Annotated in this window: 52 protein-coding genes and 9 pseudogenes (1 of these 61 running past the window's edge); 22 read left to right on the forward strand and 39 right to left on the reverse strand. The window is 69.1% G+C overall.

Annotation, left to right across the window (positions count from 1 at the left end; translation table 11 throughout):
* Positions 1-130: 130 nt before the first annotated feature.
* Genes ACFY0K_RS05725 through ACFY0K_RS05735 form a run of 3 tightly spaced genes read right to left on the reverse strand, consistent with a single transcriptional unit; the run spans position 131 to position 3,880 of the window.
* Positions 131-2,527, reverse strand: a complete 2,397-nt coding sequence (locus ACFY0K_RS05725; RefSeq protein WP_390638742.1) for a glycoside hydrolase family 65 protein — start codon at positions 2,525-2,527, stop codon at positions 131-133.
* Positions 2,524-3,267, reverse strand: coding sequence for an HAD family hydrolase (locus ACFY0K_RS05730; protein ID WP_390638743.1), 744 nt, complete (start codon positions 3,265-3,267; stop codon positions 2,524-2,526). The genes ACFY0K_RS05725 and ACFY0K_RS05730 overlap by 4 nt, the downstream gene beginning before the upstream one ends.
* A 10-nt stretch (positions 3,268-3,277) precedes the next feature.
* Positions 3,278-3,880, reverse strand: coding sequence for a transposase family protein (locus ACFY0K_RS05735; RefSeq protein ID WP_390638744.1), 603 nt, complete (start codon positions 3,878-3,880; stop codon positions 3,278-3,280).
* Between the two features lie 290 nt (positions 3,881-4,170).
* Here ACFY0K_RS05735 and ACFY0K_RS05740 point away from each other — a divergent pair, with 290 nt between their 5' ends.
* Entirely contained in the window at positions 4,171-4,314 is a 144-nt protein-coding gene (locus tag ACFY0K_RS05740; protein WP_390638745.1) for a hypothetical protein, read from the forward strand.
* Between the two features lie 60 nt (positions 4,315-4,374).
* Here ACFY0K_RS05740 and ACFY0K_RS05745 read toward each other — a convergent pair whose 3' ends face one another.
* The 3 genes from ACFY0K_RS05745 to ACFY0K_RS05755 all read right to left on the reverse strand — a co-directional run bounded on the left by ACFY0K_RS05745 (position 4,375) and on the right by ACFY0K_RS05755 (position 6,680).
* The gene (locus ACFY0K_RS05745; protein WP_390638746.1) at positions 4,375-5,823 is read right to left on the reverse strand and encodes an FAD-dependent monooxygenase; all 1,449 of its coding nucleotides are present in this window, start codon (positions 5,821-5,823) and stop codon (positions 4,375-4,377) included.
* Between the two features lie 250 nt (positions 5,824-6,073).
* On the reverse strand, positions 6,074-6,217 hold the full coding sequence (locus tag ACFY0K_RS05750) for a hypothetical protein (RefSeq protein WP_390638747.1): 144 nt from the start codon (positions 6,215-6,217) through the stop codon (positions 6,074-6,076).
* Between the two features lie 190 nt (positions 6,218-6,407).
* A complete protein-coding gene (locus ACFY0K_RS05755; RefSeq protein ID WP_390638864.1) occupies positions 6,408-6,680 on the reverse strand; it encodes a hypothetical protein in 273 nt (90 codons plus the stop codon).
* Between ACFY0K_RS05755 and ACFY0K_RS05760 the strand changes: the two are divergent.
* Positions 6,666-6,761, forward strand: a pseudogene (locus ACFY0K_RS05760) (AAA family ATPase); the annotation flags it as partial. The gene ACFY0K_RS05755 and the pseudogene ACFY0K_RS05760 overlap by 15 nt on opposite strands.
* Positions 6,762-6,807: 46 nt before the next feature.
* Here the strand turns inward: ACFY0K_RS05760 and ACFY0K_RS05765 are convergent.
* The 6 genes from ACFY0K_RS05765 to ACFY0K_RS05790 all read right to left on the reverse strand — a co-directional run bounded on the left by ACFY0K_RS05765 (position 6,808) and on the right by ACFY0K_RS05790 (position 10,333).
* On the reverse strand, positions 6,808-7,299 hold the full coding sequence (locus ACFY0K_RS05765; protein ID WP_390638748.1) for a hypothetical protein: 492 nt from the start codon (positions 7,297-7,299) through the stop codon (positions 6,808-6,810).
* Positions 7,300-7,417: 118 nt separating this feature from the next.
* On the reverse strand, positions 7,418-7,846 hold the full coding sequence (locus tag ACFY0K_RS05770) for a hypothetical protein (protein ID WP_390638749.1): 429 nt from the start codon (positions 7,844-7,846) through the stop codon (positions 7,418-7,420).
* Positions 7,847-7,989: 143 nt separating this feature from the next.
* Entirely contained in the window at positions 7,990-8,226 is a 237-nt protein-coding gene (locus ACFY0K_RS05775; RefSeq protein WP_390638750.1) for a hypothetical protein, read from the reverse strand.
* An 87-nt stretch (positions 8,227-8,313) separates the two neighbouring features.
* Complete coding sequence (locus tag ACFY0K_RS05780) at positions 8,314-8,541, reverse strand: hypothetical protein (protein ID WP_390638751.1); 228 nt, start codon at positions 8,539-8,541, stop codon at positions 8,314-8,316.
* Positions 8,542-9,047: 506 nt separating this feature from the next.
* Positions 9,048-9,362, reverse strand: a complete 315-nt coding sequence (locus ACFY0K_RS05785; RefSeq protein WP_390638752.1) for a helix-turn-helix domain-containing protein — start codon at positions 9,360-9,362, stop codon at positions 9,048-9,050.
* Entirely contained in the window at positions 9,359-10,333 is a 975-nt protein-coding gene (locus tag ACFY0K_RS05790; protein ID WP_390638753.1) for a tyrosine-type recombinase/integrase, read from the reverse strand. The genes ACFY0K_RS05785 and ACFY0K_RS05790 overlap by 4 nt, the downstream gene beginning before the upstream one ends.
* Positions 10,334-10,493: 160 nt before the next feature.
* Between ACFY0K_RS05790 and ACFY0K_RS05795 the strand changes: the two are divergent.
* Positions 10,494-10,607: pseudogene (locus ACFY0K_RS05795) on the forward strand (AAA family ATPase); the annotation flags it as partial.
* Positions 10,608-11,194: 587 nt separating this feature from the next.
* Here the strand turns inward: ACFY0K_RS05795 and ACFY0K_RS05800 are convergent.
* From ACFY0K_RS05800 to ACFY0K_RS05810, 3 genes are read right to left on the reverse strand one after another with little or no spacing between them, the layout of a single operon-like run.
* Complete coding sequence (locus ACFY0K_RS05800) at positions 11,195-12,316, reverse strand: MSMEG_0565 family glycosyltransferase (RefSeq protein WP_390638754.1); 1,122 nt, start codon at positions 12,314-12,316, stop codon at positions 11,195-11,197.
* Entirely contained in the window at positions 12,313-13,149 is an 837-nt protein-coding gene (locus ACFY0K_RS05805; protein ID WP_390638755.1) for a carbon-nitrogen hydrolase family protein, read from the reverse strand. Before ACFY0K_RS05805 ends, ACFY0K_RS05800 begins: the two co-directional genes overlap by 4 nt.
* Positions 13,146-13,997 carry a carbon-nitrogen hydrolase family protein gene (locus ACFY0K_RS05810; protein ID WP_390638756.1) on the reverse strand — a complete coding sequence of 284 codons (852 nt, stop codon included), beginning with the start codon at positions 13,995-13,997 and terminating at the stop codon, positions 13,146-13,148. Before ACFY0K_RS05810 ends, ACFY0K_RS05805 begins: the two co-directional genes overlap by 4 nt.
* Positions 13,998-14,158: 161 nt before the next feature.
* Here ACFY0K_RS05810 and ACFY0K_RS05815 point away from each other — a divergent pair, with 161 nt between their 5' ends.
* Positions 14,159-15,367, forward strand: a complete 1,209-nt coding sequence (locus ACFY0K_RS05815; RefSeq protein WP_390638757.1) for an RNA-guided endonuclease InsQ/TnpB family protein — start codon at positions 14,159-14,161, stop codon at positions 15,365-15,367.
* Positions 15,368-15,384: 17 nt separating this feature from the next.
* On the opposite strand, the gene ACFY0K_RS05820 is transcribed toward ACFY0K_RS05815, so the two are convergent.
* From ACFY0K_RS05820 to ACFY0K_RS05845, 6 genes are read right to left on the reverse strand one after another with little or no spacing between them, the layout of a single operon-like run.
* Positions 15,385-16,824, reverse strand: coding sequence for an MSMEG_0567/sll0787 family protein (locus ACFY0K_RS05820; protein WP_390638758.1), 1,440 nt, complete (start codon positions 16,822-16,824; stop codon positions 15,385-15,387).
* A complete protein-coding gene (locus ACFY0K_RS05825) occupies positions 16,821-17,912 on the reverse strand; it encodes an MSMEG_0568 family radical SAM protein (RefSeq protein WP_390638759.1) in 1,092 nt (363 codons plus the stop codon). The genes ACFY0K_RS05820 and ACFY0K_RS05825 overlap by 4 nt, the downstream gene beginning before the upstream one ends.
* A gap of 10 nt (positions 17,913-17,922) precedes the next feature.
* On the reverse strand, positions 17,923-18,453 hold the full coding sequence (locus ACFY0K_RS05830) for an MSMEG_0572/Sll0783 family nitrogen starvation response protein (protein ID WP_059193510.1): 531 nt from the start codon (positions 18,451-18,453) through the stop codon (positions 17,923-17,925).
* Positions 18,454-18,492: 39 nt separating this feature from the next.
* Positions 18,493-19,308: an amidohydrolase family protein gene (locus ACFY0K_RS05835; RefSeq protein ID WP_390638760.1), complete on the reverse strand. Its 816-nt coding sequence runs from the start codon at positions 19,306-19,308 to the stop codon at positions 18,493-18,495.
* Between the two features lie 15 nt (positions 19,309-19,323).
* Positions 19,324-20,640 (reverse strand): MSMEG_0569 family flavin-dependent oxidoreductase, encoded by a 1,317-nt coding sequence (locus ACFY0K_RS05840; RefSeq protein ID WP_390638761.1) that lies wholly within the window; start codon positions 20,638-20,640, stop codon positions 19,324-19,326.
* Positions 20,637-20,942, reverse strand: coding sequence for an MSMEG_0570 family nitrogen starvation response protein (locus ACFY0K_RS05845; RefSeq protein WP_390638762.1), 306 nt, complete (start codon positions 20,940-20,942; stop codon positions 20,637-20,639). Before ACFY0K_RS05845 ends, ACFY0K_RS05840 begins: the two co-directional genes overlap by 4 nt.
* A 1,429-nt stretch (positions 20,943-22,371) precedes the next feature.
* Between ACFY0K_RS05845 and ACFY0K_RS05850 the strand changes: the two genes are divergently transcribed.
* From ACFY0K_RS05850 to ACFY0K_RS05875, 6 genes and pseudogenes are all read left to right on the forward strand, one after another.
* Positions 22,372-22,938, forward strand: coding sequence for a hypothetical protein (locus tag ACFY0K_RS05850; protein ID WP_390638763.1), 567 nt, complete (start codon positions 22,372-22,374; stop codon positions 22,936-22,938).
* Positions 22,939-23,188: 250 nt separating this feature from the next.
* The gene (locus ACFY0K_RS05855) at positions 23,189-23,785 is read left to right on the forward strand and encodes an SMI1/KNR4 family protein (protein ID WP_390638764.1); all 597 of its coding nucleotides are present in this window, start codon (positions 23,189-23,191) and stop codon (positions 23,783-23,785) included.
* A gap of 161 nt (positions 23,786-23,946) precedes the next feature.
* On the forward strand, positions 23,947-24,711 hold the full coding sequence (locus ACFY0K_RS05860; RefSeq protein WP_390638765.1) for a transposase family protein: 765 nt from the start codon (positions 23,947-23,949) through the stop codon (positions 24,709-24,711).
* A 124-nt stretch (positions 24,712-24,835) separates the two neighbouring features.
* Positions 24,836-25,465 carry a DUF6461 domain-containing protein gene (locus tag ACFY0K_RS05865; protein WP_390638766.1) on the forward strand — a complete coding sequence of 210 codons (630 nt, stop codon included), beginning with the start codon at positions 24,836-24,838 and terminating at the stop codon, positions 25,463-25,465.
* Between the two features lie 745 nt (positions 25,466-26,210).
* Positions 26,211-27,269: pseudogene (locus ACFY0K_RS05870) on the forward strand (ISAs1 family transposase); the annotation flags it as partial.
* A 543-nt stretch (positions 27,270-27,812) separates the two neighbouring features.
* Positions 27,813-28,454: a hypothetical protein gene (locus tag ACFY0K_RS05875; protein ID WP_390638767.1), complete on the forward strand. Its 642-nt coding sequence runs from the start codon at positions 27,813-27,815 to the stop codon at positions 28,452-28,454.
* A 31-nt stretch (positions 28,455-28,485) separates the two neighbouring features.
* Here ACFY0K_RS05875 and ACFY0K_RS05880 read toward each other — a convergent pair whose 3' ends face one another.
* From ACFY0K_RS05880 to ACFY0K_RS05895, 4 genes and pseudogenes are all read right to left on the reverse strand, one after another.
* Entirely contained in the window at positions 28,486-29,280 is a 795-nt protein-coding gene (locus ACFY0K_RS05880; RefSeq protein WP_390638768.1) for a transposase, read from the reverse strand.
* A gap of 211 nt (positions 29,281-29,491) precedes the next feature.
* Positions 29,492-30,076 (reverse strand): annotated as a pseudogene (locus ACFY0K_RS05885) (transposase family protein); the annotation flags it as partial.
* A 211-nt stretch (positions 30,077-30,287) separates the two neighbouring features.
* On the reverse strand, positions 30,288-31,325 hold the full coding sequence (locus tag ACFY0K_RS05890; RefSeq protein WP_390638769.1) for a hypothetical protein: 1,038 nt from the start codon (positions 31,323-31,325) through the stop codon (positions 30,288-30,290).
* Between the two features lie 368 nt (positions 31,326-31,693).
* On the reverse strand, positions 31,694-31,924 hold the full coding sequence (locus tag ACFY0K_RS05895; protein WP_390638770.1) for a hypothetical protein: 231 nt from the start codon (positions 31,922-31,924) through the stop codon (positions 31,694-31,696).
* Between the two features lie 201 nt (positions 31,925-32,125).
* Here ACFY0K_RS05895 and ACFY0K_RS05900 point away from each other — a divergent pair.
* Positions 32,126-32,350 (forward strand): annotated as a pseudogene (locus tag ACFY0K_RS05900) (protein kinase family protein); the annotation flags it as partial.
* A gap of 240 nt (positions 32,351-32,590) precedes the next feature.
* On the opposite strand, the gene ACFY0K_RS05905 reads toward ACFY0K_RS05900, so the two are convergent.
* The 4 genes and pseudogenes from ACFY0K_RS05905 to ACFY0K_RS05920 all read right to left on the reverse strand — a co-directional run bounded on the left by ACFY0K_RS05905 (position 32,591) and on the right by ACFY0K_RS05920 (position 36,732).
* Positions 32,591-33,238 carry a hypothetical protein gene (locus tag ACFY0K_RS05905; protein ID WP_390638771.1) on the reverse strand — a complete coding sequence of 216 codons (648 nt, stop codon included), beginning with the start codon at positions 33,236-33,238 and terminating at the stop codon, positions 32,591-32,593.
* 103 nt (positions 33,239-33,341) lie between these two features.
* On the reverse strand, positions 33,342-34,340 hold the full coding sequence (locus ACFY0K_RS05910) for a rod shape-determining protein (protein ID WP_390638772.1): 999 nt from the start codon (positions 34,338-34,340) through the stop codon (positions 33,342-33,344).
* 35 nt (positions 34,341-34,375) lie between these two features.
* Positions 34,376-34,787 (reverse strand): annotated as a pseudogene (locus ACFY0K_RS05915) (transposase family protein).
* 967 nt (positions 34,788-35,754) lie between these two features.
* Positions 35,755-36,732, reverse strand: a complete 978-nt coding sequence (locus tag ACFY0K_RS05920) for a helix-turn-helix domain-containing protein (RefSeq protein WP_390638773.1) — start codon at positions 36,730-36,732, stop codon at positions 35,755-35,757.
* 285 nt (positions 36,733-37,017) lie between these two features.
* Between ACFY0K_RS05920 and ACFY0K_RS05925 the strand changes: the two genes are divergently transcribed.
* Positions 37,018-41,241 (forward strand): S8 family serine peptidase, encoded by a 4,224-nt coding sequence (locus ACFY0K_RS05925; protein ID WP_390638774.1) that lies wholly within the window; start codon positions 37,018-37,020, stop codon positions 41,239-41,241.
* Positions 41,242-41,348: 107 nt separating this feature from the next.
* Here ACFY0K_RS05925 and ACFY0K_RS05930 read toward each other — a convergent pair whose 3' ends face one another.
* From ACFY0K_RS05930 to ACFY0K_RS05945, 4 genes are all read right to left on the reverse strand, one after another.
* Positions 41,349-42,281, reverse strand: a complete 933-nt coding sequence (locus tag ACFY0K_RS05930; protein ID WP_390638775.1) for an aldo/keto reductase family oxidoreductase — start codon at positions 42,279-42,281, stop codon at positions 41,349-41,351.
* 48 nt (positions 42,282-42,329) lie between these two features.
* Positions 42,330-43,190: an aldo/keto reductase gene (locus ACFY0K_RS05935; RefSeq protein WP_390638776.1), complete on the reverse strand. Its 861-nt coding sequence runs from the start codon at positions 43,188-43,190 to the stop codon at positions 42,330-42,332.
* A gap of 349 nt (positions 43,191-43,539) precedes the next feature.
* Entirely contained in the window at positions 43,540-43,947 is a 408-nt protein-coding gene (locus tag ACFY0K_RS05940; RefSeq protein WP_390638777.1) for a hypothetical protein, read from the reverse strand.
* Between the two features lie 96 nt (positions 43,948-44,043).
* On the reverse strand, positions 44,044-44,838 hold the full coding sequence (locus ACFY0K_RS05945; protein ID WP_390638778.1) for an SGNH/GDSL hydrolase family protein: 795 nt from the start codon (positions 44,836-44,838) through the stop codon (positions 44,044-44,046).
* A gap of 1,329 nt (positions 44,839-46,167) precedes the next feature.
* Here ACFY0K_RS05945 and ACFY0K_RS05950 point away from each other — a divergent pair.
* Both ACFY0K_RS05950 and ACFY0K_RS05955 read left to right on the forward strand, forming a co-directional pair.
* Positions 46,168-47,769: a phosphodiester glycosidase family protein gene (locus tag ACFY0K_RS05950; protein ID WP_390638779.1), complete on the forward strand. Its 1,602-nt coding sequence runs from the start codon at positions 46,168-46,170 to the stop codon at positions 47,767-47,769.
* 143 nt (positions 47,770-47,912) lie between these two features.
* The gene (locus ACFY0K_RS05955) at positions 47,913-48,407 is read left to right on the forward strand and encodes a hypothetical protein (RefSeq protein WP_390638780.1); all 495 of its coding nucleotides are present in this window, start codon (positions 47,913-47,915) and stop codon (positions 48,405-48,407) included.
* 38 nt (positions 48,408-48,445) lie between these two features.
* On the opposite strand, the gene ACFY0K_RS05960 is transcribed toward ACFY0K_RS05955, so the two are convergent.
* Entirely contained in the window at positions 48,446-48,652 is a 207-nt protein-coding gene (locus ACFY0K_RS05960; RefSeq protein WP_390638781.1) for a hypothetical protein, read from the reverse strand.
* 590 nt (positions 48,653-49,242) lie between these two features.
* Positions 49,243-49,947 carry an SDR family oxidoreductase gene (locus ACFY0K_RS05965; RefSeq protein WP_390638782.1) on the reverse strand — a complete coding sequence of 235 codons (705 nt, stop codon included), beginning with the start codon at positions 49,945-49,947 and terminating at the stop codon, positions 49,243-49,245.
* Between the two features lie 79 nt (positions 49,948-50,026).
* Between ACFY0K_RS05965 and ACFY0K_RS05970 the strand changes: the two genes are divergently transcribed.
* The 4 genes and pseudogenes from ACFY0K_RS05970 to ACFY0K_RS05985 form a co-directional block, all read left to right on the forward strand.
* A complete protein-coding gene (locus ACFY0K_RS05970; protein WP_390638783.1) occupies positions 50,027-50,386 on the forward strand; it encodes a winged helix-turn-helix transcriptional regulator in 360 nt (119 codons plus the stop codon).
* A 19-nt stretch (positions 50,387-50,405) separates the two neighbouring features.
* A complete protein-coding gene (locus ACFY0K_RS05975; protein ID WP_390638784.1) occupies positions 50,406-50,549 on the forward strand; it encodes a hypothetical protein in 144 nt (47 codons plus the stop codon).
* A 376-nt stretch (positions 50,550-50,925) separates the two neighbouring features.
* A pseudogene (locus ACFY0K_RS05980) lies at positions 50,926-51,174 on the forward strand (IS3 family transposase); the annotation flags it as partial.
* 98 nt (positions 51,175-51,272) lie between these two features.
* Positions 51,273-51,383 (forward strand): annotated as a pseudogene (locus ACFY0K_RS05985) (hypothetical protein); the annotation flags it as partial.
* Positions 51,384-51,433: 50 nt separating this feature from the next.
* Here ACFY0K_RS05985 and ACFY0K_RS05990 read toward each other — a convergent pair.
* Positions 51,434-51,664: a hypothetical protein gene (locus tag ACFY0K_RS05990; RefSeq protein ID WP_390638865.1), complete on the reverse strand. Its 231-nt coding sequence runs from the start codon at positions 51,662-51,664 to the stop codon at positions 51,434-51,436.
* Positions 51,665-51,986: 322 nt separating this feature from the next.
* Here ACFY0K_RS05990 and ACFY0K_RS05995 point away from each other — a divergent pair, with 322 nt between their 5' ends.
* From ACFY0K_RS05995 to ACFY0K_RS06005, 3 genes and pseudogenes are all read left to right on the forward strand, one after another.
* Positions 51,987-53,609, forward strand: coding sequence for an alpha/beta fold hydrolase (locus ACFY0K_RS05995; protein WP_390638785.1), 1,623 nt, complete (start codon positions 51,987-51,989; stop codon positions 53,607-53,609).
* A 47-nt stretch (positions 53,610-53,656) separates the two neighbouring features.
* The gene (locus tag ACFY0K_RS06000; protein WP_390638786.1) at positions 53,657-54,331 is read left to right on the forward strand and encodes an alpha/beta hydrolase; all 675 of its coding nucleotides are present in this window, start codon (positions 53,657-53,659) and stop codon (positions 54,329-54,331) included.
* Positions 54,332-54,591: 260 nt separating this feature from the next.
* Positions 54,592-54,681: pseudogene (locus tag ACFY0K_RS06005) on the forward strand (Ku protein); the annotation flags it as partial.
* Between the two features lie 48 nt (positions 54,682-54,729).
* Here the strand turns inward: ACFY0K_RS06005 and ACFY0K_RS06010 are convergent.
* Both ACFY0K_RS06010 and ACFY0K_RS06015 read right to left on the reverse strand, forming a co-directional pair.
* A complete protein-coding gene (locus ACFY0K_RS06010; RefSeq protein ID WP_390638866.1) occupies positions 54,730-54,891 on the reverse strand; it encodes a hypothetical protein in 162 nt (53 codons plus the stop codon).
* A gap of 40 nt (positions 54,892-54,931) precedes the next feature.
* Positions 54,932-55,444: a pyridoxamine 5'-phosphate oxidase family protein gene (locus ACFY0K_RS06015; RefSeq protein ID WP_390638787.1), complete on the reverse strand. Its 513-nt coding sequence runs from the start codon at positions 55,442-55,444 to the stop codon at positions 54,932-54,934.
* 44 nt (positions 55,445-55,488) lie between these two features.
* Here ACFY0K_RS06015 and ACFY0K_RS06020 point away from each other — a divergent pair, with 44 nt between their 5' ends.
* A complete protein-coding gene (locus ACFY0K_RS06020; RefSeq protein WP_390638857.1) occupies positions 55,489-55,755 on the forward strand; it encodes a transposase family protein in 267 nt (88 codons plus the stop codon).
* A 128-nt stretch (positions 55,756-55,883) separates the two neighbouring features.
* On the opposite strand, the gene ACFY0K_RS06025 is transcribed toward ACFY0K_RS06020, so the two are convergent.
* On the reverse strand, positions 55,884-56,062 hold the 3' end of the coding sequence (locus ACFY0K_RS06025; RefSeq protein ID WP_390638788.1) for a DUF899 domain-containing protein. Its footprint extends 589 nt past the window's final position; only the last 179 of its 768 coding nucleotides appear in the window; its start codon lies beyond the right edge, outside the window — the gene reads right to left on this strand; the stop codon is at positions 55,884-55,886.

A 56,062-nucleotide genomic window follows, 5' to 3' on the forward strand; every position in this document is an offset into this window, starting at 1 on the left:
CTCCGACGCTGGTCGCGGAGCCCGTGTTCCCCCACCTGCGCTGGTTCCGCCGTCTGCGGATCCGCCGGGAGATACGCGACGACATCCACGAGGCCTTCCTCAGCGTCGCATGTGGTGCGGCTCTTGTGCGCTACTCCGGTGTCGCCGCCGGGTCCTCCTCCTCGATGGGCAGGCCCACCGGGCGGCGGCCCGGGGGCTGTTGCGGCTCGGGCAGCACAGGTGCGCGCGGCATCGGGCGGTCCACCGGCGCGTCGGGAGTCAGGGACATCGGCTCCCCGTAATGCAGCACAACCAGGGGTTCGCCCTCCACCAGGCGATACCGCACCTGGGACGGACCGATGTCCACCTTCAGCCTGCGTCCGCGTACCAACAATGTGAAAGCCACCCTGGACAGCGCCTCCGGCAGGCGCGGTGCGAACGCCAGCAGGGCCTGCCGCCCGTCGTCACCGCCGTACCGGCGCAAGCCTCCGAGACCGGCGACCAGCGCGATCCACGTACCGGCGAGGGAGGCGATGTGGAGCCCGTCCCGGGTGTTGTGCTCCAGATCCTCCAGGTCCATCAGCGCTGCCTCGCCGAGATAGGCGTAGGCCAGACGCAGGTGCCCGGTCTCGGCGGCGAGTACCGCCTGGAAGCACGCCGACAGGGAGGAGTCGCGGACCGTCAGCGCCTCGTAGTAGGCGAAGTTCCGGGCCTTCTGGTCGTCGGAGAAGGCATCCGGGCACTCCATCATCGCGAGCACCAGATCGGCCTGCTTCACGACCTGCTTGCGGTAGAGGTCGAAGTAGGGGTAATGCAGCAGAAGCGGGTAGTTCTCCGGCGGGGTCGCCTCGAAGTCCCAGCGCTGGAGACTCGTGAAACCGGCCGACTGCTCGTGCACGCCGAGCGTGTCGTTGTAGGGCATCGCCATGCGGGCCGCGGCATCCCGCCACGCGGCAGTCTCCTCGTCGTCGACACCGAGCGTCGCGGCGCGTTCCGGATGACGCACGGCGGCGTCCGCGGCCGAGATCAGATTCTGTCGCGCCATCAGGTTGGTGTACAGGTTGTCGCGGGTGATCGCGCTGTACTCGTCGGGGCCCGTGACCCCGTCGATGTGGAAGACGCCCTCCGCGTCGTGGTGTCCGAGCGAGCGCCACAACCGCGCCGTTTCCACGAGGAGTTCGAGGCCCTCACCGCGTTCGAAGTCCTCGTCCCCGGTAACCATCACGTACCGGTCGGCGGCCACCGCGATGGCCGCGTTGATGTGGAAGGCGGCCGTCCCGGCCGGCCAGTAGGCCGAACACTCGGCACCGTCGATGGTGCGCCAGGGAAACGCTGCGCCCGCGAGCCCGAGCTGACGCGCGCGCTCCCGCGCCGTCGGCAGCATCCGGTGACGCGCCCGCAGTGCCGATGCGACGGCCTCCGGCGCGGTGAACGTCAGCACCGGCAGCACATAGGACTCGGTGTCCCAGAAACAGTGACCGTCATACCCGGTTCCGGTCAGGCCCTTGGCGGGAATCGCCCGGTTCTCGCCCCGGGCCGCCGCCTGGAGCACATGGAAGAGGGCGAACCGCACCGCCTGCTGGATGCGCGCGCTGCCCTCGACCTCGACGTCCGCGCCCGCCCAGAAGCGATCCAGGTACGCCCGCTGTGCCGCCGCCAGACCGTCCCAGCCGGTGCTGACCGCGGCCGCCACCGCCGCGTCCACCTGATCGTGCACGGCCGGCAGCGAACGCTCCCCCGACCAGCCGTAAGCCACGAACTTGATCAGCCGGAGCGGTTGCCCGGGCACCAGGTCGGCGGTCACCGTCAGGCGGCTGACGTCAGCCTCGCACTGCGCCGTCCAGCGGGTGCTCTGCGGCCCTTCGACGACATGGTCCGCCGCTGCGGCCACCCGCAGCGCGCTGTGGTCGGTGCAGTGCACCAGCCGCAGCCGGGTGTCCTGCGCGAAATACTCCTCGGTCAGCAGCGGTGACTCGATTGCCGCGGCAACGCGCGGATCGCCCTGGAACCGCGGCAGTTGCGCGTTGGCGACGAGCTCCGACTGCACGGCCACCGTGGTCGGTCCGTCGACCGGCTCCACTTCGTAGACCACCGCGGCCACCGAGCGCTGCGTGAAGGACACGAGCCGCCGCGAGGAGATCCGCACCGTACGACCGCCGGGCGAAGTCCATCGTGCGGTGCGGCTGAGGATGCCCGAGCGGAAGTCCAGCACCCGCTCGTGCGCGACCAGTCGGCCGTAGCGCAGATCGTACGGGTGATCGTCGACCAGCAGACGGAAGATCTTGCCGTCGGTGATGTTGATCATCGTTTGGCCGGACTCGGGATATCCGTAGCCCGCTTCGGCGTAGGGCAGCGGATGCCGTTCGTGGACGCCGTTGAGGTATGCGCCGGGCAGTCCGTGGGGCTCTCCCTCCTCGAGGTTGCCGCGCCACCCGACGTGCCCGTTGGAGAGGGCGAAGACCGATTCGCTCTGCGCGAGGACGTCCAGGTTCAGCTCGGTCTCGCGCAGACACCACGGCTCGACCGTGAAGCTGGGATGGGTGATCACCGTTCCTCCAGGAGCTCTGCCAGGTCGCGGACCACCACATCGGCACCATGGGCTCGCAGTTGCTCCGCCTGGCCGACCCGGTCGACACCCACGACCAGGCCGAACCGTCCCGCCCGCCCGGCCTCGACGCCGGCGAGGGCGTCTTCGAACACCGCGGCCTGCCCAGGATCCGTTTCCAGCCCTCGGGCGGCCTCCAGGTAGGTGTCCGGGGCGGGCTTGCCCCGCAGCCGGCGCTCGTGGGCGACCACCCCGTCGATCCGCTCGTCGAACAGGTCCTCGATGCCGGCCGCTCGCAGGACATCTCGTGTGTTCGCGCTCGACGACACCACCGCGCAGCGCAGGCCCGCCGTCCGCGCCGCGTGCACGAAGCGGACCGAGCCGTCGTAGGGTGCCACGCCCTCCTCGCGGATGCGCCGCAGGACCAGCTCGTTCTTCCGGTTGCCCAGGCCGTTCACCGTCTCCGCGTCCGGCGGGTCGTCCGGCGATCCCTCGGGCAGGTGCACCCCGCGTGCGGCGAGGAACGTACGCACGCCGTCCTCCCGGGGACGGCCGTCCACGTACTCGTCGTAGTCGCCACCCGCGTCGAACGGCACGAACCCGGTTCCCTCGCGCGTCGCGCGTTCGCGGAGGTACCCGTCGAACATCTCCTTCCAGGCAGCCGCGTGCACCTTCGCGGTCTGGGTGAGCACCCCGTCGAGATCGAACAGACAGGCACGGACATGTGCAGGAAGCCCCAGCATGCCGACGAGGCTAGAAGGCACCTGCGGACGGACGCGACAGGTCACTCTCCGGCACGCCGGAAGGCACCCGCTCGGTCGAGGCTCTGTGGGCGCACTCCATGACGTGGCTCTGATGGGCACCAGTGCGCCAGAAGCAGGGACTCGCAGGTGTGCTCGGCGACCAGTCACTGTTCACCCGGCCAGGCCAGATCGAGCGGGCCATCCACCGGTCGCCGATATCGAGGGAGCGGCCTGCTGAGCGTGTGGCCTCGCAGAGCACGCAGTCGTCGTCCGCGACAGGAAGGAGCTCCGGGCCGGGATCCGCGCCGTCTGCACGGCACTCCCCACCGGTCCACGCCAGAAATGGCTCTCCTGTTGTCTGCTCAGCGAACGTGCGCTGAGGACAAGAGCCGTCAACGCATATGAGGCGCCTCACCGAGAGCAGGATCCGTACTCCGTGCCGAGCCAGCGGAAGATCCGGTAAGCGACGCTCGTAGCGATCAGGCACACGTGTCGACGCCCGGCCACAAGTCGGACACGAGCCCGCTTCACGGCGGACACTGAGCCTCACCACCGTCTCGCTCGCACCGTGCACCGCCGTGGTGACCAGCACCTCGAAGCCTTTGAACAGCACCTCCTGCCAGGCGAGTTCGTCGTGGTTCGTGCCCTGGAATTCGACGCCGACGGATCAGTTCGGCCCGACTCGTCGGGACATGACGGAGCGTCCCACCCGATGTGTCACAGCGGGGGCGCACCCCGGCTCGCGGTCTGGAATCGAACACACCCGCACGGGCGTGACGGCTCCCCGTGGGAGCTGGCGAAGCCCCGCTCAAGCCGTCCGGGCTGCTGCCGGCGGTTCCCCATGTCGGAGTCAATCGCCTGCAGGCTGGGGGGCGGCCCTGCGCAGCAGCCAAGGGCTACCACGTGACCACCTTCACCGACGCCACTGCGGCGCTTGGCGGGCGCGCCGCCCACGATGCGATGGTCCAGGGCTTCCCGACCATCTCCCACGCCACGCTGAGCGTCGATGAGTACCTCGCTGCCGTAGGTGCGGCGCTGAAACAGTAATCCCCGGTGGGTGATCCCACGGGCCCAGCACGCGTTCCGCCGCGCGCGACCACGCCCCGCCTACCCTTGTCCAACCACCTCGCCCAGCCACCGCGTCAAGGTTTCGCGTATCTCGTCCGGATCGGGGTCCTCGGCCGCCCAGGCGGCGTAACCGTCGGGTCGGACCAGTAGCGTGGGCCGCAGGCCGGCTGCGGGGGAGGCGGTCACCACCCGTCCTTCCCACGGCGTGGCGACTGCGGCGACGTCGCGGCCCACCAGTACGAACGTGCCTCGTCGCAGGGCCTCATACAGCCGTGCCGGTTCCCCTGCAAGTCGGAGGTCCGGTACCCGGCGCCCGGCAAGCGTGTGGGAGCCCCGGGGCGCGGGGTAGGTGATCCCGATGCCGGAGATGCTGCGGGACGCATGCGGCTCTATGACACGTAGCTGGTGCGCGACGGCGGCCAACGATGCGCGCAACGCTCGTATGGCCGGTGACCCGGTGATGACGGCTGTGAGAAGTGCGTGACTGACGTGCAGCACCCTTCGGGCCACCGGATGGCGCTCCGTGTCGTAGCTGTCCAACAACTCGTCATCAGCCCAGCCGCGCACTACGGCTGCCAGTTTCCAGCCGAGGTTGGCGGCGTCCTGCATCCCGGTGTTCATGCCCATGCCCCCGGCGGGCGAGTGGACGTGCGCGGCGTCGCCCGCGAGGAACACCCGCCCTTGCCGGTAGCGGGGTACCTGTCGTTCGTCGCTGTGGAAGCGGGAAACCCAACGGGCATCGTGCATCCCGAGGTCGTCACCGATGGTTCGCCGCGTGATGTCCCGGACCTCCTCCATCGTGACCGGCGCATCGTCGGGCAGCTGCTGCTGTTGCCGGTCCCAGGCGATAACCCGGTACCAGCCGTCCCCGAACGGCGCGAAGAAGGTGAAGCCATGCTGGTTCGAGGCGAAATTGAAAGCTTCGTCAGGGGCGCGTTCAAGCAGTACATCGGCCAGCATCACGGAGCGGATGGCCGACTTGCCGGGGAACGGCATGCCCAGGCTCTGCCGGACGGTGCTGCTCGCCCCGTCGGTGCCGACCAGGTAGCGCGCTCGAAGTGTGGCAGTGGCACCGTCCGGAAGGTTCGCTTCCGCGTCCACGCCGCCCGTGTCCTGCCGTATCCCCGTAACCCGGGCCCCCCGCACTATCGTCGCCCCCGCTTCCTCGGCCCGGCGCAGCAGAAGGCGCTCCACCTGCCATTGGGGGACGATCAGCAGGAACGGAAAGCGTGTGCGAAGGCCGGAGAAGTCGATGCTGATGCGGCCGAACGGACGCAACGCCCTGACCGGTGAGCCGAGAGCGAGTAGTTCGTCGGCCAGGCCCCGGGCGTCGAGTTCCTCCATGGTTCGTGCATGGATGCTGAAGGCGCGGCTCAGGTTGGATTCGTGATCGCGCCGCTCCACCAGCGTGACGTTGACCCCAGACTCGGCGAGGTCGCCAGCCAGCAGAAGCCCGCTTGGCCCGGCCCCGACCACCAGAACATCCACCGCTGATGCCCCGTGCTGGACCGAAGAGCCGCGAACCGACCCGCTGCTAGCATCCATATTTATCAGTATCAGCCCCACTTGTCGGACTCGCTAATTGAGCCGGCGGGCCCCGCACCTGGCCGTTTGCCATCCGAGGACCTCAACATTCCGCCGACCCGAAGCGTCCTCTCGGCACCGCATGGAGAGGAACGGTGGCCGATCGCGTGCGAGCTGGTTGTTCTCGGTACCGTCGGAAATCCCGCTCTCGGGGTCACACCTCGGTGAGTCCGAGTTGGTGCAGCATGCCGAGTTCGTCGCTGCTGCCCCAGCGTTCGACGAGCTCTCCGTCGCTGTCGAAGCGGCTGATCTGCATGCCCCGGTACCTTGCTTTCCTGCCGGTCGCCGTCTGTATCATCAGCGGCCCCAGATGTGATCCGGTGATGGTGTAGGCAAAGGCCACTTGTCGTCCGTGGCCACCAGATGCTCCATCGCGACGTGCAGGTCGTGAACACTCTTCGGGATCGCGCCCGCCACTGGTCTGTCGCCGGCGCGTGAACGCGGGAAGACCGCTGAAACGACACCTGGTCGGTCAGCCGCGTGCGAATTCAAGGAGGTCGTTGTTGAACCGTCCTGCGAACTCCGGCACCATCGACAGTCCGTGCGGAGCACCGGAGTAGACCTTGAAGGTCACGTCCCTGACCCGTTGCGACGATTTTCTTCGCGGATGCCACGATGGGCATGATCTGGTCGTCGTCGCCGTGAATGATCAGCGTCTGGATGTCGAACTCCTTGAGGTCAGTCTCAGAGAACGCTTTGACGCAGCCGTAGGCGCTTTTGACGCCTACCGTCATTCCAGAGCCAGGGAACTCGACCGGCACGGCGCCAAACTGTTGTTCCAGGTGCTGACCGGGCGCGAGGAGAGGAACAGCGTCGCCATCGCCTCTAATGAGTCGTTCGGCAAAGCGCACATATTCCGGCGAACTTGTGCCAGGTGCCGCCGTAACATCACGGGTTCGATGGTGTCCAAGGGACTGCCCGGTCGCCTTGATGTTCGCGCCACGCGGTCCTGAGGGCTTCGAGTTCGGTCCGAGGAAAGTCTTCACCCCACTTGCCGCGGTATGCGCTCTCGCCGTACTCCCTCGCAACCTCGTCGAAGCAACGGATCACTGCGCGGGCAACGGCATCGATGTTCTGCTGGGTGGACCAGATCTCTGTCCCGGTGTTGTCGTGGTCACTGCCGCGAGCCAGCTGCAGTAGGCGGATCCACACGTTGGTGCCTTCACGGTAGAAGATCCATCGGAAGGCGGTGGGCTCGGCCTCGAACTGTGCTCGGCATTCGGTCTCGCCGACGATCAGACGCGTTACTGCCGTCAAGAGATCTTCGGGGGCAGTGGTGATATACGAGGCCGTGACTTCGGCTTCCGCCTGGTTGTCGCTGACGGTGCAGTCGGCCCAACCACGTCCGGACAGGACCCAGACGAGTCGCAGGTCGGCCATCCTCGTTCCCTTCCTCCAGCCACGGGTTCCTTGCCCTGATCATCGAGGGACCTCGCGCGTCCGAGTCTGGGGGATGGTGAGAGCGCTGACCAGCGAATTCCCTGGCATCGACCGACGTTCAGCGATCGGGCAGGCGCCCAGGGTCGACATGGTCGGCGAGATAGATGAGGGCAGCCTGCGGGTCCATGCCGACGGCCGCGGCGACGAGCTTGGGGTCCATGGTGTTCACCAGGTCGACCAGCCGGGTGCTGCGGATCATTCGGGGCGGGAAGCCGCAGTCGTCAAGCGCGTGGGAGAGATAGGCAGTTGAGGCAGGGCTTCGCCCGGCCTTTGTTCCTTTGGTGACCACGACACGCGGGTTCTCAGTCGGCCAGACTTCGCGATGGTTCAGGCATCGCAGCAGCACCGTCCAGGAGGCGGGGACCAGCGGAACAGGGTGAGGCCGTTTTCCGAGCCGGATCGTCTGGGCGAGCCGGTCCACTTCGGTGACCTGCAGCAGCCGGACCTCGGAACTGGAGGCGCCGTGCAGCAGGGCGAGTATGCCCACCAGGACCTCGTGGGGGGAACCTGTTCGTCTGTGATCCAGCGCCGGAACAGCTCGCGCTGCTGGTCGAGAGTGAGGGTCCTGCCGCGGAAGCCCTTGGCCCCTTTGGCGATCAGGCCGCGGGTTGGGCCGACCAGCACCAGCTTCTAGGCCCGCGCGAAGCGGAAGAACTGCCGCAGCACGGTCAGCCACCGCTTGCGGGCCCTGGGCAGGAGGGTCAGAAAGGCTTCGATGTCGTGCACGTCGACGAGAGACCAGTCGGTCTTCGGTTGCTCGTTGATCAGGAAGGTTGCCAGGTCCCGCATGCTGGCCAGGGCGGTTTCCAGGGTGTGGTTGCTGCGGGGGCGGGTGCCCGCTCGGCGGGCCCGTTCCTGGGCTCGCATCCGGGAGGTGTCGAATGCGGCAACTGCCGGCCGCAAGGGTTCGGAAACGGCTTCAACCCGCCGGCGCCGTCGGCCAGTTGCGAGTCGTTAGTCCTGGTCGGTGGGCAGGGCCAGGCTGCGGAGGGTGAAAAAGTCCTCAAGTGCGCGGGCGAAGGAGCCCATCGACCGTCCTGGCCTGCGGGACCGCTCCAGCAGGGCCAGGGGTGAGTTGGAGTGCTCGTCCTCGAGGAGCCGTCCCAGGTCGGTGACGAAGCCGCAGGCTCTGGCGACGCAGTGGCGGGCGGCGACCTGGGCCACGAAGTCGGCGAGCCACACGGGTGGGTCGGCGAGTCGTTCCTGTAGGTGTTCACCACGGATGAAGGGGCGGCCGGGGTGTTATTGCCAGCAGGCCGAGCACAGCCCCAGTCCGGCATGCCGGCGCAACTGCCCGCACTCGCGGCAGATCTTCGGCGGGTTCTTTTCCTGCCGGGGTCGTGAGCTTGGCCGCACCAGCCGGCGTCTCGCGCAGATGGCCGGGGCTTTTGGCAGCGTGGACATGTCCCCTGTCCGGCCGGCTGGCCGGCCCTGCGCCGGCACTCCCGGCACAGCTGGTTCTGTGGTGAGCGGCCCGGATGACCGCACTCCGTGCAGACGCGTGAGCAGGAGATGCACCGGCCGGTGTCGTCCTGCAGCACGCGGTCGAGACCGCAGGAGGGACACGGGGCCTTGGCGGCCTGTTCCTTCATGCGGCGCCACAGGCAGCAGTGCTGGCGGTCGAGATATCCGACCGGTCCGCCGCAGGTGACGCAGTCCCGTTGCTTCTTGCCCATCGTGGCCTGCCGTCACATGGGCGGCATCGACCGGCCCCGGGCGGAGGCGGCCCGCGGGAGGCCGGCGACCGGGCGAGGGGGGGCGATCTGCCGTTCGACGGGGGTGGTGTCGACCTCGATCAGGTCATTGGGGGTGCATTCCAGCGCGGTGCACAACGCGGCCAGCGTGGTCATCTTCACCTGCGAGGGCTCCATGGTGAACAGCGCGGACACCGAGGCCGAGGACAGCTGAAGGCTCGCCTTCTCGGCCAGCAGCCGCCGCAGCTCGGTCCCGGTCCACACCTCGCGCTGGGCGGCGGCCATCCGCAGCCGCCACCGAATCTTCATGACGTGGTGTCCTTCCCACTCAGCTCGGCCAGCGTGCTGGCGACCGCCCGTTGATAGGCGTCCTCGATGAAGGTCGCGGAGGGGCGGACATAGCGCATGGTCGAGCTGACGGTCCAGTGACCGAGCATCTGTTGGATCGCCACGAGGTCGACGCCGCGTTCGTAGTTGTGGGTCGCGCACGCTCGTCGCAGGGCATGCGGGCTGAACCGGTCGGCCGTCGAGCGGCCTTCGAGTTCCATCAGATAGCGCAGGCGGTTGCGGATGGTCCCACGGTGGGGACTGCCGCCGGACTCGTCGGCGAACAGCACGGGCGAGTCGGGCAACTTGGGCCGCACGTCCTCCAGGAACCACCGCAGCACCAGATCGAGACTGTCGAGCATGGGTACCCACCGCGGCCACGGTCCTGAAGTATGGGCGCCCTTGCCGAACCGGACATGCAGCTTGCCGAACGGCCCACGCGAGAAGTGCAGGTCCGGCTTGTCCAGCAGGGATGCCTCCTCGGAGCGGAGCCCGGCGTGATACAGCGTCCGGAACAGCGCATAGTCCCGGGCCGCGGGTCCGTACTTCCGCGCGGTCGCGATCCGCTGCTTCATGAAATCGAAGAACTCTCCCACCCGCTCCGGCGCCGGAGGCGGCAGCAGAGCCGGCGAGTCGTCGCCGACATGCCGGGAGGCGCTGAACTCGTCGATCGGGCAGACCGGCCGGACGCCGAACGCAGCCTCGATCTCGGCCGCCTTGCAGGCCTGCAGGAACCGGTGAAAGCCCTTGAAGGTCTGCACATGCTCGCGCCGGGTCGACGTCTTGCGGCCCTGAACCGCCAGGTCACCGACCACGCGGTCGATGTCCTCAGGCGTCACCTCCCACGCGGGCCGTCCCAGAGCCGCGAGGGTCCGCTCCAGCAAGCCGCTGTCGTTGTCGATGGTCACCGGACTGAAGCCGCGGGCCCTCCAGGACGCGATGAACGCGTCCACGCACGCCGCCTGGAACTGCCACGGATCCGCTGTCAGCGGCTCCTGAGGGACGGCCCCACCCGCGATGACCTGGAGTCTCGCCTCGGCAAGGACACCAGGAACGGGATACGGCCAGGTGGCAGCGGCAACTCTTGTGAGAGGACAAGTGCCAGCCCCAGATGGCTGGACGAAGACCTTCACTGATCCCCGTCTTTACGCGGCCATCGTCGACCGGCTCACTTTCAACGGCACGATCATCGAACCCGGCACCGACTCCCACCGACTTGCCAGCACCCGGGCCCGGGCCGAACACCGCAGAAGCGGGCTGATCAAATGCTTCAACGCCTGGCCGACAACCGCTGAGTGCCGGCCAGGCCCAAGTTCCGCTCGCTTGGATCGAGGAGCACTACGGCCAGGGCGGGCTTGAGCGGATCCAGGGCCGGATCATCGGGCGCCCTCTGCCGGAACTGCTTCGTCGGCTCGAGGTCGGCAACAGGGGCTTCGGGCCCGACGAAGGGACCGCTTCGCCGATCACGCGCCAGCGGGCGCCGGGGCACCTGGCCGACTGGCATTCCTCGGTCCGCATGCACGAACGCAATCGCGTCGAGGGGCTGCCTTCCTCATGGCTGTATCTCGTGCCGGGTGTTGCATGATGGACTGGCACGTCTCATTGCTCGCAGTGGACAACCCGGTACTCCTCTTCGACGTGGACGAGTGGGAGCCCAGCTGGGGCGAAGACCCACACGACGGCCTCCGGAACGCGAGTCCGTCGCTGCGGCACTGGCTGTGGACGTGGGTCTGTGGCGGCAATGTCCGGGCTCAAGTGCACGACCGCGCTTGACGCACAGTCGACTCGCTGCCGCGTGTCGACTGTCGCGCTCGTCATTCTGAGACGATCAGTTGGGCACGTGAGATGTCTTTCAGCCGAGAGTCGTAGAACGCCAGGTGACGTTCCGCAGCGGTGGCCCAGGTGTGGCGGGCGGCGAGTCGGCGGCCTCTGGCCCGGCGCGCGGGGGTGTCGTCCGTGAGCGCGGCGCCGAGCTCAGCGGCCAGGTCCTGGTGGGTGGTCGCGAAACGGGCGGCGCTGTCGAACACCTCGCGCAGTACGGGCAGATCGCGTACCACCAGCGGAACTCCCGCGGCGAGTGCCTCCATCGCGGCGAGGCCGAATCCCTCCTTGACCGAGGGGAGGGCGAATGCGGAAGCGGCGGCCACCAGGGGCGGCAGCTCGTCCTCGGCGACCTGGCCCAACACGACCGGTTCGACGCTGAGTTCGGCTGCGCGTGCCTCCCAGTGCGCTCGGTAGTCGCGGTAGTCGAAGAGGGTTTCACCGCCCGCGATCACCAGCCGTACCTCCGGGTGCGCGGAGCGCAGTCGGGCGTACGCCTCCAGCAGGTCCAGCGAGCCCTTGCGGGGTTCGATGCCGCCGACGGTGAGGACGTAACGGCCCAGGCGGGCGCGCCAGTTCGCGCGGGCCGCCGGCTCGGTGGTGGCGAAGCGGTCGTAAGCCACTCCGTTGGGAATGACCGCCGCCTTGATGCCCCAGCCGTCGGCCAGTTCTGTGGCGACGGCCGCCGACACGCAGATGTGCGCGTACGGTTCGACGATGGCCCGTTCGTGGCAGGCGGCCAGTTCGGGGGTGGTGAAGTGGTCGATGTGGTGGACCGTGCGGACGCAGCGGCCCCCGACCGCATTGGCGCTGATGCAGTCCTGGGCGTGGACGACGTCGTACGCCGCCGCGAAGGGCTCGAAGGCCGTGCCCAGGACGGCGATGGAGCGCAGGATCCGTTCGCCGACGGACTCCTCGGGCGGGCCGTCCGGGAACGGCACGATCCGCAGCCGTACGGCGGGATCGACCGGCCGGAAGAAGCCCGCGTCACCGCCACGGCCCAGCGTCCACACCGTGACGTCCTGCCCGGCCGCGGCGAGCGCCTCGGCGAGGGCGAGAGTGTGGACGACACCGCCGCGCGGCTTGGTGGAATAGCTCAGCAGAGCGATCTTCACGTGCGGTCCTCCCGGTAGGCGCCTGGCCGGCGCTCGTCGAGGTGGCGCAGGATGCGGCGGGCGCGGTCGACCTCCTCGGCGACGTCGATCTCGGCGACCGCCAGGCCGGCCTTGGACCAGGTGCGGGCGAGGATGTCACCGCCCGGGCCGACCACCTTGGACTGGCCGAGGAACCGCATGCCGCCCATGGCGCCGGTCTGGTTGGAGGAGGCGAGGACGACCTGGTTCTCGGCGGCGCGGGCCTGGTCGTACAGGTCGAAGAGCTTGGCCTGGCGGTCCTGGGCCATGCGCGGGGCGCGGTTGGTGAGGGACGTGGGCCAGGCGGAGAGGCAGGCGAGGACCTCGGCGCCGTCCAACGCCAGAGAACGGGCCGACTCGGGGAACGTCTTGTCGTAGTCGATGAGCATGCCGATGCGGCCGACGGGGGTGTCGAAGGCGTCGAAACGGTCACCGGGCGCGTAGGCGGCGACCTCGCCGGCCGGCAGGTGGACCTTGCGGTGGCGGCCGAGGACACCGTCGCCGCTGACGCAGACCGCGGCGTTGTAGCGCTCGTCGCCGCCGTCCTCGCAGTAGCCGAGGCAGACCACCATCTCGGCGGCCAGACGGGCGACCTGGAGGATCAGCGGGTCGTCCGGCTTCAGGGCCGGCGGCAGGGCCTCGGGGTCGGGGTGGCGCAGGTCGGCGAGGTAGCCGCCGAGCGCGGCGTCGGGCAGGACCAGCAGACCGGCGCCGAAGGCGCGCGCGTCGTCGATGAGCTTGGCGATGCGGGCCAGGTCGAACTCCAGGTCGCGGCCGAAGTGGGCGGCCGCGGCCGCGATCCGGATCGTGCTCATGCGCTGACTGCTCCCGTGGGTACGTCGTAGGTCTCGGGCCGCCGGTCGCGCAGGTGTCCCATCGACCGCCGGGCGGTCTCCAGTGCCTGTGCGACGTTCAGTTCGGCGACGGCGACGCCGGCGGCGACGCCCGTGTCGGCGAGGATCTCCCCGCCGGGGTCGACGACCTTGGCGCTGCCGACGAAGCGTAGCGACCCGAACGTGCCCGCCTGATTGGCCGACAGCCACACGATCTGGTTCTCCAGCGCGCGGGCCCGGTCGAACAGGTCGAAGCGGCGTTTCCAGCGGTCCTCTTCGAGGCTGGCGGCCGCGTTCGTACGCGATCCCGGCCACGCGGAGACACAGACCCCGATCGCGGCACCGTCGAGCGCGAGCGCGCGGGCGGACTCCGGGAACGCCTTGTCGTAGCAGATCATCATGCCGATCCGGCCGACCGGGGTGTCGAAGGCGTGGAAGCGGTCCCCGGAGGAGTAGCTGGCGTCCTCGCTGAGCGGCTGGTGGACCTTGCGGTGGTTGCCGAGGACGCCGTCGCCGGTGACGCAGACGACGCTGTTGTAGCGGGCTTCCCCGGCCGCCTCGCAGTATCCGGCGACGACCGTCATCTCCCCGGCCAGGGAAGCCAGTCGGCGGATCTCGGGGCCGTCGAGGGCGAGCGCGGGCGGCCCCTGGTCGAGTTCGGCGCGGTCGTCGAGGCTGAGCAGATACCCGCCCAGGCACGCCTCGGGCAGCGCCAGCAGACGTACACCCTCCTCCCGGGCTTCCTTGATCAGCCGCTCGGCTATCTGGAAGTCCTCCTCCAGGTCGCGGCCGAACTCGGCGGCGACGGCGGCCATGCGCAGGGTGGTCATCGGGGCCTTCCTTCGTGGATACCCCGACCTTCAGGCCGGGGAGGAAACGAGGCTCCTTCGGAGCAGGGCAGGAAGAGCTGGTTCGCCGCCAAGGCGGACCAACGTCCACCGGCTAGCGGCCAACATCCTCTACTCACACAAAAATTGATACGGTGTGAGCCATGGCGCGGCTGGTCAAGCGGGCATTCAAGTACCGCTTTTATCCCACGGATAAGCAGGCGGCCGAGTTGTCGCGCACGTTCGGCTGTGTCCGCCTCGTCTACAACAAGGCGCTGGAGGAACGCACCCGGGCCTGGTACGGCGAGCAGCGCTGCATCTCCTATGTGCAGTCCTCCGCCGCACTCACCGAGTGGAAGAAGACCGAGGAACTCGCCTTCCTCACCGAGGTGTCCTCTGTCCCGCTCCAGCAGGCGCTGCGCCACCTTCAGACGGCGTTCGCCAACTTCTTCGCCAAGCGGGCGCAGTACCCGCGTTACAAGAGCCGCAAGAAGTCCCGTGCGTCGGCCGAGTACACCCGCAGCGCTTTCACCTGGCGCGACGGGCAGCTGACGCTGGCCAAGATGGCACAGCCTTTGGACATCCGCTGGTCGCGTCCGCTGCCCAAGGGGGCGCAGCCGACCACGGTGGCCGTCTCCCGCGACGCGGCCGGCCGCTGGTTTGTGTCGATGCTTGTCGAGGACACCACCACCCCGGCCCCCGCCACCACGCAGGCGGTCGGCATCGACGCCGGGATCACCTCCCTGGTCACCCTGTCCACTGGGGAGAAGGTCGCCAACCCGCGGCATGAGCGGCTGGATCGCGCGCACCTGGCCCACGCGCAGCGCGAGCTGGCGCGGAAGGTGAAGGGCTCGGCGAACCAGGCCAAGGCCCGGCGTCGTGTCGCCAAGGTCCATGCGCGGATCGCCGACCGGCGCCGCGACTTCCTGCACAAACTGACCTCGCGCATCGTCCACGAGAACCAAGTGGTCGTGATCGAGGACCTGACCGTCCGCAACCTGCTGAAGAACGGCAGGCTCGCCCGCGCCATCTCGGATGCGGCCTGGACGGACCTGCGCATGATGCTGGAGTACAAGTGTGCCTGGTACGGGCGCGAACTCGTCGTGATCGACCGCTTCTTCCCCTCCAGCAAGCTGTGCGGGACATGCGGGAAGGTCAGCGAGAAACTGCCGCTGAACGTCCGCGCGTGGACGTGCGGCTGCGGCGTGGTGCATGACCGCGACGTGAACGCGGCACGCAACATCCTGGCCGCCGGGCTGGCGGCATCTGCCTGTGGAGACGGTGTAAGACCTCAACGGGAGTCCTCCCGGACGGGGCGGTCGTCGGTGAAGCAGGAACCTCAGCGGGCGACCGCTGGAATCCCCCGCCTTTAGGTAGGCGGGGGAGGAAGTCAAGCGGTCCCCATCCCGGTCACGGTGGACATGACCGCTTCGGTGATCTCTCCGTCGGGCCAGCGCAGCCCGACGCCTTCTCCTTCGGTGAGCTCCCCGCACACCGCACCCGTGGCGGGCCCGGCGGGCAAGGGCGGTGCGCCCGGCTCGTCAGCCGTGAGCATGGCGAAGCCCGGGAAACAGGTGAACCAGTCGCCCACGGTCGCACCCCCCGGCCGGGGCACGGCGGCCACGTCGAGCACCGCACGGCAGCCGCTTGCCTCGGCGAGCATGCCGAGGGTGCCGGCGATGCCCGCCATCGACACGTCCTTGGCGGCGGCGGGCCGCGCTGCGGCCACTGCGCCGGTCATGGTGCGCAGTTCGTCGCCACGGCGGTGGCTGGTCGAGTCCCACTGGCGGCCCCGGTAGCCCGGGCGCCAGCTCCCGCCGAGGTCGGCGGTGAGTCGTACGGCGTGACCGGGGCGGCCGCCGCCACCGGGCACCGGCCGGGCCGTGCGGCCGAGCGCGGTCACCGACAGGGCGGCCGGGACGCCGAGCTGGGTGTGCCCGCCGAGCACCGGGATGTCGTACGCCTGTGCCGCCCGGGCCAGTCCGGCCAGGACTTGGGCTGCGTGCGCGGCGTCGCGGGCGCCCACGGCGTCCAGCAGCCCGAGCGGTGCGGCGCCCATGGCCGCGAGGTCGTTGGCGTTCACGAGGACCGCGCACCAGGCCGCCCACTCGGGGTCCCGTTCGACCATGGACGGCACGATCGCGTCGCACGCCGCGATCACGTCGGTGCCGGGGACGGGGGCGCCGTCGTCACCGACGAAGCCCGGGGGAGGTGTCAGCGCGGTGAGGAGCGGTCCCAGGGGGGACTTCGTGGCCGCCGTGAGGGCGGCGATGCGGCCGATCGGCCAGCGCATCAGGACGTGCGGCGCGCCCGCGACCGTCGTGTCCCGCACCCGCTGCCAGCCGAGGCGCCGGAACAGCACCTCGTTGCGCGCCTGGACGGTCGCGTCGAATCGCAGCACGCCCTCCGCCTCGGCGCGGGCGCAGGCGGCCCGGACGAGCGCCGCGCCGATGCCGTGCGGGCCGCGGGCGCGGCGGGCGACGACCAGGCGCCCGCCCTGCCACCAGCCGAGGTCGGGGCCGTCGTCGACCGGGCAGAGGCGCACCCCGCCGACCACGGTGCCCTCCGTGTCCTTCGCGACCAGGACGACGGTTCGTGGGTCGGTGTCGTGGTCGTCCAGGTCGTGATGGGCGAAGAGCCCCTGCTCCTGGACGAAGGCGGCACGGCGCAGTCCCCGGTAGGCGGCCACATCCGCCGTGCCGTCAGCCTCGGCTATGCGGAAGGCGGGCCGGCGGGCGAGCGTGCTGCGGTCGCCGAGCAGGGCCAGGATGTCCTGCGGACTGTCCACGGCCGGCACGGTGACGGAACCGTCGAGGTTCACGGTGCTCACCCGCCCGCCGTCTGGAGCACGCTGCAGGCGCCGCAGGCCGCGCAGCCGGCCTTCTGGTCGGCGCCGCTCATTCCGGCGGCGCGCAGCTTCGCGGCGACGCCCTCGGTGACGTACGTCAGGAGTTCCGCGCGGGGTGCCCCGACGCCGTCGCGGGCGGCTAGGGTGCCGCTCATCGGGCGGAAGGGGACGACGAACGGGTACACCCCCCGGTCGATCAGCCTGCTCGCCCCGGCGACGAGTTCGTCGGGATCCTCGCCGAGTCCGACGAGGAGGTAGGTGGAGACGCGGTTGGGTCCGAAGACGCGCACCGCCTCGTCCCATGCGGCCTCGTACTCGGCCAGCGGGACCGTCGACTTGCCGGGCATCCAGCGTCGGCGCACCTCGTCGTCGAGGGACTCGACGTGGATGCCGATGGCGGTGGCCCCGGCGTCGTGCAGGGCGCGGATCCAGGCGAGGTCGCCGGGCGGTTCGCACTGCACCTGGATCGGCAGACCGGGCACGGCCTCCAGCACGGCCCGGACCGACCGTACGAGGGTGCGGGCGCCGCGGTCGGGTCCGGTGGTGGTGCCGGTGGTCATCACCATCTGCTGCACGCCGTCGAGCCGTACGGCGGCCTCGGCGACCTCGGCGAGCTGTGCCGGGGTCTTGGCGGCCACGGTGGCGCCCGAGCGCAGGGACTCCTCGATGGTGCAGAAGCGGCAGCGGTCGGACTCGGCGTAGCGGATGCAGGTCTGCACGACGGTGGTGGCCAGGACGTCGGAGCCGTGCAGGCGGGCGATCTGCTCGTAGCGGATACCGTCGGCCGTGGTCAGGTCGTAGAACTTCGGTCGCTGGACGGCTGTGAAGGAGATTCCGGTGTCCTCGTCACCGAGCCACACCTTGCCGTCCCGCACGGAGTAGGGACTGTGGGGGTTGCGGGGGAGCGCGGCGTTGGCACCGTCGACGAGGACGTGTCCGTCGTCGCTGGGCCCCGCGCCGTCCGGCCGCCGCACGGGCGCGTCCGACGCGACGCCGCGCAGGGCGAGTTCGGCGCGGGTCATGATCCGCACGTCCACCGCCGTACCGCTGTCACCGGTGCCAACGCTCACGTCGTACTCCCTACAGCTGGTAGGTGGAGTTGATGATGGCGCCCTTGCGCGCGTAGTGGATCAGCGCGTCCTGGACGTCCAGGGGGTGGGTCGGGATGACGCCCTCGATGAGGTCCTCCTCGCGGGCGCCGTGCAGGGACAGACCGAAGCGGCAGCAGTAGACCTTGCCGCCCTCGGCGATGAACGTCTTGAGCTGGTTGTTGATGTTGTGCTCGCCGGGGAAGGCGGAGTTGCCGGTGGTCGGGAAGCCGCGGGTGGCGAGGCAGTTGAGGGAGCCGGGGCCGTAGAAGTAGATGGCGGTCTCGAAGCCCTTGCGCAGGGCGCGGGTGGCCTGCAGGACGGCGACGAAGGACACGGACGACTCGTGGGCGATGCCGTGGACGAGGGTGAAGTAGGTCTCGCCGTTCTCCGCCTGGTAGTCGGGGAAGACCTTGGTGGAGCCGTAGATGCTAGTGCCCTCGGGGAGCGAGGGATGCGGGATCTCGTCGAGGGACTTCTGCTCGACGTCGGAGAGTTCGGCGGTGACGACGGATTCGGACATGGCTGTCTCCTTGTGCGTACGGGAAGGGAGTAGGGGCGGTCAGTCGTAGAGCGTGGCGAAGGTGTCCCGGAAGACCAGGTCCCCCAGGGCGCCGCCGCCGGTGGCCGCGGCGAGACGGGCGTACTCGCCCGTGAAATCGCCCCACGGCTGGTCGCTGGCGAAGAGCACCCGGTCGTGGCCGATGCCGCGGCGCTCGATCTCCTGGGCCAGCCAGCGGGGAGTGAAGCCGATGGCCCAGGAGAGATCGGTGTAGACGCGCTTGCCGGCGTCGATCCAGTCGAAGAACCGGGAGCCGGCGAGCTTGATGTGGCCGCTCATCCCGCCGCCGAAGTGCACGAGATGGACGGGGACTTGATCGGCATACCAGTCGACGAGGTGTCCGACCTCGTCGATGTCGGAGGCGGCGCCGGGAGAGGTGTGCACATGGACGACAAGGCCGTGCCGGGCGGCCTCGGCGAAGATCCGGTCGAGCTGGTGACGGCAGGCCGGGTCCGTGGGCCGGCCGCCGAGCAGGAAGCTCAGCTTGAGCGCCTTCACACCCGGCTCACCGGCCAATGCCAGTGCCTGATCGGTGCGTTGTTTGTCCTCGGGGCGTGGCGAGACCCACAGACCGGCGCGGATGCGGTCGTCGCTCTGCGCGGCCTCGATGGCCAACTCGTTGAAGGAGAAGGCGATCGCCGGGTCCGGGACGCCGTAGTTGGGGATGACCAGGGCGCGTTCGGTGCCCTCCGCGTCCAGGTCGGCGATCAGCTGCTTGACCGTGGCCCGGGCCGTGGTGTCGGGGTTGACGGGCGGACCGCCGTAGAAGGGATACGCGGGCAGGACACCGATGTGGCGGTGTGCGTCGAAAACCATGGGTGGTACGGCCCTTCAGCCGATCGGGAGGGCAGGGGCGACGCCGGCGGGAGCTCCGGTGAGGACTCCGCACACGTCGGCCGTGCGGCGCCCCGCGTCGATGTGGTCGGCGAGGAACTCGGCGTCCCGGCCCACCGCCTCGAATCGTCCCGAACCCCAGGAGTGCTGCCAGGGCAGCCCCAGGAAGTACAGGCCGGGGACGTTGCTGATGCCCCGCCAGTGCATGGGGTAGCCGCGCCCGTCGAAGGCGGGGATCTCGATCCAGCGGTGGTCGCGGGTGAATCCGGTCGACCAGACGACGGAGGTGATGCCGGCCTCGGTCACGTCCAGGGCGCGGGGCTGCTCGGACGGTTCCCACACCGGCACGTAGCGCGCCTCGGTGGGGGCGTCGATGCCCTGCGCGGCGATGTGCCCGTCGATGGCGTCCTTGATGCCCTCCGCGACCGCGTCGGCATGGTCGAGGTTCACCTTCAGGTCGTCGGCGAACTCCATGCGCGCACCGCTGATCCCGGTGAGCCTGCCGTACAGCCGCATGCCGTCGCGGGCAAAGGCCCGCAGATCGATGTCGCGGCCGCCGTCACGGCCGGTGACGTAGTGGTTGACCCGCATGCGCACCGCGTCGGCGTCGTCGAAGACGTCGATGGGCTTGTCGTAGTGGCCCATGTCGTTCAGCCACGCCACACAGTCACGGCCCCGGTAGAAGCGGGCGACCCGGGGTGCGCTGCCGACGGCGAGGTGCACCTGCCGGCCGGCGAGGTGGAGGTCCTCGGCTATCTGGCAGCCGGACTGACCGGTGCCCACCACGAGGACGGCGCCTTCGGGGAGCTGGTCGGCGTTGCGGTAGCCCGAGGAGTGGAACTGCTCGACGCCGGCCGGCAGCCGCTCGGCCATCCGCGGGATCTTCGGCGTGTGGTACGGGCCCGTCGCGACGACCACCTGGTCGGCGGTGAACCCCCCGGCCGTGGTGGTGACGTCGAAGACGCCGTCCAGCGACCGGCGAAGGCGGGTCACGGACACACCCTCCACCAGCGGCGGCTGGAAGGACGCGACGTAGTCCTCCAGGTAGCGCACGATGTCGTCGCGGACCATGAAGCCGTCCGGGGCGTTGCCGGCGTAGGGGTGACCGGGCAGCTTGCACTGCCAGTTCGGGGTGACCAGGCAGAAGGAGTCCCAGCGGCGTTCCCGCCACTCGTGTCCCACCCGGTTCGCCTCGACGACCACGTGGTCGACACTGCGCTCGCGCAGGCCGTGGCTGATCGACAGTCCCGCCTGGCCGCCGCCGATCACGGCGACCGTGTAGTGGGCCCCGGCGAGGCGGGGCGCCGCGCTCACCTCGGGATCCCGTCGGCGTCGAGAAGCGCCTCGACCGTGACCTTGCTGTGGGCGGGGAAGGCGCGGTGGCGCACCGTCTCCTCGATCTGCTCCAGCTGGCCGGAGGCGCCGGTGCAGGAGAAACCGAACTTCTCACGGACCCGCTCACCGGCGATTCCGAGCGCGGTTCGACTGCGCTCCAGGAAGTCGGCCAGTTCGTACGTGTCGCCGGCCGTGAAATACTCCTCGACGACCGTCGAGGGGGAATAGCAGCGCTGGGTCGTATCATCGGGCCAGCGCACGTCGAAATACATCTCGGGCATGACAGCCTCCATGCCGGGCGCCGGGTTCTCGGCCCCTCGCCTCTGCGTGTGACCATCACTTCAGCCAGCCGCGATTACCGAACCAGGTCATCCGGAATAAGGGGAAGTTACGGAGTCCTCACGGTGAACAACGGGCCGTGGACGCGGATTTGCCCCACAGGCAATAAATGCCTGTCCCGGAGCCTCCAGAACCCGGTGACCTTGATTTCCTGCTTTTGCCAGGATGCTCGTCCCGGCCGGCCCATTCCCATCGGCCGCTTTCTCGACGAGGCGGCGAAGCCACACGTGGGCGGGGTCGTCGGTGAGGGTGCGGTGCCAGATAGAACTGACGGCCCAGCTCGGCATGGGCAGCGGCGGGGCGGACGTCGCCAGGCCCAGGGCGTCGGCGTATGCGGTGGCCGTGTGGGTGGGCAGGGTCGGTCGCCAGGGCGGGCAGCGTCGCGACTCGGAGGGCGGCTCCCGCGAAGTGGGTGGTGGAGGCGATCACCCGGCGGTCGAGCCCACGGGCCTCCAGGAGGTCGTCGACGATGCCGCGCCTGCCGTCGCAGGAGATCGGCAGGTGGGGATGGGCCAGGTGGTCGTCAAGGGTGATCGGGGTCCGCAGCGGCAGCAGGCGTGGGTCGCGGCAGGGGCCGGGCCAGGCGGAGATGGCGTCGGCGCCAAGGAGAGCCACGGCGGCCTCGGTGACCCGGTCCGCCGCCACCACCACGAGCATCGAGCTCAAGGACCCGAGTCCCTCTCGCGGCGGCACGCCCCGGCCAGTAACTCCGTGTGCACCGAACGGACGTGGACGCTCCGGGATGGCGCAATTACACGATCAGCCGCGCCGGTGACCGACCCGCAGGCGTCACCGCGGAGTACCGCGAGGGCGGTGTTGTGCCACTGTGGCCGGCTGCCCTGCGCGAGAACGAACAGGTCCTTGTCACCGGCCCGTTCGGGGATGCCGTCGTCGACACGGAGGAGGACCGACCGCTCCTGGTCCTGACAGCTGGCATCGGCATCACTCCGGCGCTCGCCATGGACCACACTCTGGCAGGCGCGCGCAGCGCCCCGTTGACTTCGTGCACGTCGTCCGCGATCTCGGCAGCCTCCCGCCGGGAGAAACTCCAGCAGGCCGTCTGCCGGTTGCGTCGAGGCCGCCTGCACCTCCACGTGACGCGGCCGACGCCGCGGGACACCCGGCCCGAACATCACCCTGATGATGTAGTCCGACGCCTGGGCGGCCTCGGAGGTGAGGACCTTGGGGGGTGATTGCCCAGTGTTTGAGCATGGAGTGCAGGACGTCGCTGCGGCGGCAGGTAAGACAGAGGAAGGCCGCGTTGTGGCGTCTGCTCTCCGCCCCGGCACCCGGGACCCGCCCCCCCGGACCGTCGCACCTGCGGTGGAACCGGCCGACTGGTGCTACGACAGTCCCGCCGGTAAGGACTACATGACCCGCACCGATGCGTGCCTGAAGAGCATCGGGTCGGGAAGGCTCGTGTTCGTCGATACGGACGAGGCGGAGATCGGCTTCGCCACCTTCGACTTCGAGCAGCGGATCACGGCGTACCCGAACAAGGGCTGCGTCGTCGAGAACTACGTCCCCACCTTCGTGATCGACACAAAGTACAACCTCGCCCGTCAGTTCATCGGCATGGCCCAGGCCAGCATGTCCAGCCACCCAGGCTGGGAGAGGCATGGGCAGCCGCTGAGGCGGGAGGCGAACGTTGCAACTGAGCAGAAAAACCGCGGAATAATCTGCGACAGAACATTCACAGCCGACCCGAGCACACCAAAGTCGTCGCAACGCGACGAGTATCCCTTCGCCGAATCCAAGAACAGCGGCGCGCAGCAGGGTGTCACCTCGGGGTCCCAGTGCCAGCAGTACATGGTCGTCTCGCAGACCATCGAAGGCAAGCAGTACCCGTTCCTCACGTGGTCTGCGTACAGCCAAGGCAAGATGCGCCCTGCTCCAGCCAAGTGCGCCCGGGCCGGCATGACGAAGGCCGACAATTAAGGTGTTGGTGGTGACCTCGGCAGGGCAGCAGTAAAGTTCCGCCTGATCAACAATGAGCCTTTTCCAACCTGCCGCCGGGCTGGGCAGTTGTAATGAGCGCCTGACTTGGCGGTGAGCGCTTGAGGTGTCGAGCAGTGGCTTGAGCTGCTGATGTTGGGACAGCCGTGTTGTCCTTGAGCCACTCGACCCATCGGCTGGGCGCGGGTAAGTTGGCGGCGCAGATCCCCGCTGACCAGTCTTGGAGCAGTGCATGTCCTCGTTGGATGAGTTGCAGGCCCTGCTGGGCGAACCCGTCGGCCGGCAACCGAATCCGGACGACTGGAACGAAGTCGAGCAATACGTAGGTTCTGCTTTGCCCAGCGACTTCAAGTCGTTCCTCAATGCCTACGGCAGCGGGTCCATCTCCGGTGAGCTCGTCGTTTTCCACCCGCATGGATCAAGCCCGTTGCTGGAGCGCATGCGCAAGACCCACCAGACGTTCACTGAGCGTCGAGACAGAGCCCTGAGCATTGGGGACTCCGAGCACGTCCCGTACCGCTTGCACCCCGAACCCGGTGGACTGATTTCGTGGGGGTACGACCACAATGGTGATGAGCACTTCTTCCTGCCTTGCGGACCAGACCCGGACCGGTGGAAGATCGTCACGATGGTCCATGAAGAGGGCTGCGAGACCTTCGACGGCCCGTTCTCGACCTTCGCGCTCGCGTTCGTTCGGCGGCTGCTCGACGTGGACCGCTACCACGGCATCGACCCGGAAGCCCTGGAGTACCTGGAGCCGGAGGACCTTGAAGAACTGGTCGCCGCTGGAGAGATTGGCCCCGTCCAGCCGAGCTTCGAGCCGTTCTAAACGGAGCGGCCCCGGACGACTTCCTGGACAGCACGTAGCGCTTCAAGCGGCGGACCTCGTCAGCTGGGGCGCTTCAGTTACAGCAGTTGGCCTGACAGGCAGGCGGAGCCCCTGGTAGGTGGGTTCTCGACCAAGAAATCCCTCTCCACCAGAGGCTTCGTGTGCGTGTCTATTCGTCCGGTCTGGACGTGTCCAGCTCTACCCTTCGCTTCCTCGCCGCCCGCCTGAGAGAACGCCGGGAGGCTCTCGGCACCCGATGGCGGCGCCCGAGTGCGGGTCGGCAGGCCCTGCTCACCCTCGCCCATCTCCGTAACGGCCACCCCTACGCCCAACTCGGGGCCGGGTTCATTGTCGGCACCACCACCGCCTACCGTTACACCACCGAGGCCGTCGACCTCCTGGCTGAACTGGCTCCGACACTCGCCGAGGCGGTCCGGACGGCCTCGATGAAGGCGTTCGTCCTGCTTGACGGAACGCTGCTGCCCATCGACCGGATCGCCGTCGACCAACCCTTCTACTCTGGCAAGCACAGCAAACACGGAATGAATGTGCAGGTCATCGCCGATCCCTTCGGCCGCTTGCTGTGGGCGTCTCCGGCACTGCCTGCGGCCGTCCACGATGTCCGCGCGGCCCGCGAGCACGGCATCGTCGAAGCGCTCACCCACGCCGGCGTCCCCTGCTGGGCCGACAAGGGCTATCAGGGAGCCGAAGGCACAGTTCGCGTTCCCTGCCGCGGCAGGTGGGAGATGCTTTCCACCGGCCAGCAGGCCGTCAACCGGTCCCACGCAAAGATCCGAGCCCTCGTCGAGCAGGCCGTCGCCACCCTCAAGTCCTGGCGACTCCTCCGCAAGCTCCGGTGCTCGACCACCCGCATCACGCGTCTCGTTCAGGCTGTCCTCTGCCTGCATCTGGCCAGCTCAGAGTGAAGATGGAAAGAACTCAATGACCCGTACTCGGTGGACGCCGGCAACAAGTAACCCTATGCCCAAGCCGGGCGGTCTCACGGCAGCGGCCCACGGGACCGCCCGGCGCAGCAATCGAGGTAACTTCGTGAACAGCGAACTCTTCCCCAACTCTCAGCTCTACGACACCGGCTATTGCGTAATCTTCACCAAACACGTGCCCCCAGCTGACCTTTTGTCAAGGGTGGCAGGGCGAGCTGTCACCCAGCTCTCCCTGAACCGCCTGGAGGCAGAGATCATTGAAGCGCAGGGAGAGGAAATCGAAGAGGAGGACGTACCCGAACTCGATCTTGACGAAATCCGGGACGGCGGTTTCCTCGACTCCAGTGGTCCCCTGGTTCGCTGCGGTACACACGGTGATTGGTCCTTCGTTGTCGAGACCTCCGGTTCATACCTCGCACGAGATGAAGTGATCTCAGCGGTTTCCCAGGGCACCGTTGCGCTCTCCTTGAGAGAAACCGGATCCACGTGGATCGCCTACGCGGAGTACGGGACAATCCTATCCTCCCTTGACCCCCTTTTCCCGGAGCATGATTACGGCAAGAGGCCAGAAGTACTCGCAAACCTCAGCGGCTTCCGGACTGCCCTCGATGCTGGCGACCGCTCGGACGCCTACGAAATCGCCAGGCGGAGGATTCAGGAGGCGCTGGGATGCGCTATGCCGCAAGAAGTGGACGATGCCCGCCTCCTCGCCGCGCGTATCCCAGACGTGTACTGATGTTGCGGCGCTCTTGAAGGTGAGCAATTCTCACTCGCTGGCAGGGAGTTGCTCAGTTCACGGAGCGCAGCTCGGTAGAAGTTACTAATGGGTAATTCTGAGGTCAGCTTGATTGTGGACTCTGTGAAGTTGGCTTGACCTGCGGTTTTTGGTGATGGCTTCAGGGTTTGCTCAAGCGGAGCCTTGGTTGGTTGCTCATGGGCAAGGGGCCGCCGGTAGCGGCGGTCGGGGGAGGGCCCGGAGAAGTCGGAGAAGTCCCCGGCCCCCCAGGGCTTCGGCGTAGTCGCAGGATGTCCGGTTCGCGATCGTGCGACGACGCCGAAGACGTGCCTCGTGGGGGTGTGGGCTGGCTGCCATTGATGTGTCCCATTGGGACCGGTACAAGTAACGAGTGACAGAACCTCTTGCTCCCCGCCCGGATGGCCGCGTTGCGCCGAAGCCAGGACGATGGACCCAGCAGTCAGCGGGTGCGATGTTCGCCGCCGTTGCAGCATTCCTCATCACTCGCGACATCACGTTCGGGTTCTTCAGGCAGACGCTGCCCGAGTGGGCGTACACCGCTACGGTCCTCGCGGGACTTGCTGTGTCGGCTGTCGCCTACGGCCTTGCCGGGCTGTGGCTCAAGCGATTGCCCTAGCAGGAGGGCTCACGGCGGGCTTCAGCGTCGCTGCACGGGCGTCGGGTTCGTGACACTCCGCCGGCTTGGCGGTCATCCGGGAGCTGACAGGCACGGACTCCCAAGATCATGGAGTTCTCTACGCCCCGTGATCCAAGTGGAAGACCGTGCCTGTCGCAGCATCATCTCTGGTCCCGCCTGCCCTTGATCAACTGCGTGAGAATCCGCAGGTCGGACCCGGGAGGTCCCGGGCCTGCTGGAGCGGTTGGCCGGGTGCCGGATCCGCGTGACCCGCGCGGAGTGCGCCACCGCCTGCCCGTCGTGCTCGCTCTCACCGCGTGCGCGGTGCTGGCCGGAGCGACGTCGCTGCTGGCGGTCGGTGAATGGATCGCTGATGCCCCTGGGTATGTGCTGGAACAGGTCGGTGCCCACCCCGATCCGCTTCTGCCCAGGCGGGCCCTGCCGGCCGAGACCACGGTCCGCCGACTGCTGGCCCGCATCGACGGCGACGCGCCGGACCGGGCGGTCGGACGCTGGCTCGCCGACCGACGCCCGAAAACGACCGGGCTGCGCGGCCTGGCAGTGGACGGCAAGTGCCTGCGCGGCGCGGCCAAAGCGAACGGCCGCAAGTTCCACCTGCTCGCCGCACTGGAGCACGCCACCGGCCTGATCCTGGCCCAGCTGGACGCCGGCGAGAAGACCAATGAGATCACCTGCTTTCAGCCACTGTTGGACGCCATCGCCGACCTGGCCAGAGTCATCGTGACCAGCGACGCCATGCACACCCAGCGCGAGCACGCCGGCTATCTCCTGGGCCGGGCTGCCCACTACATCGTGATCGTCAAGAGCAACCAGAAGAAGCTGCGCCGGCAGGTCAAGTCCATTCCCTGGAAGGACATCCCGCTTCAGGGGCGCACCCGTGGCATCGGCCACGGCCGCTCGGAGATCCGCCGAATCAAGGTCGCCACCGTGAGCAGCCTCCTCTTCCCCGGGGCCCGCCAGGCCGTCCAGATCAAGCGCCGCCGCACCGACCGCAAGACCGGCAAGACCACCGTCAAGACGGTCTACGCCGTCACCAGCCTGACCGCTGAGCAGGCCACCGCGGCCCAGCTCGCGGAACTCGTCCGCAGCCACTGGAAGATCGAGGCTCTGCATCATGTCCGCGACACCACCTTCGCCGAGGACGTCTCCCAGCTGCGGACCGGCAACGCGCCCCGCGCGATGGCCACCTGGCGCAACCTCGCCATCGGAGCCCTCCGCATGGCCGGAGTAGAGAACATCGCAGCAGGTCTCCGCCGCAACGCCCGCGACCCTCGCCGCCCCCTCACACTCCTCGGCCTCGGATGATCACAAGCCGGACGCCACGCGACTACGTCGAAGCCCTGCCCCGGCCCCATGGCGTGACATCGCTTTGTCAGGCCTGGTCCGAGCTGTACGGCCTGTCCCCATAGGCGGATTCCTTGTTCCAGCCCGGGGGGACCCCTGGGCGTCAGATGCGCGCACCAGGGGGAGTACGCGATGCACGGCACCGAGGACACCGGGGCGACAGATGTCCAGATCAGGCTCGACTCGGCGACTGACTTCGACGATCGGTTGGCGCCGATCGGGAGGCTCCGCAGTGAACGTGGCCTCAAGTACTTGTCGACGAGTTTGGGTTCTGGTCCAACTTCTGTGGACCGGTGACGCTCAGTACCGACGGGGGTGTCGGTAGGACGGTTGATAATGCCGGTCATGGCAGATCGCAGTCCGGTTCTCCGGATCATCAACTCGGCGGCGCGGGAGTCCCTGAAGCCGCTCGGCCTGACCCAGAGTGGGCGGTCGCGGCTGTGGATTGATGATCACGGGTGGTGGCTGGGCATTGTGGAGTTCACCCCGCCACGCACTGCCGGCAGCGGTCTGCACGTCGGTGCGATGTGGCTGTGGCACGACGTGGGCCACCTAGCCTTCCACGTGGACGCAGTCCGGGTCGGCTCCGAGCTGTTCCGCACCGAGGACCAGTTCACGCCGTTGGCACTCGAACTCAGCCGACATGCGGCTGCGAACGTGACCGCGCTGAGGGAGAAGTTCCCAGCACTGCCGAGCGTCGCCCGATACCTGACGCTCAGGCCGATGCGCCGGGGATTCCTCTGGGACGGCTTCGACGCCGGGATCGCGGCCGCCCTGGTCGGCGACCCGGACACGGCCCGCGATCACTTCGAGCGAGTCCTTCGAGAGGACCCGCTGGCCCCGTGGATGGTCGAAGCCCAGGAGAAAGCGCGTGAGCTGCAAGCGATCGCGGCAGATCGCGACGCCGTGACCGCCTGGGTCGCCCGGGGCGTCGACTCATGCCGGAGCAAGCTGGGCCTGGATGCTATGCCGCTTGCGATCAACTGAACGGACCCACTGTTGGGTATCACAGCTGCGGTCAGGCCAGCAGGACTCGCTTCCGCAGCAGGTCGAAGCCGGCCCGCCCGTACATTTGGCGCTTGATCATTTTGATCCGGTTGACGTGGCCCTCGACGACGCCTGAGCTCCACGGCAGTGTCAGGCCCGCAGTGACGGCGGCGAGATCTCGTTCGAGACCGTTGACGAAGGGGTGGAGGCTGGGCAGGTCGTCGGCGCGGACCGCCTTGATCCATTGCGGAAGCTGGTCGCCCTGGAGCTGGGTGAGCATCTTCCCGAACACGCGGACGTGCCCGGTGAGGGCATCCAGTTCGGGGCAGCAGGCAAGGAGGACTTTGAGCTTCAGGCGCTCGCTCTCCGGCAGGGTGTCGGGGTGAGTCAGGATCCAGCCGATGACCGTGCGCGAGGACGGCGGACGGGCGGCCGGTGCCGTCGGGGATGTGCGGAACGTCCGGAGGCAGGCGCGGACGGCTCCGTAGCCGCCCGTGTAGCCGTGCGTCTTGATCTCTTCCCAGAGGACCCAGGCGTTCGTGCAGCCCTCAGCCCATCGCTCGTGCAGGTAGGGCTTGAAGTCATCGAGCTTGGTCCTGCGGTTCTGCCGCTGCCCCTGGAACAGATCCTCCGGCCTCGCGGCGTCGGCCAGCCGTTGGACGGTTCGGTGGGTCATGCCGAGTTGGCGCTGGATGGAGCGTCGGCTGTGGCCGGCGGCCAGCAGCGCGTGGACGGTGGCGTGCTCGGCGCGGGTGCGGTCGGCGAACCGGTGCCTGGTGGGCCACGGTGCCCCGCTCTCGGCCGGCGCCGGGGCCTTCTCCGGCACCGGCTCTGCGATGGTTGCGCGGAGGCACGGGGGCGGTGGCGGGAGACGCACCGCTCGGCCGCTTCGCCGAGGTTGCGCCAAAGGTGGAACCGGTCCGCGACCTGGACTGCGGTGGGTGCCCCGATCCTGGCGCCCTCGGCGAAGAACGGGCGCGGTCGCGGCAGACGACCTCGATCCCCGGGCGTTCGGTCAGCCAGGCCGCGACTGTGCCCGCTTCACGATCCGGCAGTAGGTCAACCGGCCTGCGGGTCTCGACGTCGACCAGCACGGTCCCGTAGACACGGCCCTTGCGCATCGCGTACTCGTCGATGCCGACGACCCGTGGGACCTGTGGCTGGGGTTCCGGGAGGACGTCGACCAGCCGCAGGACCGTGTTCCGGCTGACCCTCGCCCCGAAGACGTCGGCCAGCCGGGCGCCGGCGCGGCCGGCCAGGGCGATGCCGACCACGGCAAGGGCTGACCGCATTCGCTCGGTCCGCTGGCTGTGCCGCCGGGTCAGGCCGGCGACCTGCTCGACGAACGTCCGCCGCCTGCAGGAGACGTCTTCGCACATGAAGCGCCGGACACGAAGTCGCAGCACCACTCGCCGTCCCGCCACGGGAAGATCGGCGGGGAATCGCAGGTATGAGCCATGCAACCGACCCGACCAGCTCCCGCAGCCCGGACACCGAGCCCCAGCCGTCCGGCACCTGACACCAACTCGGATCACCTCGCCATCGTCCTGGACCGACTCCACCCTGATCCCCGAATCCGCCAGGAAGAGCAGCTCTTCCAATCGGAGCAGTACCTCGCGCACAGCCCAGAACCATCAGCCCGAACGTTGTCGACACCGTCACTTTCCGGAAGATCTCGCGAGACCTACGAGCAGGACCAACAGTCACAGGGAGTAGACACACCACAGAAGTTGGATCAGAACCCGAGTTTGGGCAGCACTTCTCGATCGCCGAGCCGTGAAATGCCGATGAGAACTGACACCGCTCGGTGACCGAGTCGATGTCTTTCCTCCGCTATTCGGTGACGTTGGGGTTGCTGCCCAGGATGCTCTCGGTGGTCTGCCAGAGCCGGGGCAGGAATCGGGTCACCTCTTCGGCCCGGTGGATGAGGTCACGGGTCGAGCTGATGCCCAGATCGGTGACGGCCGCCTGGAAGGCCGGGGCGAGGGCATCATGCAGCTGGGGCGCATCGGCAGCCAGGATGATGTGGCAGCGGGCGAAGGTCGCGATGATCCAGAAGACAGCCTCGTGGTGGTCGCCTGAGTCGATGAGCCTCTGGCTTCCGTCAATCGCGATCGGCCGTGCGGTGGGCGTGATGTCGCTGCTGAAAGAGAACGGGGTCTTCGCCACTTGGACGGTGGCGTCGAACGTCGTGGCCAGTTCACGCAGATGGTGCTGGACACGCTGTGCGGTCAGGTGTGAGCAGCCGAGGAGGTTCAGAAGTTCCGGGTAGAGGCTGAGGTGGCCGTAGTCGGTGAGGACCTCGCGAGCGGCCGGATAGCGCAAACGGACGGTGGGGTTGCGCAGGGCGGCGACGAGAAGGACGTGGCAGGTCACGCCGGTGGGGAACAGCCACGAGATCACCTGTTCGTGGAACGGCGCCGAGGTGTCGATCGCAGCGAGGCGGGTCTCGATCCGGTGGCGGGCATCCTGGCATCTGCGGCGGACCCAGGGTCGGGCGGTGAAGTGGCGCGAAATGTGTGCGTGCAGTTTGTGCAGGTCGCCGGTGGGGTCATCGATGATCGCGTCAGTGCGGAAGCTGCCGGCCAGGTGGTAGGACGCCAGGACGTCGTCGGCGGAGGCGAGCTCGGTCCAAGGCAGGTAGCTGACTTCCAGCAGGGCGTTCTGGAAGCGAAGTTTCCCTGGCTTGGCCGGTGGGTCCTCCTGGGCGGTGACGACGAAGATGTCGACGTCGGAGGAGGGCGACAGCTCCGCGTCGTCCGGCAGCCCGACGGTCGAGCCGCTGAAGTACGCACCCCGGAAGCCGGCATCGGATCGGGCATGCTGGGCAACCCACTGAATCGCGGCGGAACGTGCCAGTCCGACCTTCACAGTCGCATTCTCCCCGGTGACATCTGCAAGATCTTCATTGTTCCCGTTACTGAGGTGGAGAGGTGCGACGCCTCCTGGCGACGAGAGTCCTGGGGGCGGTCTGCCTGCCCTGCCGTCCTGGGCGGCGGCCCGGGCTTGGGTGATGGTGAGGCGACAGGATTCAGTGCCGGTGTGGATCAGGTTGCCGCCGAAGGTGAGCCAGTCGACGTGGCCGCGCAGATCCGGGGTCGGTGAAGGTCTTGGTCCAGAGGAAGTCGAGGTGGCCGAGTTCGCCGCCGTGGGCCTGGGCGAGGCGGGCGTCGAGGGTCTCCAGCATCCCAGATGGCCGCGGGGACTTTAGTGACTCGCGCAGGGTGGTGTCCATCACCTCATCGTGCCGCCACCTCGCCTTCGCCGTGGACCTGGTCGTCGCAGTTGTCCTCCGGCGTGTCCGGCGTGTCCGGCGTGTCCGGCGGTGCGGCGGAGCCGAAGTGTCCCTGCGGGCCGTGGAGGAAGGCCGCGGCGCCTGCGTCCCCGCTGGTCTCGGGGCTCGGGATCGGTCTCGGTTCCAGCGAGCAGGATGCGTCCGTCAACCGGGGGCGGCCGCGCGATGACGTCACGGCCGAGACGTTCGCCATGACGACTGTCGGCCCGCTCGTCTACCAGCGTTTTCTCGTGGGCGCCCGGCTCAGTCACGAGACGGTTGACACGGCGGTGGATGCGGCACTTCGGGCCTTGGCGCCGTAGCGACCCGATGCCTGGGGACTTCTGTATGCCGTGTTCGCCATCGGCAGGCCTTTCCGGCTTCGCCTGCGCCTGGCTTCATCAAGCGGATCCCTTTGACGGACACCGCATTACGCGTGGAGAACGTGCGGTCAAGGGCGAACGTCTTCGAACTGCCGATGTTCCACCAGTACGGGGTGGGCTCGGCCGGGTTCGGTGCCTGGCGGGAGCTTGCCATGCACATCATGACCACGAACCGGGTTCTCAGCGGCGAGCATGCGGGATTCCCCCTGATGTACCACTGGCGGATTCTGGCTGACTCGGGGTGTTCACGAGTACACCCCGCCTGCGGCGTCAGGAGGGGTTGAAGACCGCTTCCCGTCTGTCGTGTGATCGTTTCCCGTACGGGAGGGCCACCGTGGCCAGGGTCGTGAGGCGATCTTTTTCCCGCGGCGCGGCAAGTCGGCCGTCGGCCAGATCTTCCGAGACGGGAACATGGCTGATGCCGCAGGCCACGTCGCCGATGAAGCGGCGTGGGCGCGGGCGCTGTCAGCCGAGTCGGCTCACCTGGCCCGAGGCGGCCAGTGCTCCCGTGCCCTGGCCGCACTGAAACCGATTGAGGCGGTGAGCAGGGCCTGAACCACGGCGATCAGGGCGGACAGCGTCCAGAGCCATTCGGGATTGGCGGGCGGCGGGCCGGCACTGACGCCGTACCTGCCCCGGGGATCGATGGTGACGGTGATGTGGTCACCGACAGCGAGGTCCCCCGCGCCGATGGCGCCGAGCGGGTGGTGGGAGGCATCCGCCAGGACCGCTTCCGTTCCGGCGTCGAACGGGCCGGCGCTGGCCTGCAGAGCCGTCACGACCGCTCGGACGGGTCGGCCACGCTCGTGCAACGCGTGGTCCTTGAGGACGATCCACCCCACAAACATGGTCACAGCGACGCAGATGGCCACCGCGATCTCCTGTACATGGACGCCCTCCTCCGGGTTCTGGGTCCGAAAGTCGTACAGGACGAACGCCAACCCGAGCAGACCCCCGCCCAGCACCATCCCGACGAAGCCCATGACGAACGTGTTCCGCCATCCGACGGGCGTCAGCGACGCACCGTAGACGAGGCCGAACGCAATCGCCGTCAGCATCGCGCTCGCCGGCACCGCGAGTGCCGCCCACGAAAACCGCACGAGCCATCTCCGCTCGGTAGTGCTCACCGGTTCCTCCCCAAGTCTGTTCCGGTGTGATGCCCGCCCTTCGGTGTGGTGATCGCTCCGCGGAAGCCGCACAAGTCCTGGCCCGGGGCGTTCCGCATGGGATTTACCTGTCGTCGGCGTTCAGATCACGTGGTGGCCGCAGACCGAGCTTCTCCAGCAGCTGCAGCTTCTCTGCCAGGTCGATGCGGTGCTCGGCGACGACGGGGGCAGGCGGCTTCTCGGCGAGCAGACGGGCCACCCCGTCGAGGAGGACCTGGAGGCGGTGATGTCCTGCCTTCGGTTCGACCACTCGGCGAGCGGGGAGCCCGGTCAGATCCGTCAGATGGTCCTCCGCTCCGGGCGGGTGCGGGCCGGTCAGCAGCAGCCCGCCGGCGGTCGCCTGCCGGACGGTCTCCGGCGGCGCCTCACGCAACACCTGCTCCACGAGGCCCACCACCGGCTGATAGGCATGGGCCACGACGGCGCGCAGTTCGGTCGGCGACAAGGTGACCTTGCCCGGCGGCGCAGGGAAGACACGATCCTCGGTGATCACCGTTCCCAGGACGGGCCTGGGGGTGGGCACCGTTGGCGACGGCGCGAACGCACCGCCGTGAACGACCGCGGCCCACGCCTGCTCCAGGCCGGCATCGAGCCGGTGCTCGGCCTGCAGATGCTCTACCACCGCCTGGGCCAGACCTCGCGTGCCACCGGTCGCCAGACCACCGGCGATCGCCTCGCGCCCGGCGACGACAGCGACCGAGGTGCGCAGCCCGTCCTGGTGCACCACGACACACGCGGCCGGCTCCGGGGCCAGGCCGGCACCGGCCAGGGCGGCCACTGCCTCGTCCACCACCGTGACCACCGCCGCCGGCCACAGCTCCTGGACCTTGTCCACGGCCGGCTCCACCCCCGGGTGTGCACCGGCTCCGGGTGCCACGAGGACCACCGACCCGATCGGCGCCGACAGCCACGCCCGCTTCGTCATCCCGGCCAGAACCTGCGCCGCAAGCGACGCATCCGCCCCCGGGCCCGGATTCCAGGCCAGCTCCAACACCACTTGCGAGTAACGGGCGTCGCGCCCCGTCACCTGCACTCGTATCTCGTCCAGAGCCCACCAGAGCACGCCGCCACCCCGCACCGTTTTCCTGTGCGGCGATCTTAGATGACTGAGGGTTTCGAGCGTTGTCTCTCCAGGGTGAGGACGGCTTTGGTGATGACCGTCATGGGGTTGGGGCTGCAGCTGGCACTGCGAAAGATGCGCCAGGACTTCACTCTCGCGACGCTTCGTTCGACTGGCGCCCGCGCCGCCGACAGGGCCTGGTTGATCGTGTGCTGGGTCGGGGTGAGGTCCTGGTGCGGGAGTCGCCTGATCGGCGTGGTCACGCAGGGGCTGGCCCCGATGTAGGCAGGGTCGGCTGGAACGGGAACGCACTGGCGTTCGCAGAGCGACGAGAGCACGCCGGTGCGGTGGGAGCTTGCAGCGGCGGCCACCCTCGCGGGTGACGATGAGCGTGGTTACCCACTCGACGAGGGCGTGCGGGAGGTCGAGTGCGGCAGGATAAGGAACCAATGAGGCTCCTGCGCTGATGAGTTGAGACGCCGAATACCTGTCTCAACGGCACGGGAGCCTCGTGCGTTGCGGGACACCGACCCGTCACCTTCTCACCCGCCAATTGAAGTGCTCGCCATGTGCAATAGGGCAAGAACTTACGAACCGTCCTCTAACTGAGCGTTTGGTGCGTTGATTCGTGTTTGGCTCCGGGTCAGGTTCCGTGCCAGTTCAGGGTGGCTTTCGCCGGTGAGTCTGCGGGCCATGAGGCCGATCATGACAAGGTGGATCATGGCTTCGGACCGGTGCGGGTGAGTCTCGTAGTCGCGGGCGAGGCGTCGGTGGTGCATGACGAGCCGATGCTGCGCTTGACGGTCCAGCGTCTCGGGATGATCGTGAACCCGCGGGCGCCGGGCGGGCGTTGGACGGGGTGGATGTCGATGCCGTGGCGGGCTCCGTGGTCGATGGCGGGGGTGCGGCAGCGCGCGCTTCCGCCCGGGCCTTCGTGATGTGCGGGTGGGTGGCGGCGATCCGGGAGAGCAGGGTCACGCTGGCTGCGGTGTCGGAGGCGCCGGCGGCGGTGGCCAGCACGGTCAGCAGAGGGCTCGGGGTCGATCAGTTCCCAGCGCGCGTCCGGCAGGTCGCTGGGACAGGGGCCGTGCGGGGTCATGTGCGAAGTAGCAGACCGCGGTCGGCGCTACCAGCGGTCAAAAGACGATGTTCCGGGGCGTGTTCGGAGCAGACAGGAGCAGTGGGAACGAAACGATCCCCGGGCGTCGCGGACGGGTCGACTGCCCCGTCAAGCGAGCGACCCCTGCGCCGCAGGACTCTGAAACGGCACCAACTCGACCCAGACAGGACCAAACGCTCAGTAACGGCATGGCGGGGTTGTGGCGGACGTTTGAGAGGTTTTCCGGGAGGCGGAACGGGCACAGCGGCCCGGGGAATGACCGCAGGGCGGACGGCGGCGGCGATGCCGGAGCGTCGCTCACTGCAGCCAGCCGCGGCGGGCGGCCTGGGCTGCTGCCTGGAAGCGGGTGGCCGCGCCCAGTTCGGTCATCAGGCGGTGGATGCGGCGCTGGGTGGTGCGCTCGCTCCAGCCCTGGGTGCGGGCGATGGCCGCGTCCGTGCAGCCGGACGCGAGCAGGCCCAGTAGGGCACGTGTGTCGGCGTCGGGGCCGTCGCTCCGTGTGGTCGGCGGGCTGGTGTCCCGCAGCGGGGTGGCACGTTCCCACTCGGCCTCGAAGAGTGCTTCCAGCGCGGCGAGTATGGGGGAGCGGTGGATGAGGTAGGCCACGGAATGGCCGCCGGTGGCGAGACTGAAGGGGATGATCGCCGAGCGGTCGTCGGCGATCACCAGTTTCAGCGGCAACTCCGCCCGCACTCTGGCTTCTTCACCGGCCCGCACGCTCGGCAGGATGTCGTCGCGAAGCCGGCCCGGCCAGGCCACGGCGGCCCGGTCGTAGATGACGCGATGGGCGACGCCGGTGTGCTGCCGCCGGCGCTGGTTGTCCAGATCGCTGCCCGGGCGGTTGACGTAGGGGGGCCGGTCGAAGGCGCGTATGTGGTGCCGGGCGTTCCCGGTGAGCCGCTGGAAGGCCGCATTGATGTCCTCGTGACCGGTGAGCAACTCCACGGCGATGCTCGGGTCGCTGATCCGGTTGGCCTCGCGATGCGTCTCGGCGAGCTGCCGGACCAGGGAGCGGGCCGTGTCGAGCCGGCGCTCGCTCTCCCGGATGAGTTCGGTGACGGCCACGTCCGGAGCGGCGGCCGTGAAGCGGGGCGGGCGGCCCGCCGACCTGATCGCGAGGCCGTTGTTCACCAGGGCGGACAGATGACGGCCGGTCACCGCCGCACCCATGCCGCAGGCTTCGGCGATCTCGGAGGCGCTGCTGCGGGGCAGCCCGACCAGGACGGTGTAGACCAGCTGCGACCCGTCGCTGAGGCCGACGACGTCAAGTTCCATTTCCAGCTCCGGTGTCCGCTTTCCACCGGCCGCCACCTGCTACGACGCGGCCACCACGCCATCCTCGCGCACGGTCCGCTCCCGCCCGCGTCCGCCCCTGCGCCAAGGGCGGACCGCGTCGCCCCGCGGCTCGCGTGACCGATCTCTGCCAGTTGACGGAAGTCCGCCACGGCCCCCGTCTTGTGCCGGCTCCCAGGGGTTGACAGATTCCCCACGCGTCGGCGCCGTTCAGACGGCCGACGCCTTCTCTTTCCCCGATCTCCTCACGCAAGAAGTGGAGTGCCCATGAAACGGCGGAGACGAGCGGTCGCTCGTGGCGTCGGCGCCATAGCCATCGCGGCCCTGCTGCTCGGCACGCCCGTGCAGTACGCGGCCGCGTCCGCAGCGGCTGCCACGGCGTCCGGTACCGGCTCGAAGGACGCGCTTGCCGCGCCCGCCCCGTCAGCCGTGCCGGGTGCCTCCGCACTCGGTCCCCTGCGCTCCTTCCTGAAGCGCGATCCCGTGCGGACCAAGCCGGACAGCCCCCACCAGGTCCTCATGGTGCTGGGGCCCGACGCCCAGGTGACCGGCGAACCAAAGGGCGCGCGGAGCGACCTGCGGGTCCGCACCCCGCTCACCTCCGACGCCGGGGTGAACACCGCCCTGCGACGCGCCCGCGCCGTCTCCATCCGGCCCCTGCTCCCGGGACTCACCGCCGCGCAGGCCCGCGAACTGCACACGGCCGCCCGGGCGAAGCTCGGCGCGGGCGCGGTCGACCTGTCCAGGGTCCAGGTCGTCCAGCTGGCCGATGGCGACGCCACCGCCGCCGCCCGGACACTGGCCGCGACACCGGGCGTCGTCTACGCGGAACCCGACCAGACCGTCTCACCGATGAACACCGGCGCCGTACCCCTGCGCGCACCGGGAACCGCGACCGCAACCGGCGGTGCCGACGCCGACGGACGGGACACGCCGAAGGCGCAGCCCAGCGGCACGACCGGCGACGACGGTGTCCCCGCCAACGCGGCCCTCGCCACCTCGACGCAGAGCTTCCTCAACGCCGGCGGCATCGACGCCACCGGCGCCTACAGCCTGCTCAAGCGGGAGTTCGGCCAGCTGCCGGGCACCGGAGAGACCATCACCAACGTCTCGATCGGCGACCTCACCGACGAGTCGACGCCGAACCTCGCCTCGACCGGTCCGACGACCGTCCTGCACGACGGCCGCCGGTACCTGGACGTCCCCACCATGCCGCTGATCCCCACCTACACCGCCGACGCCACCGGCGCCCTCGACCCGGCCGGCTCGACCCAGGGACAGGACCCGGCGCTCGGCGAGGTGCTCCTGGACTTCTCCGTGATGGCACCCCTCCCGCACGAGGCGCAGCGCCCGGGGATGCAGGGCAGCGGGGACTCCGATCTGCTGGGCATCGCCCCGGGCGCCACGTACCGGCTCGTCGTCCCGCAGGAGCCGACCTTCAGCCAGATCGCCGTCGCCCTGCTGGCCGCGGCCCGGCAGACACCGCGGCCCGACGTGATCACCGCCAGCCTGGGCTACGGCACCGACGCCTACGGCATGCCCGGCCGCTACCTGGAGGACGACCCCGTCCAGCAGTCGGTGATCGCGTCCATCGTGCGGCAGTACGGCATCACCGTCGTCGTCTCGTCGAACGACGGCACCCGCCTGTACACCAACGCCGCCGTCGGACCGGACGGCGGAAGCACACCGACCGACGTGACACGCAAGCCCGCCGACACCACCCGTATCGACGACGACCAGATGTCGACCACGCCCACCCGGGTCCTCGACTCCGGGGCGATCGCCGCGGGCGGCACGACCACCGACGACACGCTGTCCGTTCCCCCGCAGGACGGCGGCGCGGCCTCGACGGCCGGCACCTGGGCGACCACCCGGCTCAACGGCTCCGGTGTCTTCTCCTCCGGGTTCGGCACCCGCGTGGACGTCTCGGCGCCCAGTGACGGCATACCCGCCTTCGAACACCAGGGGCAGACCGCGCAGTCCGTCGCCGAGGTCCTCAGCGGCGGCACCTCCGCCTCCGCCCCCGAGATCGCGGCGGCCGCCGCGGTCGTCCTGCAGACCTCACGGCTGACCGGCCGGCACCCGTCGCCCGACGACGTGCGCGAGCTGCTGGAACGGACCGGCCGCGCCGTCCCCACGCCGCCGCAGGTCGACCGGCCGCTGCACGTGGGCCCGCAGCTCGACGTCACGGCGGCCGTCCAGGCCGTACTGGCCGAGGCACACGGCGGAGCCGCCGGCACCGGGCCCGCCGGCACCGGAGCGGCCAGGATCGTGCGGCTGTCCGTGGCGCACCGCCAGACCGTCGGCGGCCTCGGCGGCAGCTACCTGGAATCCACCGATCCGGGCCGCATCGACCTGGCCGGACCGGGCACGGGGTCCGGGGCCACCGGGGAGGGCCTGGTGGGACCGGTGACGATCGGTGCCGACGTGACCGGCCTGACGGGAGACAAGGGCATCGAGTACGTGCTGCGCATCGGGAAGCGGGAGTTCACCTCCGCCACTCCCGCGGTGCGGCTGACACCCACACAGATGCTCACCGCGGCGGGTCTGCCCGTCACCTCCACGACGGACCGCCGGCTCTCCCTCACCTTCGAGGTGCGCCACGGCCGCCAGGTACTCGCCGCCGCACGCCACGAGCTGGCCTTCGGCCCCACCGACGGGGGATACGCCGAGGCACTCGCCCCGGTGGTCCAGCCCGTGGTCGAGGCGGGCCGCTCGGTGAGGGTGCGTTACGACCTCAGCGGCGTGCGCAACGTCAGCTCGCCCGAGCTGGTCGTGTCGGGGGTCGGCCACTTCAGCCCGGCGGCGGCTCCCATCTTCTCCGCTTCCTACAGCGTTCCGCTGACCGCACCGAGCGGGACGGTCACCGTCCCGGCCGACGCCTTCACGGCGGGCGGCGGCATCTACGGGATCGGCATCGTCCAGAATCCCACCGGCGGCGCCAGGGGCGTGCCGCTGTACGGGGAGTTCGCCTCGGTCCGGGTCGACGGCGCAGGCATCGCGCAGCGTCCCGACGCACCGGCGCTGGGCGCCGAGCCGTCCGGAGGGCCGTCCGCCGGGTCCGGGCACCTGCTGGAGATCACCCGGGCCGCGCCCCGGTTCTCCGTGAGCTACGACGTGTCGCGGGTCCAGGGCGCGACCGGCACGCTCCTGGAGTTCTCCGCTCCGGGGCCGAACATGTACGGCTCCTACAACCTGGTCAGCAATCAGAACGGCACCGTCCGCGACCACGACGGAGTGGACAGCCCGGCCACGCTGGAGCGTTCGCTGAAGGGCACGCGGGGCACGGCGAAGCTCGACGCCCGGGCGCTCAAACTGCCCTCGTCCGTCGCCTACGACGTGCGGGTCTTCGCCGTCGACAGCAGCGGCGGGATTCTCGGCCAGGCGTCGCCGACGTCCTTGCTGGCCTACGACGACGGACCGGCCCCGGACGGCACCAACCTGACCGACTTCGCGATCGTCCCCGGAGGAACCTCGGTCGCGTCGGTCGAGAGCCCCACCGCAGAGGGCTCGGTCTACGACTACGACGCCGCCGAGGGAACCTACGGGCGCAAGCTCACCGGCGACCCCGCCCACGGCTCTATCTACGAGGTGTTCGGCGTCGACTCCTCCCACCATGTACTCGTGCTGCACAAGCAGACCACCACCGGCGAGCAGTGGCTGGAGACCTACGACACGAGCACCGGTGACGCCGTCGGACGTCCCGCCCGCGTCGACGACCAGTACGTCGTGACCGGCGCACGCGTGGACGACGAACGCCATCGGGCCGCCGTGCTGGCGACCCGCGCCGGGGACAGGGCGGGCTTCGTCCTGCCCGTGGACACGGCGACCGGCACCCTGGGCACACCTCTCCAGCTCGACTTGGCCGCGGTGGGCGGCGCCCCGTACGGGCTGCTGGAGCTGGACCGGACGACCGGTGTCTTCACCGCGCAGAAGACCGGCTCCACCGTCAACTGCCTGGCCGGCAGCGGCTCCGGCACGGTGGCAAAGGTCGACCTGGACACGGCAACGGTCACCCAGGGCCCGGGCGGAACCCCGTGCGCCGCAACCCTCGCCTCCGATGAAGCGGGGCACCTCTACGAGACGTGGTACCACTCCATCAGCGTCAACTTCCCCGGCACCGGGTATCTGGCGCAGCTGGACGGCGGTGACCCGGTCAACGTGGGGACGGCTCAGGCACCCGTCGCCCTCGCGGTCGACGGCCGGCACCACCTGGCACTCCTCGGCTTCCGCTACCCGGACCTGCAACCCACCGGAGGCTTCCAGCAGTACGGCTTCACCGACAACAACGCCACCGGCCGCATCGCCGTCGTCGACCTGAGGACCGGCAGGACGGTGGAAACGGTCACCGGCGTGGAGTACCCGCAGTTCGGGGCCTACAACGGACGGCTCGACTCGCATCACGAACGCGCCGTCCAGCTCGACCCGGCCACCCGCACGGGCTGGACGTACGCGGGCGACGGCAGCCAGATCCAGCAGTTCTCCTACTGATCGGGTCCACCGGTCGGCGGTCAAGGTCCGCGGGCGGCTCGGAGCGCCCGTGGACCCGCCGCACGGCGGCGGGCGTACGGCTCGCCGCCGTGCGGGTGGGGCGACGGTCAGGGAACGATGTACTGGGCGGCGCGGAACAGTTCGTACCACTCCGCACGGGTCAGGGGAACGTCCGATCCGAGGGCGGCGTCCGCGACGCGCTGCGGGGTGGTCGTGCCGATGACCACCTGCATCCGGGCGGGGTGGCGGGTGATCCAGGCCGTCGCGATGGCAAGGGACGGCACCGCGTACTTCGCCGCCAGGCGGTCGATGACGGCGTTGAGTTCGGGGTGGCGCTCGGAGCCGAGGAAGGGCCCGTCGAAGAAGCCGGCCTGGAACGGCGACCAGGCCTGCACGGTGATGTCGTGCAGCCGGCAGTAGTCCAGGAGCCCGTCGTCACGGCTGACCGACTGGTCCAGGCCCTGCATGTTGGCCGCGACGCCCTGCGCGACGAGCGGGGCGTGCGTGATCGACAGCTGGAGCTGGTTGGCCACCAGCGGCTGACGGACGTGGCGGCGCAGCAGGTCGATCTGGCGGGGGGTGTGGTTCGAGACGCCGAAGGCGCGCACCTTGCCTGCTGCGGCCAGGTCGTCGAAGGCACGCGCGACCTCTTCGGGTTCGACCAGGGCGTCGGGACGGTGCAGCAGCAGGATGTCGAGGTAGTCGGTGCCGAGAGCCTTGAGCGAACCGTCCACCGACTCGACGAGGTGCTCGTAGGAGAAGTCGAAGTACGGGCCTTCGCGGACGATGCCCGCCTTCGACTGGATGATCAGCTTTTCGCGCTGCGAGGGGCTCAGTCGCATCGCCTCGGCGAAACGGCGCTCACAGCCGTGCAGTTCGCTGCCGTACACGTCGGCGTGGTCGAGGAACGTGATGCCGGCGTCCATCGCGGTCGCGAGAAGTTCGCGGACCTCGGCGTCGCTCTTGTCCTGGATGCGCATCAGGCCGAGCACGATGTTCGGGACGACCATGTCGGTGCCGGGCAGTTTGAACGTCTTCACGATCGGGTCCTTGTCCATACGTGGGTGGGCGGTGCGGTGCCGGGCACCTCAGGCCGCCGACAGGCGGGAGATCTGCTCCGCAGTGAGCTCGACGTCGGTGGCGGCCGCCGAGTCACGGATGCTTTCGGGGCGGGAGGCCCCGGGGATCGAGACCACCACGGGCGCCAGGGCGAGTTCCCAGGCCAGGGTCACCCGGTAGACGCTGACGCCGGCCTCGTCCGCGACCTCGCGGAAGGCGGCCTGCTGCGCCGAGAGCTCGGGCGCGTTCGCGATGCCGCCCAGCGGGCTCCAGGGCAGGAACGCGATCCCGAGTCCGGCACAGTGCTCCAGCTCGCGCAGACTGGAGCGGAACCTGGGCGAGAACTGGTTCTGGACCGATACGAGGCGACCGCCCAGGATCTGGTTCGCCTCGTCGATCTGGTCCACGGTCGCGTTCGAGATGCCCGCCATGCGGATCACGCCCTCGTCGAGCAGGTCACGGATCGCGCCGATCGAATCGGCGTACGGGACCCGCGGGTCGGGGCGGTGGAACTGGTAGAGGCCGATCGCCTCGACGCCGAGGCGCCTGGCCGACTCCTTGGCGGCCCGCTTGAGATAAGCCGGATCACCGTTCACGGTCCAGCTGCCGTCGCCGGGCCGCAGGTGACCCCCCTTCGTCGCGACCAGCACGTCGTCCGCTCCCCGGCCGTACGTGCGCAGGGCCCCGGCGATGAGCTCCTCGTTGTGTCCGACCTCGGCGGCGTCGCGGTGGTAGGCGTCCGCCGTGTCGACGAACGTGACACCGGCGTCCAGCGCGGCGTGGATCGTCGCGATCGATCTGCGGGCTTCGGGGCGGCCCTCGATGGACATCGGCATGCCGCCGAGCCCGATCGCCGACACGGTCCGTCCGCCGATCGTGCGTTGCTTCATCGGACGTCTCCTCCGGGTGTGGAACGCAGGTGGTCGAGGTCTTCCCGTACGGAAGGCCTGCCCGGCCGAGCCTAGGAACCGATGATTCAGAGGTCCAACAGTTGTTTTTTATGGCATTGAGAAAGGGAATCGATGAATGTGTCCGGGGTGTACACCGCGCCGCCCCTGCCGGGCGCCCGGACGGTGTGTGCGGCACCGTCCCGGCGCACGGGTACGGTCCGTCGCGCGGACGCTGGCGTGGAGCTGGCCGCGGCCGGCTGGGAGCCGCGGCACCGGGCCGTGTACGGGTGCGGCGCCTGGGAGCGGTCCCTGTACGGCCGTATGCCCCTGGACCGGGAACCGGCCGCCGTCACCGGCGCCCGGGGCGGCCGGGCCCCGGGCCGGCTGGCCCGCGCAACGCATCTGGTCGGCCTGCGGCCCGGTAGTGGCGGGCCGCTTCGTCGAGCGACCGGGCCATACCGGCCTCGGGGCAGCCCTGGTGGTACAGCACGCCGAGGTAGTAGGCCGCCCGCGGCGACCCCGTGCTCTGCCGCAGCAGCGGTACCGCGATCGCATAGTGGCCCTGCAGATAGGCGATGTGCCCCAGGAGTTCCACGGCGGCGTCGTGACCGGCGGACGCGGCGGTCTCCAGGAAATAGGGGGCCGCGGCGCGGTGCTGCGCGCTGTTCCAGCAGTGCAGACCGATCTGGTAGTGGTCCTCGGTGCCGGCCGGCTCGCGGCCGTCCACGGTGAAGTCGGTTCCCTGCCAGTGCGCCACGTCGCCGCCCCTCGCCCCGGCCCGCCGCGGCGCATCGGTCAGTGTGCCTCGCGCGCAGGCACCCCGGGAACGGGTGCCTGCGCGGTGGCGGGCCGGTCAGCTGTTGGCGTTGAGGACGGGGTAGAAGCCGGACGCGTGGCCGGTGGCGGTGGGGTGGTAGGACTCCCAGGTCGGCGAGATGACGATGGAGTGCAGCCAGTCGTCGCCGGAGCACAGTTCGTGCCCGTTGAACGTGGTGCGGACGTCGCCGAAGACGAAACCGTGCGCGGCGGCCCTGCCCTGGATGACGCTGTCGAGGACGTCCGAGGCCTCGTCGATCTTGCGGTGCTTGGTGTCGCTGAGCCCGATGCAGAAGACGTTGAGGGTGTAGAGGTGCGGGTAACCCAGAACGACCACCTTGGCGTTGGGGGCCTTGGCGCGAATCGCGGTGTAGGTGGCGTCGAGGCGGGCGGGCAGGGTGTTCCGCGCGTACGTCTCCGCCTGGTCGACCCTGTTGACGCAGTCGGAGTCCGAATCCGTGGCGCAGGCCGTCATGACGTCGGCGAAGCCCGCGTCGTTCCCGCCGATGGTGACGGAGACCAGCGTGGTGGCGGAGGTGAGGGGGCCGAGCTGGGAGTTCGTCACGTCCGTGGTGACCGCGCCGGAGCAGGCCGTGTCCGCGAAGGACGACGGGGCGTGCGCGTTCTTCCAGAGGTAGGGGTAGGCGCTGAGGCTACGGTGGCAGCTGCCGCTCGCACTGTCGTAGTTGCCCGCGCCGTTGCCGGCGGAGTACGAGTCGCCCAGCGCGACGTACACCGGTCCCGCGGCCTCGGCCGGAGCGGCCAGACCCAGGCTGATGAGAGCTGCGGCGCCCAGAGCTGCGAGCAGGGACAGCGACTTGGTCGATCTCACGGGACCTCCAGAAGCGGAATGTCGAATTCCATCGGGTGGCGCACGAAAGCAGCGTGAGTTTGATGCGTGCATGACAGATCAACCCTCTCGTGGCACTCCGCGTTCGAGCCCTGGCCTCGCGGGAACGGGACCAGGGTGCTGGTGAACGGGGAGGGCCGCCGCGAGAGGGCGGTGAGACACCCCCGACGCGCCGGTGGGGGTGGTGTTCGTGCCGCGAGGGGCCGGCCGGCCGGCCGTCAGCGCATGCCGGTGCCCTACGAGTTCGGCATCCCGGTCACGGGCCTTGAAGTGGGAGTCGTGGTGCGCGCGCGACGGTGGCGGGTCGGCGGCCTGCGTGAGGTTCTCCTACCGCGTCACCGCGGGAGTCCGGGCTGTTCCTCGGTGGGCACCCGTCCGTGCGGATGGTGGTGAGAGTCGCGGGGGGTGCCGTCATCGGGCCGGGCGCTGTGGCGAGCGGTTCCGTGCGTCTCGCAGTGGTGGGCTTCTTGATCCGCATGCGTTCCTCCTGCGGGGGGATGCGGCTCAGAGGGGCGAGCGGGTACGGCACACGGGCCCGCCTGGCGGGCAGATTGGACGTGCTCCTGACAAGTTCAATTCCGAAGTATCGTGAGCTCAGGGGCTGTCGGCAAGCCGTCGGACGCGGAATTTTACGCGCGTAACACCTGGCCCTCCGGCCCACCGAGACCTGCGCGCGCCTTGCGATCACTCGCAAAACGCCGTGCTCCGTCACACACGTGCGTGACGGAGCGTCTTGCGCTGGGACTTTATGGCGTTCTGCGCCATCAGACCGGCGGGTCGAACTGAGGTTTGGTGCCGTCGGCGCAGGTCCAGATCCGCAGCCGACGGCGAGTCCCGATCTGCTGCGTGCAATGGGCAAGACGTTCGCCGACGCCTTCATGTCCGCCGAGGCCGACGCCCTCTGCAACGGCGAATACGGGCAGGTAAGCGACGAGAGAGTCAACCAGCTGTCATGCGGGAGGAGATCGGCCAGGCGCCTGCCGTGTTCGGATGGCATCACCGGGGAGATCGAGGACAGCTACACATTGATCCTCTGGATCATCCAGCACAACTCGCCAGGCCCATCCAGGAGTTCACGCACACCTCCGACACCTCCGACACCTCCGAGACGGCTGAACGGCTCCCGGAGCTGCCGCCGCCCTGCCGCGGGGCACGGCCGGTTTCCGTCCCCGCCTTCAACGACGTCACGGGAGAGTCGGGCAATCTTCGTGTGGCCTTCACCTCGGGGAGCGGGGACACGTTTCCCCGGATGGGCTGTGATCGACTCAAGCGGTCGACGAGTCGCGTCGCTTGCGGCAACCGGGAGGTTTCATGAACGAGCACGGGACCAGGCGCACGACGGTGGGAGTCGCGACCGCGGTGCTGGCCGTCCTCGCCCCGTTCGTGCTCTCCGGGCCGGTGTCTGCGCAGACGGAATCCCGTGGACCGGTGAGTTCCGAGTGGACGACGCAGACCGTGGCCCCCGGCGTCGAGGTGCGCACAGGCACGATCCGTAACGCCGCTTCCGTGCCGACGTGGACCGTCACCGTGCAGGAATCGACGACCAGCCGTCTCACCGGTGCCGCGGCCTGGGCCGAGGTGGGCCCGCGCTCCTGGGCCGACGAAACCGCCGCCCGGTTGAAAGCAGCCGGATTCCAGCCGCGTACCGAGACCGTTCGGTGGCCGCGGTACGCCGACACTCCGTACGGCACGATGGGCCTGCGCATACGTGTGGGCTCCTACGCCGACAAGGCCGCGGCGCAGGCTGTCGCGACCTCCGTCAACGCGGCCGGGTTCCATGCCGTCGCCGAGTGGACCGGCTACGAACCCGAACAGCCCGCGGACGTGGAGAACATCCACGTCGCGGTCATTGACCCGCGCAAGTTCTCCGGCACCGTGGCGGGCACTCATGACGGCAACGTGGCCCAGCGCGAGACCACGTCGTCGGTGGCCGGGAAGCTCGGCTCGCTCGTCGGCGTCAACGCCGGCTTCTTCGTCACCTCCAACTCCGACGGCGTCCAGGGCACCCAGTCCGGCATCGCCGCCTACGACGGGCAGTTGGAGTCGATGGCAGTGGGGTCCCGCGCCGCGCTGATCGTCGAAGACGGAGGGCGGCGCTTCCGGGTGGCGGACCTGACGTCGACGGTCACCGCCCGCGCGGGCGCGTCGCGTTACGCCGTGGAGGGCATCAACCGGGTCCCCGGCACCGTACGGGACTGCGGGCGGCCCGGCCTGACGCCGAGTTCGCTGCCCTGGCAGGACGTCACCTGCCACACCAATGACGACCTGGTCCAGTTCACCCCAGCCTTCGGCGCGAACCTGCCCACCGGTGCCGGCACCCAGGTGGTCCTCGACGCCACGGGCCGAGTCGTGTCCACCGGCGCCCGGGGCGGCCGTGTCCCGGTCGGCGACACCGTCCTGCAAGGAATCGGCACCGCAGCGGACTGGCTGACCACGCATGCCACGCTCGGGCAGCGCGTCCCGGTCACCGAGGTCGTACGGGACACCGAGGGCCGACGGGTCCGGCTCGGGCAGGGCGACAGCATCGTCAGCGCCGCGCCCACCCTGGTCGAAGACGGCCGTCTCAGCATCGATGCCGCCACCGAAGGCACGCTCGACCCGAAGGACCTCTCGTTCGGGTACGCCTGGTCCAACATCCGCCAACCGCGCACCATGGCCGGCATCGACGCCCGCGGCCGTCTCCTCCTGGTCACCGTCGACGGCCGCCTCACCGGCGGCAGCGAGGGGTTCACCTTGCAGGAGGGCGCCGAGTTCATGCGCTCGCTCGGCGCCGTCGAGGCTCTCAACCTGGACGGCGGCGGCTCGACGGCGATGGCGGTGAACGGCAAGCTCGTCAACGCACCTTCGGACGCCACCGGTGAGCGCGCTGTCGGTGACACTCTCCAGGTCCTGGCGCAGCCACGTAGCCACTAGACGAGTAGATTCGATGTGACAGCGCTCGCCGCCCGGCTGGCCGGAGCCGCATGAGCGAGCGATGGGAGAACTGGCCAGACTCTGTCCTGACGTCCCGTCGTTATGGTGTTTTGGTTTACCGAGGCCATGAACAGGAGGGGCTCATGACCGTCGAGCATCGGTGGCTGTTGGACGAGACTCCCTGGCCCGAACGGGCCGCGCTGGTTTATGGCGAGATGGTAGAACTGACGACGCCACACCCACCGATTCCGAAATTGGGCCGGCTTGGGCCGGAGATCATAGGCAGACGCGGTGTGATCGTCGCGTGTGTCATCGAGCAGGACGAGCGTGATGGTCACGTCGGACCGCTCTACGTCGTGGAGACCGAGGACGGCAGTCCCTGGAGGCTGCGGTCGGAGTTCCTGGTCTCCCGGGGCGGACTTCATTCCGACATGCCGCCCCGCTATCGCAGCGACCTGCCCGAAGGAACCCGCGTCCGAATCCGCTTGGAGCCGGACACACCGGGCGCGACGAGGGAAGCTGTCGGGGAGGTCACCGGGATCTGGTGGACGACGTCCTTGGAGCCGCCGAAGGGCTACATCGTGCAGGTTGGCGAGTACTCCCACTGCGTGACCCCGCAGCAGACCGAGGTTCTTTGACTCGGCGGGAGCCTGCCTGCAGTCACTGCCAAATGCCGTCAGTGGTCAAACGCGATCAGCGAGCGGGTGACGGGTTCGCCGACCTGGTTGTTGTGCCAGATCCCGGCAGCCATCGCCAGTACCCGCCGGGCCACCCGGATCGCGGCGCCCCCGAAGGTCCGCCCGCCGTGTTGTTCCAGGTCAAGCTGGCCTTTGAGGGTGTCGTTGACTGACTCGATGAGCTGGCGGACCTTCTTGAGCATCATCTGCCGTACCGCTGCTTCTCGCGCTTGAACGACGGCCGAAGCAACTCGACGCCCAGCTCAGCGAGTTCCAGCTCAAACACCTTCGAGGCGAAGCCCTTGTCGGAGATGAGCATGATGCCCTCGCGGGGGCGACGAGCTCCGCGTCGACTTCGAGCATCGCGGCCAGCACCTCCCGTTCGTCCAGCTTCGGGTTCGCCAGCGCCCACAGGATCGGCATACCGGTCGGGGTGCACACCAGGCACAGACGGAGCCCCCAGAAGAAGCGGGAGTGCGAGGCACAGTAGCCGGCCCGGGCCGCCATGTTTGACCGTTGGACGGTCGGGCGCGACATGCCGCACGGCACCGGCGTGGAGTCGGTGATCCACACCGTGTCCGTCCAAGCATGCCCGGACCACGACGTGCACGGCGACGGCTCGGCGCACCGATACGGCGGTGGGGCCACCCCGCAGCATTGGGGTGGCCCCACCGCCGTGCGGATGCAGACCGTACGAGGACCGCCGGGCGTCCGAGAACGGGGCGTCGGCTCTGTTCACGTGGGCTCTGTTCACGTGTCGTGACAGCGAACGTCGACAGCATTCGGGGGTTTGGTGTCAGGCGGTTTTGTGGCGGGCGCCGCCCTCGATGTGGATCGTCTCACCGGAGACAAAACCCGCGCGGAGGAGCCACATGACCGTGTCGACGACGTCGTCGGTCTTGCCGTGGCGTCCTACGAAGGTCCCGGCCGCGCTCTTGTCCAGCAGGCCGGCTTTTTTGTCACCGAGACGGTCCCATGTGCCCGAGTCGATGACACCGGGCGAGACGGCGTTGACCCGTACCGGCGCCAGATCCGCCGCGAGGTGGCGCGCGGCGTACTCGACCGCACCGTTGGTGACCCCTTTCACGAGTGATCCCGGCCCGGGGCGCCAGCCGACAACACCGGAGAACAGCACCATCGAACCGGTCGGCCGCAGTACCGACGCGAAGTGTTTGGCGACCAGCATCGGGCCGACCACCTTCGCCGTGAACGCAGCCAGCAGCTGGTCGCGATCCAGCTCGGTCGCGCGAACATCGTGCGGCGCCGAACCGGTCGTCACGATGTGGTCAATTCCGTCCTTCAGCAGCTCCGCCGCGGCCGCGAGCGTCGACTCGTCCTGCAGATCGACCCGCACCGCGCCAGCGCCGATCTCGCGCGCCAGCGCGTCGGCTGCAGCCAGATCGCGGGCACCGACAACAACCTCGTAGCCGTCCTTGGCTGCACGCTTCGCGACGGCCGCGCCGAGCGCCCGTGCACCGCCGATGACCAGGATCCGCTCCATGCGTCTCACTCCCTCTCGTAGCATCGGATGCAACGGTATGGATTTGATACCGGTATCTTCAACGGAACTGGGAGCAACCATGGGCAAGGCGTACAACGTGATGGCAGCGACCTGCCCGAGCCGCACGGTGCTGCACCGTATCGGCGCCCGCTGGACCGTGTTCGTCGTCAACGCCCTCGACGACGGACCTCGCCGCTTCACCGAGCTGAAGGGGCATATCCAGGGGATCACCCCGAAGGTCCTGACCGAAACTCTGCGCTCCCTGGAAGCCGACGGTCTGATCAGCCGCCACAGTTACGAGGAGAACCCGCCCCGTGTCGAGTACGCCCTGACACCGCTGGGCCGCTCTCTGCTCGTTCCGCTCCGTGCCGTACGGCTCTGGGCCGAAGAGCATGTCCCGGACATCGAGGCGGCCCGAGCCCGCCACCCGATTCTCTGACCCATGAGCGACTGCCGGCATGGACCGGAACGACAAGACCAACGCCCAGCAGGTAACCGTCTCGTGGACCGCCCACGACTTCTCCACCACCCAGGAACTGTACGACCGGGCCAAAGCCTGCGTGCCCTCCCACCGCACGGCAGTGCCGTCGAGGATCCCGTGAACCAAACCAACGGCAGGATGGGCGGATGGAGCAACCCCTTGAAGTGCCTGAACTCGCCGCTGGCGAGGGATTGGAACTGCGCTCGTGGCGTCTTTGTGACCTCCGCTGGTGCGGTAGGCGTCGGAGGGCGACTGCATCCCGTTGACCACGACGGTGCCCTCGCCGCGTTCCAGGGCGGCAGGCGTCGCTGCCGCGTTTCCAACACCGCCCGCATCGACGGCATCCGTAAGCATTGCTCAGCTCTACGCCGAGTGCAGCCTCGGGGCCATCAACCATCTGCCAGGCAGCGCCAGCAGCGCCCCTTTCTTCGCAGCGGAACTCGACCCCCGACCGCCCGCGCTGATCAGCTTCGTCGACACCCATCGTGGCCGGTTCGGTGTCGAACCGATCTGCCGCATCCTTGCCCTCGCCCCCTCGACGTACTACGCGGTCCAACGCCGCCCGCCTGCAGCGCGGTCGGTGCGCGACGCTGAGCTCACCGCCGAGATTCCAGCGGATCCACCAGGCCAACTACGGGGTCTACGGGGCGCGCAAGGTCGGGCACCAACTGCGGTGTGAGGGCATACCGGTGGCCCGTTGCACGCTCGAGCGCCTGATGCGGGCTGCGGGCCTGGTCGGGGCAGTGCGGGGCCGCAAGGTCCGCACCACCGAGCCTGGCAAGGTCGGCCGGCGCGCGGGCGACCTGGTCAATCGCGACTTCCATGCTCCGGGCCCGGACCGGCTGTGGGCGGCGGACTTCACCTACGTGCCTGCTGGGCCGGCACCGTCTACGTCGCGTTCTGCGTCGATGCCTTCTCCCGCCGGATCCTGGGCTGGAAGGCATCAACGAGTAGGCACGCAAGCCTGGTCCTGGACGTGGTCGAACAAGCCCTGTTGCAGCGCGGCTACCGGCCGAATGACCAGGTCACCGGGCTTGCATCGGTGATGAACAGGCGGCGGAAGTCGTGCGGTGCGAAGGCCAGAGGCTGGCCGGTTGAGTCGGTGAGGCCGACGAAGGCATCCGTCTCGCCCTCGGTTCCCACCCCGTCGCGGTACCCCCACCACTGGAGCAGCTCCTGATCCACCTCGCCGAAGACCGCGACGGCGCCCTCGCGCTCGGCCGGAGCACCGACCACTCCTGGCTCCTGCCCGGCACCCACCCGGGCCGCCCCCGCAGCCCCCGCCACCTGCGCACGCGCCTCGCGTCCTACGGCCTGCCCTCCCGGCGGACGCAACAGCGCACTGATCGACCTCGCAGCGCAGATGCCTCCCGCCGTCCTCAGCGAGGTCCTGGGCGTCTCCATCGGAGCCCGCCACCGGTTGGGCCGCCGCCGCGGGCCGCCCCCGCGCGAAGTACGCCGCCGAACTCAGCCGCCGCTCGAAGGGCAAAGGCCAGGGTCGGATGCATGCGGTGACACTCTCGAAGAACAAGAGGCCACGGCGTGAGTGAATAGGGGCATGCTCTTCGACTTCACGCACGACCACGACGGTGAACGACTCAACGGAGTGTACGGCGGTGATCCGTCCGGGGTCACCGCCATCGTGCTGCACGGCGCAGGTACCAGCAGCACGGAGCGACTGCTTCCTCTGGTGCGGGAGTTCGTGGCCCACGGCTGTCGAGGGGTTGCCTTCGACTTCTCCGGACACGGTGAAAGCACGGGCAAACTGGGCGAGTTAAGCCTGCGGCGACGGTTCGAGCAGGCCGTAGCGGTGATCGACGCGTACGCGTCGGCGGACGGGCCGCTGGTCCTGGTGGGGTTCAGCATGAGCGGGCAGACGGTGGCGGATCTCGTCCGCCATTACGGGGACCGGGTGGCGGCGCTGGGGATGTGCGCGCCCGCCGTGTACACCCCCAAGGCGTGGGACGTGCCCTTCGGGGACGGGAACGGCCGGTTCAGCGAGATCATCCGGCGGCCGGACGGCTGGCGGCAGTCATCCGCGCTTCAGGTGCTGCGGGCATACGAGGGCCGGGCAGTGCTCGCCGTGCCGGGCACGGACGCGGTGATCCCACCCGCGGTGACCGAGGCCGTCCAGGACGCGCTGACGGCGCGCGCCCAGTACACGCGTTTCGGCCTTCCGGACGCACAGCACCAGCTGGGCATGTGGTTCCGCGATCACGCCGAGGACAGGCGGGGGTTCGTTGAGGCGATGCTGACCGGCCTCGACGACCGTGGCTGGACGGCCACGCGTGCGTGGGTGGCCATGCAGATCGGCCACGGCCGCTCGGTCGCCGACTCACGCCTGCTGTCCGGTGGCTGGAGTTCCCAGATGCGCTGGCTCACGCTCGACGATGGCACGGACCTGGTACAACGCACCTTCGTGAAACCGTTCTTCCGCCACCACGGGCCCGGACTGCTGACCCGCGAAGCGTCCGTCCTGGCGCTGCTCGCCGGGCAGGAGGGCGTCCCGGCTCCTGAGGTCGTCTCTGTGGACGCCACACCCGAACATTGCGATCACCCGACCCTGTTGATGTCCGCGCTGCCGGGCCGCGTCCGCGTGGACGAGGAGGACCTCGACCGGCGCCTGGATCTGCTCGCGGCCCAGCTCGTCCGCGTCCACGGCGTCGCACCGGCCGAAAGACCGCGCACATACCAGGCGTGGACGTCCCCGGAACGCGTCCGTACCCCGGACGGCCCCCTGTGGGAGCGGGCCGTGGACGTACTCCGGCGCGACCCGCCGCCGTACGAGGGCTGCTTTCTGCACCGCGACTTCCACCCCGGGAACGTGCTCTTCACCGGAACCGGGCAGGAACTGAGGATCACTGGAGTCGTGGACTGGGTCGAGACCTCGTGGGGACCTGCCGACCTGGACGTGGCGCACTGCTCGACCGCGCTCGCGCTGCTGCACGGGCCGGCGCACGGGCTGGACTTCCCCGAGCGGTACGAGGCACACGGCGGCCGCGACCTCGCCGACGACCCCGACCACCTGTACTGGCGGCTGCTCGACGCCCTGCATTACTGCCCCGACGCGGCGAAGTTGGCCGGACCGTGGCGTGACCTGGGACGGGACGATCTGACGTCAGCAGTCCTGGGAGAACGGCTGGAGGCGTACGTGGACGGATTGCTGCAGCGATACGGCTGACCGGCCCTGGATCACTCGTCTGACACCGACCCAAGGAGACGCGCGCATTGGCCGCCGTGGTGCTCGTTCATGGCCTGTATCACCGTCCCGAACACTTCGCCCCGGTGGCGGAATGCTTGCGGAGCGCAGGAACCGAGGTCGTCGTTCCCGAGCTCCACCGGGGCTCATTGCCCGCTGACACCGCAGCAGTCCAGGCCGTCATCGACTCGCTACCAGAGCCTCCGATCGTGCTCGGTCACTCCTACGGCGGATCAGTGATCACCGGGCTGCGCGGGGCGGGACATCTGGTCTATCTGGCGGCCTTCGTGCCCGGTGCCGGCGAGAGCGCGGCCGGTCTGGGTGGCGCGTCCCAGCAGCTGAAGAACGCGATCACCCCTGAGCCCCACGGCTCGACCAGCCTGCACCCCGACCGGGCTGCCGACACCCTCTACGGTGACTGCCCCGAACCTCTCGCCGCCTGGGCGGTCGGCCTCCTGCGTGCCCAAGCCCCCGGCTGCGGACGAGGCATCCCAGAGCACCACAGCTGGAAGCACGCCTCCTCCACCTACGTCGTCTGCGCGCAGGACCGGGCCATTGACCCGGCCCTGCAGCGGAAGATGGCCTCGCGCTGCACCGACACGCGTGAGTGGCAGACCGACCACTCCCCGTTCGTAGGACAGCCCGAACTCATCGTCGAACTTCTGCAGGAACTGCTCGCCGCCAACACCCCGCCAGCCCGATGAAGGAGTCGCAAGCGCTCGTTGATGCCGCAGACACAGGCAGCTGTGTGATCAGGCGGTGGACTTGACCACCGCCGAAGGGTCATCTGCGTGGTTACAGAAGCACTGGTGTCCGTGGCGACTTTGCTGCGCGGCCGCGACGCCGACGGACAGCTGCGGCTGATCGCCGCTGCGTATGGTCGACAGGCAGCCCATTCCACAGGTATGGACAACCGGGATCGCCAGTACTGCGTCAGGCACTCCAGCGGTCCTCGAGGGTCGCGGTGACGAAGTTCGCGTGGAGCGGCCGGGAGCGGCTGGGGCTGCTACGGGTCCGGGATGACGTGATCGTGCTGCATGCGATGCGCTGGCCCGACGAGGTTCGCGAGCCCTCGCAGCTGTACCCGCCGCCGACGGACGTGTCAGACGCGGAGGTCGACGAGGCGGTGGAGCTCATCGAGCGGATGACCACCGACCGATTGGAGAGCCCCGACGTCGAAGCCGAGGATGTAGAACTCGCAGAGTTCCCAGACGCCGGGCGACGGCGGCTGACCCTTGTCGATCAGGTCGTGCGCTGCGGACACGCGGATTCCTCCCAGTGGTGCGGGCGTCAGGGGCAGGGGGTCAATCGAGGACGGGGCTGTGCCGGGACCGGTCGTAACCGCTGAGCTCCACCGGCACCGCAAGCGGAACCCGACGCCAGGAACGCGGCGTGAAGCGCCAGAAGCGACCGTTGCCTCCCGATCGTTCCGCCTCGTCATCCCAGTGCGTGGTCGACGAACCGGTCAACACGACGAACTCGCCACCGGCGGTGAAGCCGATACTCGTCCGCGGCTCCAGCAGGAGGTTGCCGATGGTCTGGTACATGGCGTTTCCGGCGAAGTCGGGGACCTCGAACGTGTTCCGTGCGACGTCGCGGATGAACCCCGGGTCCCCGCTGCGGGTCGCCGCGTCGAGCTGGCCCTGCGGATTTGCGGTGCCGACGAAGACCAGCGATGCCTGGCACAGCAGGACGGCGTCCGCCCGGGTGATCGACCGGCCGCGGGTCGCCGCTTTGGGAGAGACCTCTGGCGAGGTCGTCAACTGCTGACGGACCAGGTACTTCTTGCAGTTGGGGAACGCCTCGACGATGGACACCTCAAGCGGGTCGAGCGCCTGCGCGCGCCCACGAGCTGGGCGCCATCGGCGACCTCGGCTTCACCGGCCTGGACGACGACCCGGACAACCCCGTGGTCATTACCGGCTGCAAGGCCGCCCGCACCAAACCGGTCACAGCGGCGAAGAAGCAGGTCAACAAGCTGATCGCGTCCGTCCGTGCGGTCTGTGAGCTCGCCTTCGCACATCTGAAGAACTGGCGCATCCTCACCAAGCTCCGTCTGAACGTTCGTCACGCCACCACGCTGCTGCGGGCGCTGCTCGTGCTGACCAACACCGAAGTCGCCCGCTGACAGCCGATCTCGGGAGCAGGCAACCGCCCGCGACCAGCCCCAGTACGAGATCAGCGACTCACACCAGCCTCGATGACCTGCGAGTTCGAAACCAGAGGAGGCTCCGTGAGCGACTTCAGTGACCTCGCTCACTGGTTCTCGTACTCGTCGTGGCGGCGCCACCAGAAGCCGTTCTCGTTGCGGCCGAGGGGGGCGCGGTCGAGCCACTGGTACATGCCCCACAGGCCGTCCAGGCCGCGGGAGTACGACGAGTAGGTGTGGTAGACGGCGTCGTCCTGCAGGGCGAACGCGCTCATGCCGGGGCCTT

The sequence above is a fragment of the Streptomyces sp. NPDC001507 genome (assembly GCF_042894765.1).
In the GTDB taxonomy this organism is placed as follows: domain Bacteria; phylum Actinomycetota; class Actinomycetes; order Streptomycetales; family Streptomycetaceae; genus Streptomyces.

What these genes read in the sequence shown, in the direction of transcription:
- ACFY0K_RS05970 (WP_390638783.1), top strand. Translation starts at nt 50,027, where the DNA reads ATGGGCAAGGCGTACAACGTGATGGCAGCGACCTGCCCGAGCCGCACG.
- ACFY0K_RS05785 (WP_390638752.1), bottom strand. Translation starts at nt 9,362, where the DNA reads ATGAAGATTCGGTGGCGGCTGCGGATGGCCGCCGCCCAGCGCGAGGTG.
- ACFY0K_RS05730 (WP_390638743.1), bottom strand. Translation starts at nt 3,267, where the DNA reads ATGCTGGGGCTTCCTGCACATGTCCGTGCCTGTCTGTTCGATCTCGAC.
- ACFY0K_RS05835 (WP_390638760.1), bottom strand. Translation starts at nt 19,308, where the DNA reads ATGGTTTTCGACGCACACCGCCACATCGGTGTCCTGCCCGCGTATCCC.
- ACFY0K_RS05925 (WP_390638774.1), top strand. Translation starts at nt 37,018, where the DNA reads ATGAAACGGCGGAGACGAGCGGTCGCTCGTGGCGTCGGCGCCATAGCC.
- ACFY0K_RS05960 (WP_390638781.1), bottom strand. Translation starts at nt 48,652, where the DNA reads ATGATGCTCAAGAAGGTCCGCCAGCTCATCGAGTCAGTCAACGACACC.
- ACFY0K_RS05775 (WP_390638750.1), bottom strand. Translation starts at nt 8,226, where the DNA reads ATGCGAGCCCAGGAACGGGCCCGCCGAGCGGGCACCCGCCCCCGCAGC.
- ACFY0K_RS05850 (WP_390638763.1), top strand. Translation starts at nt 22,372, where the DNA reads ATGACCCGCACCGATGCGTGCCTGAAGAGCATCGGGTCGGGAAGGCTC.
- ACFY0K_RS05920 (WP_390638773.1), bottom strand. Translation starts at nt 36,732, where the DNA reads ATGGAACTTGACGTCGTCGGCCTCAGCGACGGGTCGCAGCTGGTCTAC.
- ACFY0K_RS05965 (WP_390638782.1), bottom strand. Translation starts at nt 49,947, where the DNA reads ATGGAGCGGATCCTGGTCATCGGCGGTGCACGGGCGCTCGGCGCGGCC.
- ACFY0K_RS05855 (WP_390638764.1), top strand. Translation starts at nt 23,189, where the DNA reads ATGTCCTCGTTGGATGAGTTGCAGGCCCTGCTGGGCGAACCCGTCGGC.
- ACFY0K_RS05815 (WP_390638757.1), top strand. Translation starts at nt 14,159, where the DNA reads ATGGCGCGGCTGGTCAAGCGGGCATTCAAGTACCGCTTTTATCCCACG.
- ACFY0K_RS05805 (WP_390638755.1), bottom strand. Translation starts at nt 13,149, where the DNA reads ATGAGCACGATCCGGATCGCGGCCGCGGCCGCCCACTTCGGCCGCGAC.
- ACFY0K_RS05950 (WP_390638779.1), top strand. Translation starts at nt 46,168, where the DNA reads ATGAACGAGCACGGGACCAGGCGCACGACGGTGGGAGTCGCGACCGCG.
- ACFY0K_RS05875 (WP_390638767.1), top strand. Translation starts at nt 27,813, where the DNA reads ATGGCAGATCGCAGTCCGGTTCTCCGGATCATCAACTCGGCGGCGCGG.
- ACFY0K_RS05935 (WP_390638776.1), bottom strand. Translation starts at nt 43,190, where the DNA reads ATGAAGCAACGCACGATCGGCGGACGGACCGTGTCGGCGATCGGGCTC.
- ACFY0K_RS05750 (WP_390638747.1), bottom strand. Translation starts at nt 6,217, where the DNA reads ATGATACAGACGGCGACCGGCAGGAAAGCAAGGTACCGGGGCATGCAG.
- ACFY0K_RS05975 (WP_390638784.1), top strand. Translation starts at nt 50,406, where the DNA reads ATGGACCGGAACGACAAGACCAACGCCCAGCAGGTAACCGTCTCGTGG.
- ACFY0K_RS05765 (WP_390638748.1), bottom strand. Translation starts at nt 7,299, where the DNA reads ATGGCCGACCTGCGACTCGTCTGGGTCCTGTCCGGACGTGGTTGGGCC.
- ACFY0K_RS05810 (WP_390638756.1), bottom strand. Translation starts at nt 13,997, where the DNA reads ATGACCACCCTGCGCATGGCCGCCGTCGCCGCCGAGTTCGGCCGCGAC.
- ACFY0K_RS05845 (WP_390638762.1), bottom strand. Translation starts at nt 20,942, where the DNA reads ATGCCCGAGATGTATTTCGACGTGCGCTGGCCCGATGATACGACCCAG.
- ACFY0K_RS05830 (WP_059193510.1), bottom strand. Translation starts at nt 18,453, where the DNA reads ATGTCCGAATCCGTCGTCACCGCCGAACTCTCCGACGTCGAGCAGAAG.
- ACFY0K_RS05955 (WP_390638780.1), top strand. Translation starts at nt 47,913, where the DNA reads ATGACCGTCGAGCATCGGTGGCTGTTGGACGAGACTCCCTGGCCCGAA.
- ACFY0K_RS05995 (WP_390638785.1), top strand. Translation starts at nt 51,987, where the DNA reads ATGCTCTTCGACTTCACGCACGACCACGACGGTGAACGACTCAACGGA.